This is a genomic window from Legionella gratiana (genome assembly GCF_001467695.1).
GTDB classification, from domain to species: domain Bacteria; phylum Pseudomonadota; class Gammaproteobacteria; order Legionellales; family Legionellaceae; genus Legionella; species Legionella gratiana.
The window spans coordinates 666,498-709,047 of the sequence record NZ_LNYE01000022.1; the positions used below are offsets into that span (position 1 = coordinate 666,498).

Genomic DNA, 42,550 nt, shown 5'->3' on the forward strand with positions numbered 1-42,550 from the left:
AATTACAATAGCCTTACAAGCCCCTGCTGCCCAACCAAAAAATGTAATACTCATTAATAACGAAAACACACCCATCTTTACCAACAAGTTATTCATATTTTTATTCCTTTTGTTTAAGATCTGAATCCGATTTTTATTAATAACCCTTAAAATATAGCATATTATTTATTTCTTTTTGAATTAATGTGTTTTACTAAACTTACTATTTTTCAGTGCTTTTTTATCTTTTTCAAACTCGACTATCTGAAGCTCAGGTCATAATTGATTGAAAATTAATAGATATTTAATTGTTTGCTATGACATAGAAATACGTTCTATTGGTTAAATTATCACCATAATGCTTAAATAAAGCATGAATTGGATTGCTGTGGAGTAAATTTGATATGTCAAAGTATACAAATGAAAGAGATCGTTTTTTGAACGATTTAAATAAAATAATTACTGACTTGCTTAGTGAGCACGAAAAACTGGCGCATAAAAATGGCAAAAACCATAGGGATCAAACAAGCTTAAATATTGTTACTGATTTAATCGACGCTCTTGCGGATCGAGTACATAAGCATATTGGGAGTAAACAAGATAGTAAATCGGATTTTATTAGCTTAAAACATGAAGATATCCTGAATGCAGCACAACTAACCCAAGAGAGACTGAATGTATGTCGTGGTAAACAAGAGCAATCTAAATTTAATCAAGAGTGCATAAAAATTCCGCTTGTAGAAGAGAGAAATGGGGTTCAAACTCTAAATCATTATACAGTTCATCCCGATTTTGTACCGAATAAGATATCGGTACAAAATCCTGTAAAAAAACTTAGTTCAATAGAAGTGTTGTCTGAATTACAAAAGCAGATCAAAAATAAGAAAATAAATGAAGAGGTATTGGTGCCTTGTATTAAAAAATTTCAACAGGACAGTAACGATATAATAAACGGCTCAAAACAACATTTAGCTGAGGATAAAGGATTTAGTGCATTTATAAAGAAACTATTTGATGCCTTAGCCAATTTATTTAATAAGCCACCAGAAGAAAAAATTAATAAACAAATTACTAATATCATGAAACACGAACTTATGAGTATTAAAGAAAAGAATAAACCAATACAACCTGAACCATATGCCCCTCGCCGTTAAACAGCTTATCATTCCCGCCTAGGCGGGAAAGTCTTATCAAACTGTGGGCTCACATCATCTTATGACATTCTCGAAATCAATAATAACGTATGCCTTTTATGTCTAACTCACATTAATTATTTTTTCTCATCCCAAAACTCATTGAAAATCCTGTTTGCAATCCATGCTCCATGTTTTTTGCTGGCAGCTCTGATTTAGGTTTTGAAAATAAAGTACCGCTATGGAGGGGAGGCTGTTCTGTATGTATAGGGGATTTATCGTGATGCCATTCAAGCATAAGTAAGCTATGAGGTCCTCCATTCACTAACTCATTACTATTTTCATTGCCACCTACACATTCCTGAACTTTCCTTACTGTATAACGGCATAAGTCCCATGCATAAAGCGGCGTATTGAGTAAAACTAACATACCTGCTTTAGCAACTAAACTTAAAGTCACTCCTGTTAGAGCTAAACCAGAAACAGTATAATCTGCTAACTTAACCAATATTGCAGCTCCAAGAATGAAAGGCGAGGCAACAATTTGTAAGGGCCTTAAAATTACGGAGAGCAATTTATTTCCTTCAATCTCAGCTAATGGCTTGGTAATCGCATGATACAAAGCAAGAGAAATTAATTTCAATCGAGCAAAATCACTAAGAGGAGCACTGTTTTTAATTAACTGTATGTATTGGTCATGTGTTTCCTTCTTTAATGATTCAGTGAATCGCTTCCTTATTTGCTCCATGTTCGCTTCTTGATTAGGTGCGAAGGGATTGATATGCTGTTGAAATAAAACTTGAATCTTCGCTTCTACTTCTTCGTTAATCAGCAGGTCAAATAAATCATCATCACTCATTTCCAAAACTTGCTCAGCCCGTTGCTCTTTCTGATTAGCCTGTAGACGCTCAGCTACTTGGGCTCTAATACTTTTCAAAAATGCTATTTTATATTCTTCAAAATTAGGTTCTAAATAATCATTTACTTCTTTAGTATATTGATTATTTGTTAAGGTGTTTAACGTAAAATTAATAAGTCCATTAGCGACTCTTAATACAATTGACGAAAGAACTATTCCAATTACACTAATGATAACAGCCGCAACTACAACTATAGAAAGAGCCCAATAGGCTGCTTTTGCTAAAAAGCGAACGGGTTGATAATAACGTTCCAAAGACTCTTCCATAGGCTTCATTAGGTGATCAAAATATTCAACAAAATTATTAAAACCATCCTTGGGTTTTTTGGTCGTATTTTTAAGGAGATATTTTTGATTAATCCGATTTAAGATTTTAAAAGGTTCTGCTGTAAGTTCTAATTCCTTCTGCTCCAAATAACTGTTTAACCGAGAATCAATTGCTGAAAACTGCTTATCGGGATGTAAGAGTACAGAAAACGCTTTATACAATGGTGTTATATCTGCTGGGTTAATCTCCCGATATGCATCATCAATATGCTTAGTGAGCAGAACAATGACTTGATCCTTACTTAAAGGATTTTCTCTTGGTGTATCTAATAAGTCTTTAACGATTTTTTCTGCTGTTGTACGAGCTACTTCCTTAGGATTTTTACTCATCATAAATCTCACATCAACGTGGTCATTGTATAAAATAAGTGAATAGTATCATATAAATCAAAACCTAGACATTGAAATTGACTATTTGATTAAAAATTGATGAGTTAATCAATGAAAGATGTTCACAGCAAACCCAAACGATACGAGGTTGATGCTATGCTTGTGCAAGTTTATTCAGTACTGCCGCTAATCGACACCCAGCATATACAACCTGCTTTTGTACTAACATTTGAGCATTTGTTTGATAGTGCTCACTTGGACTTTCTTTAGGATTAAGCTGATATACATTTTTCAAAGCAAGTTTATGCGACATTTTCGCCCATTTTTTAGGTTCTACTTGGGTACTAATACCGGAACAAGGAAGCTTTTGCTCTAAATCCCGCGCTGTCTTCTTCACTTGTTTTGCATCATATTTTCCCAGAAAAAAGCCCGCACCATTATCCCAGTACTTATGTAAATTATTGCCCACAGGATTCAAACCTAAAGGAAATAAATTACCTCCTAAATCACCCTTAGGAAGTTCTGCACTCACGCGAGTTACTGCGTGCAAGGGTTGATGGATATCGCCAATAATGTGAATGAGCATACGTAAAGCAAGCCGTTTTTCTGATGGATTTGTTCTTTTAGATGAAAATACATGCATTGCCTGCTTAATTGCCCATACTGCATTGGTACTCTCAATAGGAGGCAAACTAATCTCATCGATGCTAAAAGGAATATCAATATAATGCATTACATCATACCAATAAACCTCTCTAAATCTAATTTCATCCATCCAAGTCGAAGAACTGACAAAACTTGAATTAGGTGTATTATGGGTTCGTGAACGAAGATATTTATGACACATAGTTTTAGCTTTAGGGGATAAATTATCATAAGCAATTTGGGCCACTACCTTGTGGCCTGCTGCATTCCAAGCATAGCAATGAAGTACCCAAAAGCAACAAACAAGTGCATAAATAATTCGCGTCATGATTAGCCTAAATAGGGAGACCAAGCAGGCTCTTGCACATCTCCTTCACGTGCAGGAAGCCTCATTTTTATTCTACCGTCAAGAGAAACGATACCCAGTACACCTTTATCTTGATTATGAGTCGCATAGAGAATTAAACGACCGTTTGGAGCAACAGACGGAGATTCATCACGACCCGAGGAAGTCAAGCTAAGAATAGGTCCACCGGTAGCATTTTGCAATCCTATATTAAATTGCCTATCATCACGGTGCAACATCACGATATTTTTCATATCAGGGGTATAAGAGGCACGTGCATTATAATTTCCTTCGAAAGTTACGCGAGCCACCGCACCCGTTGCTAAAGATAAACGATAAATTTGCGGTGAGCCACCTCTACCTGAAGTAAATAGTATACTTTTCCCATCAGGGGCATAACGAGGTTCAGTATCAATAGCATCCCCAAAAGTTAATTGCTTCATAGTACCACTATGGATGTCAACACTGTATATTTTGGGTGTTCCACTTTTAGATAAAACTACAGCTAATTGATTTCCATCGGGTGACCATGCAGGGGCTCCATTAATTCCTGGGAAACTTGTGATCAAACGTCTTTGTCCTGTTTCCACTGAAACTGTAAAAATTTGTGCTCGTTTTTTCTCAAAAGAAACATAAGAAATTGATTTGCCATCAGGGGACCAAGCCGGAGACATAATTGGATCCCCTGAAATCAATAAACTTTGTGGATTATACCCATCTGCATCAGCAACTTCTAGAGAATAACGAGTAAGTTTTGGAGTTCTTTGTACGGAGATATATGCAATACGCGTAGAAAATATTCCTCTTTCCCCAGTTAATTTTTGATATACTTCATCACTGATGTGATGCGCTAGTGGCCTAATTTGGTTTGCATTAATTTGATAGGATTTGGTCAGTAAAGTTACTCCTTTGGCTACCGCATCAGTTAAGGTGAAACTCACTTCATAATGATTTCCTACTTGACTGACTCGTCCAGTTACAACACTATCGGCCCCCAACTGTCGTAAAGTACTCACTGATGATTGGCCATTAGGACCTTGAGGACCAGAAACAATCCTAAATTGTCCCGATAAATTTAAATCATTTTCAATAATCTGCCCAATTTCTTGAGCGGTACTGTTCTCTCCAAAAGAATTAATAGCAATAGGCAAAGCTGAGTTAATGCCTTGAGTTAACTCTAGATCAAGAGCAAAAACTTGCTGCATAAAAAGCAGCAAAAACGATATAATAATTCGATTAATCACGAGTTTTACCCCCTAACTTGTTCAGGACGAACGGTTAAACTTATATCACGAAACAGATTAAATGTGTCAGGATCTGTAGGCACAGGTAGCGGTGATGCTTTATAAATGGCCGTTTGTGCTGATCGATCAAGAAGAGGATCACCGCTACTGCGCATTAAAGTAACCTCTAATACCATCCCATCAGGCGCAAGGCGGATCCTAAATTGACTTGATAAGCTGCTGTCAACATTTTCAGGCAAGATCCAATTCCTGCCTATAGCATTTACAATAAGTGCTTTATATTTATCAACCTCTCCTGCTATACGAGCCTGCCTTTCCGCATTTTGTGCTGCTTGAGCTTGTTTTGCGGCTGCAGCTGCTTCTGCTTGCTTTTTTCTCTCCATTTCTGCTTTTGCAAGCTCAGCTTTTTCTCTTTCAGCTTTTTCTCTTTCAGCTTTTTCTTTTTCAGCCCTTTCTTTTTCAACCATTTTCTTTTTATTAAGTTCAGCAAGTTTTTTCGCTTCCAACTGCTGCTGTTTTACTAATTCTTCTTTTTGTTTTTTTAATTCATCAATACGTTTTGCTTCTAGTGCTTTTTGTTCAGCTAACTGTTTTAAGCGCTTTTTTTCTTCCTCTGCCTGCTTTTTTCGTGCAATGGCAATCTTATTTGCTTCTTCTTTAAGACGGGCCAATTGCTGTTGTTCTTTGATTCGCTGCTGTCGAGCAGCCTCGGCCTGACGCTTGAGTTCATTTTGTCTATTGACTTCGGCTCTCTTTTGTTGTTCACGTTCCTGTTTTAAGCGATTTACAGTTTCCATGACTTGTTTATTGTCAACGCTTACTGCTTTGACAACCTCATTTTTTGGTGTCGCCGCAATAGGTTGTTCAATACCAGGTGTATTTTTAGTTTCAGCGGTTAAGACAGGTCGTTGGCTTGAATTATCGGTTAAAAGCATCACGATTAAAAAAAGGTGTACACCAACTGCTGCAAAAAAAGCGTTACGGTAACTGGAATTGCTTATCATGCTTGACCCTCTGATTTCTCTGACTCTGAATCAGTCAACAAGCCTACTTGTTCCGCTCCTGCTTGCTTAAGTAATGCCATTGCTTGAACAACTTTACCGTATGCAACTCCTTGATCTCCCTTTACTAAAACATTAAGTTTCTGGGCTGATTGTTTTGCTAACTCTAATTCTGCAGCAACACGAACAACTAAAGCTTGTGCTTCTATAGGTTCCGCAGGCGTACTGCTGATATTAAGGAAATAGGAACCTTGTTGATTTACTGAAACGATAATTGGCTCCCTATCAGTAGGTGTTAAAGTTTGGCTGGCTGCTTTAGGTAAATCAACTGTAACTCCTTGACTCAACATTGGTGCCGTAATCATAAAGATAACCAATAAAACCAACATCACATCAATATAGGGTACAACGTTAATTTCTGATATGGGACGATCACGCTTTGTTTTTGTTCTGATCATTTTTATCCTCTTACAGTGTCACTACTTTGTTGCTCTATAAGCGATATCAATTCTTCCTGAAATAAATCAAATCGATTTAATAAATCATTGGCACGAGTTGTATAGCGGTTATATGCAATAACAGCAGGTATTGCAGTAAAAAGACCTAAAGCCGTAGCTACAAGTGCTTCAGAAATACCTGGGGCTACCATAGCAATAGTAGCTTGTTGCGCATGGCCTAATGCCTGAAAAGAGGTCATTATACCCCAAACTGTACCAAATAGTCCTACGTAGGGTGCAATAGAACCAACTGACGCAAAAAAAGGTAAATGTTTTTCTAGTTTTTCTGCTTCTTTAGCGTGAGTAATTTGCATCACTCTTTGTATAGGCTCAATAATTACGTTCCCCTGCCTACGAGCACGTATAAACTCTTTAAAACCTGAATGAAAAATAGCCGCCATTCCCTGTCTTTCATCTGAATTACTATCAATATCAGCATAAAGCCTGCTTAAGTCACCACTTTCCCAAAATTTTCGGTTAAACGTATCGGTAAGCTGCTTTTTCTGGTTAAAAAACCATGCTCTTTGAAATATTAATGTCCATGAAGTAATGGATGCAGCGGTCAGCAATAACATAACAGTCTTGACAACTAAACCGGCTTGCATAAAGTACATTAATACATTTGCTTGATTACTCATTTATCATCTCCAGTACCAAGATCTTTTTACTTTTACCTCTATAATTTCCATCTCTTTGATAAAAAGTAGGGTGGAAATCAATTCCAAGATATACTTTTGAATTTTATTGTCTTTTACTCAACCTAAAATTTATGAAAACCTGTTTAATGCGGGAATCGTTTTGGTTTTAAAGTACTATTCACACATACCACTTGAATTTTGGCTTCACAAATTATTTGTTCCTGTTGATTTTGCATCACCTGATCGAATAAAAAACTACAAACACCTAATTGCTGCACTTGAGTTTTAATGGTTAATAAATCATCCAGACGCGCCGGTGCTTTATAACGAACATGCACATCATATACAGCAAACAAAGTATCTTGCTTCATTAAATCAGAAAGAATCAAATTGTTTTGTCGTAACATTTCTGTTCGGGCTCGTTCAAAATAGCAAAAATAATTCGCATGATAAACAATCCCCATATAATCTACATCTTCAACATAAACTCGGAAGGCATATTGATGCGTGGTTGTACCATCCATTTTACTAATCCTGCTCTATCGTTATTCCAAAATGCATATATGCCCTTGAGGTAGCTATTCTACCTCTTGGCGTGCGCATAAGGAATCCTTGTTGTATTAAAAATGGCTCTAATACATCTTCTATTGTGCCTTTTTCTTCACCAATTGCAGCAGCAATGCTATCAATGCCTACTGGACCACCATTAAATTGCTCGATTACCGCCATAAGCAATTTTCTATCCATAAGATCAAATCCGTGTTTATCTACATCCAACATTTCCAACGCTTTTTGTGCAATCTCAATGCTAATAACACCGCTACCTTTCACTTCTGCATAATCTCTAACACGGCGAAGTAGGCGGTTAGCAATACGCGGGGTACCTCTTGAACGAAATGCAATTTCTCTTGCACCTTCAGGTTTGGTTTGTACATTCAGTAGTTGTGCCGAACGAGCAACAATTTTCGTTAATGAATCTACCGAATAATACTCAAGACGTTGAACAATACCAAATCGATCTCGTAACGGCGAAGTCAATAAACCAGCTCGTGTTGTTGCTCCAATCAATGTAAACGGAGGCAATTCAAGCTTTATCGAACGAGCAGCTGGCCCCTCGCCTATCATAATATCCAATTTATAGTCTTCCATTGCTGGATAAAGCACTTCTTCAATAATAGGACTAAGCCTATGAATTTCATCAATAAATAGGATATCATTTTCTTGCAAATTGGTGAGTATCGCTGCAATATCCCCTGCTCTTTCGATTACAGGACCAGAGGTTTGACGCAGATTAACACCCATTTCATGTGCAATAATATTTGCCAAAGTTGTTTTCCCAAGACCAGGAGGCCCAAAAATCAACACATGGTCCAATGCATCACACCGCTTTTTAGCTGCCTCGATAAAAATTTGCATCTGGGAACTGACATTTTCTTGCCCAATATACTCACTAAGACTTAAGGGTCTGATAGCCCGATCAATGACTTCATCTGAAACATTACTTTGAGTGCTTATTATGCGATCACTTTCCAGCATAGGATTTTATTTTAAGGATTTTGATGAATGAATGCATTTTATCATATGTTTTTTGAATCGCAGCTGATTTTAAAAAAATTAACAACAAGAGTTTTTAAATAACCCATCGAAGAGAGGCTTGATCCAGTCCCAAAAACATTAATTCAGTTTTTCCAATAAAATAATATCTGTACCTCGCATATGCGCTATTTTTTTTACTGTTGCTGGTGTTTCCTGCAGTATTTTTTGTATATCAGAAAGTAAATCAAAACCATGATGTTTTAATGGACGTACTAAAAAATAAGCGCTACCTTTGTTTGCAAGCGAATTTTCTAGCGCTCGAATAAAATTATGAAAAGAGCTATCTAAATAAAATCTACAACGATTTTTAAATTCGGAAGGTGAAAGCATCCCATGACCTGGTTGAAAATAGGGTGGATTACTGATAATTAAATCAAATTTGCCTTCCCATTTTTTTTCATGTAATTCATCATAATTTAAAATATGCCACCTAAATTGCAACTCAGGTCGATTGATATTAGTCAGGTTTTGATAAAAATATTCAGTATAAATATCCTGGATCTCGATAAAATCAATCTGCCGAATTGCTTGAAGATGCCATGATAGCTCCATCCCAATAACCCCGCAGCCTGCACAAAGATCCAATACTCGTAATGAACCAAGATCCGGGTGGGATTTCAATTGAGTTGCGACAAATCTCGCAAAGCTAATTGAATCAAGACTAAAATGATATTCGCCAGGTTGTTTGTAATTATAAGTAAATGCTTTATTGTGTTCGTTTTGTATTGCATCAATCATTTTAAAATGGGCAAATAAAATACTATGATAAACATATAATTAGCATGCGACAAGCAATGGTATAAAAAGATACTTAAGCAAAACAAGAAACTTCGCAGTGACTATTGAAATAGCATGCATAATCCACCAAAGTTCAAAGTAATAAATTGTCGTCGATTAAATTAAATCTCAGATTAAATCATTATTCAATAAGACCCCATTGACTGCATTAATAGTTTTCGGGCTCGAAATATCCGGGATCGTACTGTCCCAACAGGACAATCCATTTTTTTTGCAATATCTTCATAAGATCGTCCATCAATAATATGCATTCCATAACACATCCGTAACTCATCAGATAGAGTGGAAATAGCTAACTCTAATTGCTCTCCAAACTCACTATTAATTAATAAATATTCTGGAGACAATTCAACTGATGGAGCATAATTGTCAGCATATTCTGCTTCCAAATCCATACGCAAGTTAGCTGCTCGATAATGATTTTTAATCGTATTTTGTGTAATTCGATACAACCAAGTAGAAAATTGGCTTTTCTCATTAAAATACTGTAAATAGCGATAGACTTTTATGAGTACTTCTTGCGCCAAATCACTTACATTTGCTCGATCTTGAATATGCAGGTTAATTATTTGTTGTATCTTATTATTATACCGTGACAACAACAGATTATATGCTTCCTTGTCTCCTTGTTGCGCCAAAATAACTAAGTCTTCATCACTATAAGAAGTCTGTGTCTTCATTACGTTCTCTTTATTCCTTTAGATTATTGGCTTGTAATTGCTTATTATGTATAATTATATACCAATATACTAACCTTGTGTTTTAAAATATAAGAAACGTAATTGCTGCGCAGTAAGTTGATCATGAAATAAAATGATTAATTTTTTTCGTCGCATGTTTGTCAATTGAACCAATGAAAAAAGGAAGTTATTGATAAGAATGTTAGCTTGGAGGTAATTTTCCTTTTTACCATCATGAAATTCTAAAACCCATTGATTATCAAGGAATTGAATCTTTTTAATTTCCACGCATGGCTTACGATTGATCCAATCAAATCTCAATAAAACAGCAATGTATCCAATCAAGATAAATTTAAGAAATAGATGTATTGATGAATATAAAATTAATAAAACGGTGAATAAATAAACTATTAAAACTAATCGTAAATAAGTCTTTGATTTTTTTGGCTCAATTGCCAGATCGAATAATAGCGACAATTTTTTTTAACTCTTTATCTTGTGGTTCATCATGCCCCATTAACCATGCAAATAACTCAGGATCAGTGCAACTTAATAAGTTGTTAAAAGCCTCAAGCTCATTGTTTGATAGGAGATCGAGATGTTTTTCAAGAAATCGTTGTAAAATAAGATCCAATTCTAACATGCCGCGGCGGCAATGCCATGCAAGCCTTGCTTTTTCTTTATTATCCAACATTGAAAATCTCTTCGTGATTTAGGTAACTTATAAATGATACACTACCGCATTTATAAACGAAATGTGTTACATGATGACGAGTACTACTTTTGAATATGCAATTAATGATAGGCTATTAACTACATTTAAACCTATAGATGAAGAGTTAAGACTTCAACCCAGAAAAAACTATTTGTTTGATTTATCCTACCTAGCTGTTTTGGACGTTGAAGGTGCTAAAGCATTGGATTTTCTTCAAGGACAATTAACCTGTGATATCCACTCCATTTCTGACATTCAAATGCTCCAGGGTGCCCAATGCAATCTCAAAGGACGCATTTTATCTTTAATGGATATCGTCACCTGGCAGGGAGTCAAGTTAGTGCTTCCCAAAGACTTAATAGAGCCTACTATAAATTCATTAAGTAAAACCGCAATGCTTTCTCGTATCTCTCTTAAAGCAAACGATCAGTTAAGTATTTTTGGGTTTTATTTGCAAAATGATGAGGATATCGTTCCTAATACAAAATTTTTCCCCAATACTTTGTATGCTCAGACATACAATAATTACTCTTGCTTTTATCATTTAGGGGATGGGTTTTATATTTTGTTAGTTCAATCTGATTTTGCTCATGATATAAAACAGTGCTTTGCAGATCAAGAACAAATACTTGGATCATTAACTTGGCATACTTTGAGATTAGCGCGACAACAAATTGAGATTTATCCTGCATCTCGAGGTTTATTTCTTCCACATCGGCTTAATTTACATCAAACCTACTACATCAGCTTCAATAAGGGTTGTTACAAAGGACAAGAAATAATTGCACGTATGCATTATAAAGCAACGTTAAAGCATCAATTAGAAATTTATGAAATTAAAACAGAACAAAAAATATATTCGGGACAAAAATTTTTTAATGAGTCTCAATCATCAGAACTTGGTGAGTTGGTTGATTTTTCTATACTGAGTCATGGACATTATTTGGTAGCACTAAGTATATTGACAGGAGCAGAACACTCAGTGCTATTTGAAGGACATGAGCAGTTAATAGAGTTAACAGAATGCTCTACCGCCCTTATTTCAAGCTAAAAAAACATTTATTTCAAGTCATTACTGTTTCGATAGTGAAGGAGTAGCGCTTACAATGTAAGCACGGAACTATCCTTTTGCTTTTTGTAAAGCATGCCTCCAGCCTTGATAATCCTCTTCTACTTGATTTAAGGGTCTTTGCGGATGGAACTCGTGCTCCAAGTCCCATGTTATGTGTAGCTCTTCTAATGAATCAAAAACGCCACATCCTAACGCAGCCAAAATTGCTGCTCCTCTAGCAGTGGTTTCAATATCCTTAGGTTTTTGAATTTGCAGTTGACATTGATCGGCTAAAAACTGTAAAAACCATCGGTTAACGGCCATACCCCCATCAACACGTAATAGGGATAAGTCCATCTGGCTGTCCTCTTTCATACAAAAACATACCTCTCGAGCCTGATAGCACACTCCTTCAAGTGCTGCGCGAGCGAAATGAGCTTTATTACTATAAAGACTTAAACCCACAATAGATGCTCCTGGCACTGATAACCAATGGGGAGCACCTAAACCCGTAAATGCTGAAACTAAATACACACCTTCATTATGTTGCAACGATTGGGCTAACGACTCCGTTTCATCGACACTTGTAATTAATTTCATTGAATCACGTAACCATTTTACTGTAGTGCCAGCATGGTAAATGCCTCCCTCTAATCCATAAATCATTTGCCCCCGAATTTTATAAGCAACGGTCGTTAAAAGTTTATGATGTGAAAATACTGGTTTATTACCTGTATTAAGTAATAAAAAGGCACCTGTTCCAAAAGTTGCTTTTACCATTCCTATTTTAAAACAACCTTGTCCAACTAGAGCAGCCTGCTGATCCCCAGCTACACCAGTAATAGGTAACTCAAAGCCAAGCCACTGTTTACTAATAATTCCAAAATGACCGTCACTGGCACAAACTCTAGGCAGCACAGAATCAGGAATCACGAAATACTTCAGTAAATCAGGATCCCATTGTTCTGTTTTGATATTAAATAACATGGTACGTGATGCATTAGTGACATCAGTTAAATGCAAATGTTCCGTAGTAAGTCGCCAAATCAGAAAACTATCTATAGTACCAAAAGCAAGCTCGCCCTTTTTTGCGAGTTCATTTGCTTTAGCGTTATTTTCTAAAAACCATTTTAATTTACTGGCTGAAAAATAAGGATCCGGGAGCAAACCAGTTTTATCTTGAATCATCGTTTCATCAGCAATTAAACTTTTGCAATAGTCTGAAGTTCTACGATCTTGCCAAACAATAGCAGGAGCAAGGCACTCACCTGTTTTTTTATCCCAAATGACAGTAGTTTCTCTTTGATTGGTTATACCGCAAGACAAGATTTGCTCTATAGGGACCTGAGACACTACATCTCTCATTGCCATTAACGTTTTTTTCCATATTTCCTCAGGATCATGTTCAACCCAACCTGCTTTAGGATAATATTGAGTAATAGGATACTGGCTGGTTGCAATTAATTCCCCATGAGCAGTGTATATCATGGCGCGCGTACTGCTTGTTCCCTGATCTATAGCAAGTAAATAACCCATTATTTGCATTGTTCCTTGTCCCAACTATTATGTGTATATTGGTAGTGTATATCTTTTTTAGGGAGACCAAAATATGGATGTAGTTTTTGATGTTGCAATTATTGGTGGCGGCATCAATGGCTCTGGTTGTGCTGCAGATGCAGCATTAAGAGGATTGTCTGTCGTACTTCTTGAACAAGATGATTTAGCCTCCAAAACCTCTTCAAGCAGTACTAAACTTATTCATGGTGGATTAAGATACCTAGAAAACTATGAGTTTAGCCTCGTAAAAAAAGCAATCATTGAACGACAAAGATTATTAGATTTGGCTCCTCATTTAGTACACCCCCAAGCATTAGTTTTACCTTATGAACAGCATATGCGCCCTGCTTGGTTTTTACGTTTAGGATTATTTTTTTATGACCATTTAAGTCGTAGAAATAACTTACCAAAATGCAAAACTATTTATAGGAAAAATAAAGAAAGCTATTTTAATCCGTTGATCACTAAACTTAATAAAGGTTTTTTATTTCATGACGCCATAACTGATGATGCTCGGTTAACGATCATCAATGCAATTCAAGCAAAAAATTATGGAGCAAGCATACGAACATACTCAGCAGTGATTCATACCGAAATTGTAAATAATTTATGGCAATTAACAATTCAACCTAAAATGGGCTCAACTTATGTACTCTATGCTCGATCAATTATAAATGCTGCTGGTCCATGGGTTAAGTCTGTAGAGCAACTTACCCAAGCTCCTGATCAGCAAAAAATTAGTTTAGTTAAAGGGAGTCACATTATTGTACCCAAAATTTATGAAGGCAATCATGCTTATTTTTTACAGCATCAAGATAAACGAGTTGTCTTTGTTATCCCTTATCATGGATTTAGTATGATAGGTACCACTGATATTCCACTCGAGAACACTCCAGATCATGTGACCATAAGTCATGAAGAAATTCATTACTTAATTGATTTAGTCAATTTCTACTTTAAAGTCAAATTATCTGAAACAGATATCATTTATACTTGGAGTGGCGTTAGAGCCTTATTAGCCGATGAAAATAAAGAAGCAAAAGCCCTGAGTCGTAATTATGCCTACAAGGTCACCCTTAAACCAGCACCTATTATTACGATTTATGGCGGTAAAATTACTACTTATCGGCAATTAGCAGAAGAAATCATTAATGAACTTATCCCCATGTTCCCTCACATGCGGCAATCGATGACGGCAACGACTCCTTTACCAGGAGCTTCATTTAAGCAAATGAATTTTGAGCAGTATGTCATTTATGCTAAAGAAAAATACAAATGGATGAAGGCAGATTTACTCAATCGCTACTTATACACTTATGGCAGCTGCATGGAAAAATTTCTTTCATCATGCTCAAACATGGAGTCTTTGGGTAAAAAATATTGCACCTACCTCTATCAAGTAGAGGTTGATTATTTAATTTTAGAAGAATGGGCTCAAAGTTGTGATGACATATTAAAACGACGAACCAAACTGGAGTTAATCATCGATGCAGAAGGCCGGAAAAATCTTGCGGAATATTTATCAAAAATTATTCTTTATCATCATCCTGCTGAAGCTCCTCTTGTATGGCACTAACATCAACCACCAAAGCTTGCTCAGCTAACTCCTTTAATGTAGATGCAGGCATACTGCCTGCATTTGAATAAACAATAATCCCTTTTTTAAAGACCATAAGATGAGGAATAGACCGTATTTCAAAAAAATCAGACAGTTGTTGCTCCGCTTCGATATTTACTTTTGCAAATTTAATATTCGGAAATTGCTCAGCCACTTGTTCATACGCATTGGAAAATTGTTTGCAAGGAGCGCACCAATCGGCCCAAAAATCGATAAACACAATTTCATTATCATCGATTAAAGATTGAAATTCCGCATTCGTCACATTTAAAGAAGTCATATTTCTTCCTTGGCTTCAATGGAGCTTATAATCTTTTGAAACACTTCATCTACATCTCCAGTACCGCAAATACTATGAAATTCAGGGGCTCCATGACTGTCACTTTCGGCCCAAGCCTTATAGTAACTGATTAAAGGGGCGGTTTGATTGTGATAAATCTCTAATCGTTTTCTCACGGTTTCTTCTTTATCATCTTCACGTTGAATTAAAGGATCACCTGTAACATCATCAATGCCTTCTTGTCTAGGAGGATGATTTTGGACATGATAAACTCGACCTGATGGTTGATGAATACGCCTACCACTAATTCGTTTAATAATTTCCTCATCGTCTACTGCAATTTCGATGACATGGTCTAAATAAATGCCTGCTTGTTTTAAAGCATCTGCTTGTATAATAGTTCTAGGGAAACCATCAAACAAAAAACCATGAGCACAATCACTCTTCTTTAAGCGCTCTTTCACTAAACCAATAATGATATCATCTGATACTAAACCACCGGTTTCCATAATTTTTTTCGCACTCAACCCTAATGGAGTCCCTTGTGCAATAGCTGCACGTAGCATATCACCTGTTGAAATTTGTGGAATTTTATAACGTTCAATCAAACGCAAAGCCTGAGTTCCTTTTCCTGCACCAGGGCCACCTAAAAGCATTAATCGCATTAAAACTCCTTAATGATATCTATACCTGTTTCGTTTCTAAGTAGTATACTATAAATTAAATGTAGTCTGCATGTATCATTTACCATTACATTTTTTAACCTCATGGATATTCACTTGAGCATGCTCATTAATCGAATATCTCGTATTATAGTTCAATTCGTTCTTCTAAGCCCTTTTTAATCTTAGAACCATGAGTGTGATTCAAAAGATTTCCTACATGAATTAAGTTGCATTGCGTAAAGCTGCGAACGTGCCTGAACCTTACGTGCTACAGGCATCAACCATGATTTTTTCAAATAAGTTCTACGCTGATAGCCGCCAATTCCTTCATGATAAGCCAGATAAAGTGAATATGCGTCTGTTCGCGGAATTCTAGCCCTTACATAGGCTTGGTTTGCATACCAACCAATAAAATCGACACCATCACCAAAATCATCACGTGAAGCAAACAGTCCACCATTACTTCGTTTATAATGCTTCCATGTATCATGCAACGCTTGTGTATATCCATAAGCTGAAGAAGGTCTTTTCCAAGGAATTATAAACAAGAGCTTCTTTCGGGGTGGTCGTGCCCGAGCATTGAATTTTGACTCCTGATGAATAATTGCCATTTGAACTGGAACAGGAACCTTCCAGCGTCGTTCAACGTCCTTAGCATCAGTATACCATTTAGGATATTGTCTAAATATATTACAGAGATTATTTACATCTGCTGGAGGAGGACTCACACAAGCCGTTAGCAATATCGCAAATAATAAAAAAATAGCTACTCGTAACTTCTTAAAATATTGGAATAAAAGGCTCATGGCAACCAAATATAAAAAAATTTATTTTAACAAATTTGATAGGCACAATCTACGCTTCAGAATCGCTATTCTCCACATTCTAGGATACTTGATATGCAACATTAGATAAGGATCTATTTCCTTACTTTACCTCATGTTAAAATGCTAATTAACGTGAGTTCCACATAAAAGAAATTTTTATGCCTTTTATGTTGCTAAACGAACGTTATTTCGTAAAATGCGCAGCATTTATACGAGATCCACTTTTAAAATTGGAACAGTTCGATATAAAAAATTATATTATTTTTTATGTCCAACTCACGTTAATTAACTTAAAACAAATGAAGTGTAGCTAATGACCATCTTTGTATTTGATATAGAAACAATTCCTGATGTTGAAACTGGTCGTAATTTATATGATTTGCATGGATTGACTGATGAAGATACCGCAGAAGCCATGTTTGCATTACGTCGAGCCAAAGTAGGCAATGATTTTTTACCCCATTATTTACAAAAGATTTGTGCTATCTCCTTAGTGATGAGTTATGGCTCACAAATTAAAGTCTGGTCATTAGGTGATGAATTCTCTGACGAAAAAGAGTTAATAGCCCGCTTTTTTTCTGGAATAGATAAACATACTCCAACTTTAGTCAGTTGGAATGGAAGCGGATTTGATTTACCTGTTTTACATTACCGGGCATTATTACATGGGATTACGGCACCTACTTATTGGGAAGTCGGTGAAAATCATCAACACTTTCGCTGGAACAATTACTTAAGTCGATTCCATTATCGTCATCTCGATCTCATGGATGTAATCGCAGGGTATCAAAATAAAGCATTTGCCCCACTGGATGAGATTTCCAGTATGATGGGGTTCTCTGGAAAAATGGGAATGAGCGGCTCTAAAGTTTGGGAACAGTATTTATCGGGCCAAATAAAAAATATTCGTGATTATTGTGAAACAGACGTACTAAATACTTATTGTGTTTTTTTACGATTTGAATTAATGCGCGGAGTGATTAACAATGAAGAATATAAGCATTCAATAGCCTCACTCAAAACCTATCTAGGCTCCGAAAAAGAAAAAAAACATTTACAAGAATTTTTAGATCGCATGACTTAAAAGGCAAGAGATTATGGGTAATGGTGAATCTTAGCCAGAACAACCGACCAGGTTTGGGTCAAACCTGGCTGGGCCGTTCCGTGATAGAGGTATTTACCGTTAAATAAGCTTTTAAAAAGACCTTAGTCCAGAAAAAGATGGCACCATCCGATCGGTATCAATCACAGCCAATGCATTCTTATACTCATCGCTCTGCAAATGCATTAGCGTTTTTTGATAACGTTCTAAGCCTAACTGGGCGTAAGCCTCCGGATCAACAGATTTTGCTTCATTGGCTAATTGAGTCCATGACCAAAGAGTTATCCACCATTCAACAACAGGCTTATAAGCGGTATACCAGGCAAATACAGTATCGGTAAGCTTTTCTTGACCAAAATATGCAGTTAAGTAGGTTAATTCCTGTTCTTTATCAAGTTTGGCCTCAATAGAAAAATAAGCAAGATCCCAAAGAAAATCATTATTACTTGAGTACTCCCAATCAATTTGATAGAACAATTCTTTTTTATCCTTTTCTCGCGTCATCATATAATTTAAAGGTGTAGAATCATTGTGGCATGGGCACATCTCAATCTTATAAGCAGAGAATAAATCGCGCAAAGCCATCATCTGCTCTTCAATGAACTTGACTTCACCAGGAAAAGGAAACTTTTTTATCTTTAATGCATTGAGCAATCCCTCGTTGCGCTCAAAAACAGCTGTATCATTTGTAAAACGCTCCGAAGAATGTAACTGTTTTGCCATAGTAGCAAGAGTTTGTAATATCTCAGCCCGCTCCAATGTTTTTTTGTCTAAAATTTTAACATTTTCAATGAATTTTGTTAACTGCAATCCCTTAGGATCGAAATATTCTATAGGGACATTAAGCCCTAAAGCAGATGCTTGGCGCGCATTTTTCGCTTCATGCTCACGAGATACTGAAAATGATGATACTTCTCCAGGTATACGCAATACCCATCGGTTTGCTTTATGGCGTTCAATTAGTAGAGGATTCATTCCAGAAATCCTTGAAAGCAATTTAGCAACATCAGGGCCAATTTGCACTCTATATGTGGTGTTTGTCATACCACCTGCCATTAATTTTAATCTTAATACATCAAGACCAAGCGTAGAAAGCATCGGAATTTTTTGAATCGTTGGCAACAATGTCATATATTTACGAGTTAAATCAACTAAATCCTTCCATTTATGATTCACTAAAGATGCGTTGAACTGTGAAGATGGATCAAGTAGACTTAGAATATAGATCATTAAATGTTCACTTATTTTGGGTTTTCCACCATTTTTGCCAAAAAAATGCCATTTCATAAGTGTCTCTCAAAAAGAACATCGGAAGATTATATAAAATTTAATCACAGGATTACAAGGAAGAGCAATTTGAAGAAAAAGAAGATACTGAGTTATTATGATGACTGAACCACTTATCCCTATAACTAAAAAACAAGCTCTAATATTTGCTTGTTTTTTTGTAATGTATGAATTTCTAACTTATATAGCCAACGATATGATTATGCCTGGCATGATTCATGTCGTGCATTCTTTTAACGCACCTGAATCAACAATAGCTACTTCTCTCACGGTTTACATACTTGGAGGAGCAAGCCTACAGGTTATTTTAGGTCCTATATCAGATAGTTATGGTCGCAGACCTATGATGCTTCTTGGTGCATTTCTATTTTTTATTTTCACTCTATTTATTGCCTGTTCCAATTCAATGAGTCAATTTTTGATTGCACGCTTCTTTCAAGGTATGGGTCTATGTTTTATAGGCGTTATTGGTTACGCTACAATCCAAGAAATTTTTGAGGAAATGGATGCTATTCGCATCATATCAATTATGGCGAATGTAGCAATTCTCGCACCCTTATTAGGACCACTTATGGGGGCTATAGTGATTCACTATACTTCCTGGCGCTATATTTTTATATCCATTGCACTAGGTGCGCTGATTGCTTTATGGGGATTATGGCGATACATGCCTGAACCTATAGGTCAGATTAAAAGAAATGGAGAATTAACACCCAAAGCGAAGTTCTCCGCAAAAAGGGTATTTAAAAACTATAAGAAATTATTTTCCAATAAAATTTTTTGTTTTGCTACCTTAGCAGCAGGTACAGTTGGTATTCCTTGTCTTGCTTGGATTGCATTATCACCTATTATTTTGATTGTTGAAGCAAAACTCACAGTAGTACAATATGCACTTTGGCAAATTCCGGTCTTTGGAGCGACCATATTAGGCAATTGGTTTTTACATCAATTAACTTATAAGTATCAAGTCAAACAGATCATCCAATTCGGTTGTATTATCATGATTGTTGGCGCAATTTTAACCTCGCTCCTTCCTTATCTATTCGGAAATACTTATTACTTTTTATTGCCTGGAACGATCATTTATTTCTTTGCACTCAGCATTATTAATGCACCATTAAACAGATATTGTCTTTTTGTAACTCCTGTAAGCAAAGGCACTGCATCTGCTGTAGTCAGCCTAGGTGTTATGGTTATTGGAGCAATAGGAACAGAAACTGGAAATTTATTTTATGAGAATCATAATAATCTTCATTTTGGACTCTATTGTAATATTACAGAATTAATATTTTTTATAGGTATAGGATTGATTTTTTTAATCGATAAAGACATGACTGGGGATGAGCATAAAAACTGTTTGCTAAGTTAAAGCGTTCCTAGCTTTAACTTCCATTCCTTAAATTCGCTCTTTATTGAAACTCTTCGTACAACTATTGATTTATAGGTTTAATTTAAATACCCTGGTACTATTTCTTCTCAAGGGAGTGAATAATAATGACCTTAAATCTTGTTAGCAATGAACAAATTGATACCAATGATTATGAGCTTTGGTTAAAAGAATATGAATATACCGAACTCGATGAACATCTTAGGCAAGATGTCTTAGCAATTTGCAAATTTTTTTGTAACGAAGCGTTAGTTTTGCAAGGTTTAAAAAAACTTGCAGAACAATATCTCACTTTTAATAAAGAAGAAAAGAAATCTCTACGGCAATTTTTTGATGATTGGGGAAGTAAAAATCATTTTAATAATCCGAACCCTCTTAATAGTACTACAGAATTTAAAACAAGTGCTAATTTCCAATATCCCAAACATACTCCTATTTTATATGGTGAATTAACAGCCAACTTATTTAATAACGTTCTATTAAAAAATGGTTATTTATCTGCAGATGTAGGGGCTGGTCCAAAACATGGTAAATGGGCTCATACGATTCAATTGTTTCTTATAGAAGAAGCAAGAAAAGAAGGAGTTTTAAAACTTTATACACCAACTGCTTGCCAGTTTATACAAACAATCTCCCAAACCAAAGGCAAGTTTGAATCATTTAGCTTATGGAATCTTTTATTTGATTCTTTTGATGATCATATCTTTACCAATCCAAACAATATTACAACTGCCTTAGTCCATTACCACGGTAACACCGAAGCAGAAATTTTTTTAGCGTCCAAATTACACGCTTATGAAAAAAAATTCGATCAGGTTGCATCTACTTCAGGTTGTTATGACGGCTTTGCGCATACAAAGTATTTAAGTAGATTAAGTGAGGCCAGTTCTGTCAGTTATAAAGATAAGTGTGGGCTATTATGGTTTGCACCGAAAAATAAAATTTCCGATTCCGTTTCATCGCAAAAAGTGAATGTATTTGTACCCGATATATAGCAAATCAAACCATGCTTAGCTCAAACCTTTTCAAAGTCAGCTTCGGCTGACTTTGATTTAATCTTAGAAATTTAATTTTACTTTTCACTTAGATTTTTTTATCCAGTATAGGAGCAGAATATAATAAAAGACTCTTGACAAAAGCTATCGCAATAGTGTACTTTAAATGTACAGTTAATTTTTTGTACTATTCATGTTCCATTCTACTAAAACCATCAAGTTAAATAAAAAAGCAGATTTGCTACAAGTCTTTGCTGGCTTTTTTTATTTTAGCTTTTTTAGCCCAGAGCTGGGTGGTCGGTAGAAGTAACTAACACTCCAACCCCCCAGCTTAGTCTGGGGGGCTTTTGGACATCCGAATTCCCAGACCGAGAAAAGTAAGGGAGTTGGATGAAACCAAGAGGAGTGAAAATCATGCATCATCCCCCAAGAGCTTATCATTCTCATGAGCCCTCCATTTCTCGTTCTAGGAGGCAAAGATGAGTTATTCTATTTTAAAAAAACTACCACCAGTAGAAAAAATTATTCAAGAATTACCCTTATCTCATTCTGCCTACCAGCAAATTGCCCAAGATCGAAATGAAATTAAGACGATTTTGGAAGGACGAGATAAACGTCTCTTAATGATAGTTGGCCCCTGTTCTGCTTGGCCCAAAAACGCTGTTTTAGAGTATGCTAACCGTTTAGTCGAATTGAACCATAAAGTAAAACACGCATTAAAAATAATCATGCGCGTTTACATTCAAAAACCACGTACAACTAAAGGTTGGACAGGTCCAGTCAATCAACCCGACTTATTCTTAGCTCCAGATATTGCCTCAGGAATAAAATACACACGGGATATGATGATCAAAGTTATTGAAATGGGACTTCCTATCGCTGACGAGGCTTTATTCACTCACAATGCAAAAGGATTCCTTGAGCTTTTATCATGGGTGGCCATTGGTGCCCGTAGCTCAGAAGATCAAGAGCATCGCATTTTCGCTTCTGCCCTAGACTGCGCAGTTGGATTAAAAAACCCTACCCATGGTTCACTTACAGTAGGGATAAATAGCATTATCGCATCGCAACATCCTCATGTCGCGGTCTTTGATGGATATGAAGTACAAACACACGGTAATCATCATGCTCACCTGGTTTTACGTGGTTCTAATCATGCACCTAATTATTCCATGGCACATCTTGAGGAAGTGAAATACCAGATGGACATGCATCAAATCATTAATCCTTCGGTAATTATTGACGTTAGCCATGATAACTGTCTGATTAATGGCAAAAAAAATCATCAATTACAACCATCAATTGCGTTATCCATTATCGAGAGTCTCCAAAATAGACCTGATTTAAAACAATTGGTAAAAGGATTCATGGTAGAAAGTTTTATCCAAGAAGGAAACCAAAAAGTCGATCCTATTAATCCTAATAAACTCGATCTAAATGGATTATCCATTACTGATCCTTGCTTAAGTTGGGAACAAACAGAGTCATTTCTTTTGGAGTTAGCAGAATTGAAGGCTTCCGAAAATAACGATGAAAGAGAGGTGCACTAATGGCTGTTTTATTTGGTATTGCTGGTGATGTGGGTTCATTTTCAGAAGAAGCTGCTTTTCTTTATGCCAAAAAGAAAAGCCTCGACTCTATTTTTGCTTATTTACTGGATATGGAGGGTGTGCTTAATGCCATTGAGGATGGAGTAATAGATCTGGGTATCATTCCTGTTGTCAATCTTTTAGGTGGATTAGTAAAACCAGCTTTTCTCGCAATGGGAAAACATTTGTTTACACCAATTGATGAGTTTTGGCATGAAATTAATCAATGCCTTCTTGTTAAGAGTGATACAGACCTAAGTCAAATCAAACACATTGTATCTCATCCGCAAGGACTTGCTCAATGTCAGCAGTTTTTAAAGAAACAATTTAAAAATGCAGGTCAAATCGAATGGATTGATACAGCAAAGGCCGCAAAGGATTTAGCAAAAGGAGTCCTACCCTTTCATTCTGCTGTAATTGCACCAGAACGTTGTGCTCAACTTTATGGTTTAGAAATAAAAGCGAAAAATATTCAGGACAGTTCTCCAAATCGTACCGCGTTTCTCTTAGTCAAAAAACATAGCGATAAAACCTCAGTCCAAAAATAAGGAGCAATCTATGTATACGCTTGAAGAATTAAGAAAACAAATTGAACAAACAGATGCCTCCATCATTGAAAAATTAGCAGAGCGTCAACAATTAGCGAAACAGATAGGAGAAATAAAGTCAAAAGAAGGTAAAAAAATAGTAGATCGTCAACGTGAGAAAAAATTATTTCTGTATTACGAACAGTTATCCAATCAGTACCATTTACAACAGGAATTTGTCACTCGCTTATTCAAAATAATTATTGCAAACTCTAAAAAGGTGCAAAAATAATGAGTCCTTCTAAAAAATTATTACCTAAAGATTCAGCCACTGTTGCTATAAATTCACTAGCCCAACAAAAAATAAATGCAGGCCTTAAAATTTATAATCTCAGCGCTGGTGAACCCAAATTGCTCCCACACCCAATAATAACCACTGCAGTCACACACGCTTTAGAACAAGGTCTAACTCTTTATCCCCCGGTGTCCGGGATAGCAGAATTACGCTATCTTGCTTGCGAGTGGATGAACAACTCCTACAATTGCTCATTCAAAAACGAAAACTGCTTGGTGGTGAACGGTGGAAAATTTGGAATCTATTTATTGATGCAATTATTGATACAAAATAATGACGAAGTCATCATCCCCTCTCCTTATTGGGTTTCATATCCAGAAATCACCCATTTGTTTGGAGGCACATCGGTAATCGTTGAAACCAATGAAGCCGAAGGATGGAAGTTGACCCCCAAAGCACTTAAAAATGCCTGTAGCGCTAAAAGTAAAATACTTATTCTTAATAATGCAGCCAATCCAACTGGGGCACTGTATACAAAATCTGAATTAACCACGCTATTGCACGTTGCTCATGAACAGGATCTTTTAGTGATTGCAGATGAAGTATACAGTGGCCTCACTTATGATGGACATACTTATATATCTTGTGGTTCATTTTCTCAATTTAGCGATCGGGTCATTATTATTCAAAGTTGTTCGAAAAATTTTTCCATGACGGGTTGGCGAGTTGGATTTGTATTTGCCCCTGAAACCATTATTCAACCATTAACTGCGTTAATAAGCCAAAGTACAAGTGGGGTCACAACTCTTGGTCAATGGGCTGCCATTGCCGTATTGAATAATTCTAATGTTGGTCTCTGGGTTCAACAATGCATGCAGAGAAGAAGGGATTGTATCATCCATGCCTTAGATAAATATTTCGGACTCACAATAACGCCACCTCTGTCATCACTCTATATTTATAGTTCCTTAAAGAATCTGGGTGTCAAAAATCAAAGTTCAGAGGAGTTTTGTAAACAAGCATTAGAAAAAGCCAATGTTGCTCTTGTACCAGGAACCGCATTTGGAAATGAAGGCTATGTTCGATTATCCTTTGGTGGAAGTGAAGAAGATTTACAATCAGGAATTCAGAAATTAGCGCAATGGTTGCATTCTAAGAAATATCAATAAATTAAATCCCTGCCTTAAATTGACGCCATTGAGCGTTTACGCAATGGAATGGATGTAGCCTAGGTAACCTACTCATCCAGAGCGAAGCGAAGGATCTCCTGATTGTAGCTCAATGCATATCTTAGGAGATCCTCGTCGCAAGAGTTCTTCGGGATGACCGTAAACGGCTTAAGTCAATGGCAGTGTAGGTGACCTGTTACAAATATCGTATATCTCCGCGGCACGGATGTTATTTTATTAGGGTGTGTTGATAATATACCCTAGAAAAACTAAATTAAATTTTTTTAACAAATTCAGATTTTAATTTCATAGCCCCAATACCATCAATTTTGCAATCAATATCGTGATCACCCTCAACCAGACGGATATTTTTTACTTTTGTACCTACTTTTACAACTTGAGATGAACCTTTTATTTTTAAATCTTTGATAACAGTTACTGTATCACCGTCTTGGAGTATATTTCCGTTGGCATCTTTGATAATTCGCTTAAACTCTTCATGACGTTCATCCATACTTTTTGGCCATTCATGCATGCATTCAGGACAAATAAAGACGTCACCATCCTCATAACTATATTCAGAATGACATTTAGGACAATTCGGCAAGTTGTTCATTTTCTCTATCCTTCCATTATGTATTAAGCAAGGGCATCATACTCTGACATTAGTGTAAAATCCAATTTTTAACAGCAAATATAGAGGATCGAAAAAGAATTATCCTTGAAAAAAACGAATAAACAATGATCGTTTATTCGGCGTCATATAACTTAAGCAAAATGTTCTATCACGTAATTCAGTTTTATCTTGATATCGAACAGTATCTCTATAATAAAAATTTGGACGATAATTACTCAAAATCTAATTAAGAAATTGTTAGCTTAGCAAAGTATTTAAAATATACGGAGAATATTTCTACCTTAACTTACTTAAGGTAGACTTAACATTTTTATATTATGATGTTGACTACTTAACTCAGATTGGAAAAACCATGCATAAATTACGTGAACTTGAAAAAGAAGCTAAAGAATTAGACATTCTTCTTGACGATGCACTTCTTAGTAATTCAAGGGAAAGAAAAGAAAACGCCTTGGCTGAACTTAAAAGCTCTGAATTAATTATAAATGCAAATCAATTAAGAATTTTTATTGACCATGAACATCCTATTGTGAGCTTAATCAAACTTGCTACAGTTATATTGCCTAAAAAAATAAACGAATTGCAAAAAAAGGCGCTTTTAGTTCAACATCAATTAGATGCTGAAAAAGATGTACAAGAGGACTCCATTTTAGATGCTGTAGAAGTTAAAGATGAACCGCTTATGGAGTTAACAGATGAAGCGATTACAGTCGAAAAAGATATAACAGTTCCTAAAACCATCGAAGTAATTAACCCTAAATTAGAAATACTTGCAAAAGTAAAAGAGGGATTAAAATCTTATATAGAGACCACCGAAAGCAGAACAAGTGAATACTATTATGGAATGGTCGGAACTTTTTTTAACTATATGGGTTCCTATGTGGGAATGTCAGGATATACCAAAACTCAAAAGCTTGATGCTATAAATAAATTATTCAAAAATTTTGAAACAGACGAAGTATCAGAATTAGATGAGCAAGATATAACAATATTAACCACTGGTTACCTTGGAAATGCATTAAATCCATTATTGGAAAATGAATCAGTAGGTCAAAAATTAAAAGAACTACTAAAACTTGAATCACCATCAAATAAATTGCAATAATTCAATAAATCTGGCGGTTATTTGGTTCTAAAATAACCGCCAGGTTAGGTTTAAGAATTATCTTTGTTTAAATTAAAAAAGGAATAATCTTATAAGGCACAAGCTCACAATACTTTTTCCAATCTTGACCATATTTTGAGGAACAGCGTCTATCGTCACGAAAAGCTCTATCAAATAAAAGCACTGTTAAAAAGCTCAGATAAAAATACGGTGAGAAATTTTCAAATAAAGCAGGTACTGACCAAAAAAACGTTCCAGCAAGTTCTGGAATATAGTGAAAATGTCGAGCAACTCCCCACCATCCTGAAGCAAGCAATATAGTTTGTTTTTTGTCCCCTTCTGTAGTTTTATAACGGGCTAATACAGTAACTGGTTTTTTACCCCATATTTTACATTCACCTTGTGTTGCTCTGGCCATCAGTCTTTGTCGGTCAGCAAGATAATTGATCATAATAGATGCAAAACCGAGAAACAAAATGAGGATTGCCCAAACAAAAGGTAAATGAATTGGATGGAGAACAAGATACATGCTTGGTGAAGTATAAACGCATGGAACCCATACCATGCATCCCCAGCAAATATAAAAACCTGCACGGTCATGCATAATATCTAATGAGCGCAAATAGCCTTTTTCCCACATATAAAATTTGCTTAAATAAACAAATTGTAGGAAAACAGAAATAAGCATGGAGTTGGACAAGCCGCCTAACTCTGCTTGTTTTGCACAATAAGAAATCAGAAATAACCCCCAACTCATCATTCCAAAACGGCAGGTTATAAATTTTTTAATATTCCATCCAAGTACTTGAGGATAGAGTTCCGTTCCCCAATAATAATCAAACAAAATATTCTTAGTTATACCTGAATCAGTAGATGAAGGAAAAAAACGTCCCTTAAGATACAAAAGAACACAAAATATAAGACTAAATAGATTAAGTGCGCCCAGAAGAGGCGCAAGGTTATCATAGAGAATAGAAGCCGAAAATACATTAAAGCCAAAAGAAGCAATACAAAATGTTACCGTAGTCACGATAAATGCAATAAGGCCATTGTCTTTATAAACAGGTACATTTCCTTTGGGGGATATCGGTCCTTGAAATGTTTGTCCTGGAAGTAATCTCATTAAAGCCAATTCAAATACAATAAAAACGAAAATGATTTTCCATGCAATTGCTGAACCCCAAAAATAAGGTTGCCATATTGAATAAATCGATTGTAGAAAACCTTTTTGGAGCATCAAATTCCATAATGCAAACAAAGAACCCTCAAGTTGAGTATTGGTATACCACATCAGCATCACAAAAATAGGGCATACAAGAATCAGAAATAACGGACCTAAGGTATTCCGAATATTGAAATTCATCGTGTTTCCTTACATTCTTAGACATTAAAAAGGAATATCATACAGGAATTTTCATTATTTAATACCACTTACTGAATGTTGCACTATTAAATAACGTAAGTTCGACATAAAAAATTATTTTATTTTTTATGTCGAACTTACGTTAAATAATGAAATTTATGAAGCACATCTCTTATAAGTTTAAGAAATCATTTAATTCTTATAGAGACTAATAACCCGGTTTTCTTTGGCAACTTAGGCTAGGTATTTCTTGAGATATATCGAGGCCAAAATGATGAAATAGTTCCTCTCTGTTTTCAAAAAATTGACTTCCCACGATACCAAGATTTGGGTTTCCGTTAAAACCTAAAACTTGACCATCTTGAAATAGAGTGATTTCTCTCCGTTGACCATTACAATTTCTACCGAAAATTGTGAACGAATGATCTGCATTTTGACGAATCCCATCAGCATAATTATTTCCTTCAGGATCTAAAATGAGATAGGGTGCTGTATGTTTCACCTTCGTGAGAGTTTCTTTTGGTGCTAAAACAGAAACAGGCTGTTCACGCACATGACTTCCATAAATTTTTGCACAATGATCACGAAGTTCTTTAGGAATAGAATCAGCCATCATCACCAATACTTCGTGTATCACTCGAGGATCCGAGACTGTTGTAAAAGGCCTCGTACTCTTATCGAAAACAGTGAGAGGCTGTTCCCATTTTTCGTTCAGTTCAACTTGGTACTTTGCAGTGGCTATAGCATATTTACCACTATATTTAGAGGTACCCTGCTCAATACCGTTCTTCCCTCCCAGTATATAAGACCAATAACCACCTACACCAGGTCCTGTACCTGGAGCATAATCGCAAAACCTTGCAGAGCGCACATAAGCAAGCATCACCGCTTTTAATTGTTCTCCAGGAGACAAATCGTCAGCAGAATTTATGTTTTCTTTTGAGCCTGTAGTTTTATTAACTTTCTCTATGGATATAACCTCTGCGCATTGAGATAATAGAATAGACTTAATTGCATCAATCGCTTTAAAACATTCCGTAGCCTCTTCAATGCTTAAAGGAGGTTTTACAGAAGAGGTTGATATCTTATCAGGATGGTACTGCATAGCCATTGAGCGATAAGCAGCGATTATTTGTTCCCTTGTGGGCAAGGGATCATTATTAACTCCCAATATCTTATAGTAATCCCCATAAAAAGGAGCGATTTGAAAGCGTTCTGGCAGTTTAAGAGTTGGCATAAGACACCTTTTCACAGTGATGCATCAATAAGTGCCCTAGTATAAATCACATTTATAGCACAGTCAAAGCAATTAAAATACATTTGGTGTAACAATAAGACCATGTTGCTTTGTCTGGTAACAAACATCATTATACGCTCGCATTATTTCTACTAATCACCGCACTTATGCATGTTGCAGCATTTTGATTTGTTCCATCAATTGATCATAGCCAGCCTCTACATTGATGTAATCATTTTTCGCCAAATAAATAGACAATGAGCCATCATCCGTTGCAGATGGTTTCTGTAAAATTCCGTTATAACCTTTGCTTTTTAAACGAAGGAAATCGCTAATTTTGGTAACTAAATAAAAATTTCGATAATAATTTTCGGGAACCATATGAAGCGCCTGTGCGTCTTTTTCAAGTGGTTTTCCTGGTAAATAGTCTTTAAGTGAGTAGGATGAATTATTATGTACAGCGACTACCTTCCCTTCAGGCAATAATTGCTTAATTTTACTTGCTAATTTATTCACTTCACGATGAGCTTGAGGACTATACTGACTTAATGCAGTAAGTGTTTTCCTAATTCCGTTATCAGTAAAAATACGATTTGGATCAAACTCATAGCGCTTATTGTTAAGGTGAAAAACTATATTTCGACCGCCAGAATGTACTAAAGTAATAAGGCTTCCACCTTCATTTTGAATGACTGCCTGAGCTGCTTTTAAAGCGGTTTGTTCATTATGATGCACATGCACAAAGGTTTTTCCTCTACCTACGATATGTTTAATTTCTACTTTTTCATCACCAACCATCACTATATGATTCATCGCATAAGAAACCTGAAAGAAAAATATCGAAACTAAAAAAGCATATTTCATCATTTATTTTCACTACAAGGCAGTTTGAGGTGATTGTATAATAATTAACCTAAAAAAACAATAAATTAACGCGGGTTAACGCGGGTTATGGATAAGGATTTTATGAGGATTTAGGGGGGTAATACGGTTAATCCCCCCAGCCCGACTGTAATTGAACTTTAATTTTTTACTTTACTAAACCATCTCTAATAACTTAAATAATTTCAGCAAACTTTGATGATTGCATTAGGTTTATCATCAATTGCAGGATCAAGTGCTTTCGTTTCATCTTTTTGGGGAGCAAAAAAAGACAGCGGTGAAATACTCTTTCTACAAGGAGGTTCTAGAGCTTTCAATGTATCGCTACATGCATTAGTAATTTTTTCTACCTGTTCGCAAGTATAGAGAAAAGTATCCAGATAATAGCTTGAAAGTGTATAAGCAGAGAAGAACAGATTAGGTATTAGCTCAGTCAAGTTTGTTTCATGTCGCTCATTAAACGCTAATTGCAAGCCAAACATTAGTCCAGCTATCCATGCCGCGCATTTATTAAACAAAGTAGGACTGTAATCAATATTTATCTCCCCTTTTAGTTCATTGAAAATCGCTTTTTTCTCATTCAAAGGCTTGTCATTATCCAATAAAACCGTTTCTAGCATTTTATTCACAATAGCCATTGGTTTAATAAGACTTTCAGGAATATTTGTTGTGCCATTATGTTGTCGAATTATATGTTTCCTCGCAGTTGTAAAGAAATGAGCATAACAGTTATCTTCTCCTTTGGTTTCTTTAGAACCGATGATATCCAATATTTCCTGCGGTATATTTCCTTGCTCCTTTAACAGAGAAGCAATTTCATCCATTCTCTTCAGGACAGGTAAATCATAAATGACTTCAGCAAAAGATTTTTCTTCAATTGGAAGTTTAGGATCTGACTTATGGAGACCTGTTGCTTCTACAATGAAACCGTTAGCATGCGCTTTTCTTTGTATAGCATCATTAAGGTGTTCCAATTCATACCTAATTGTTTCATTTTCATTACCCTCAAGCACTTGTGAAAAATCATCAGCAAGAGTCTGGAGACAAGATTTGAGTAACTCGACATCTAAGGGTCTAGTATGATCAGATAATGAAAACTCTATCTTTAATAATAATCGATGCAATTCAGTATAATTTATTTTTAAATCATGTGCGTTAGCTAATATTTTTTCTTTTAATCGTATAAACTCGTCGAATAAACTACTTCTGTAGGAATCAATTCGAATCTGATGCTCACTCTCTGTTGGATCCCACATATAAGTAACTTTGGAGCGAGGTGCTTGATGATGAAGTTTTTCTGCTTCGACTGGCAAATTAAGAGCTTGGGTCATTCCATAGTAAGCTCTGTTCACCGTTTGTGCACCACTATTGGATAGAGTATTATGATCTAACCATAAAATAGACATACGCCCTGTTACCTTAGAAAAAATACCTATTTTTCCTAAATATGCGTGTAGCGAAGCGGCAAAACTATTTTTACCATGTTCCCCTCCTTTTCCTCCAGAACATATCTCCACACAAACATCTAAAGGCCCTTTGCTGGGCGAAAAATTATCTTTATTAAGTCCTTTTTCAAGGTAATCAGCAATCTCGGTATAGAATCCACCAGGTATGTATCCTGAATTAGGAGTGCCATGCCCCCAAAGGTAAACCTTATCATCCCCTTCTAGCGATTGAAGTATTTCTTTATCCTTTTCGGAAGGACTTATACCAGTCCATGTCATGTATTCTTCATTAGATAGATCAGCGAGATAAATGACTTTAATATCATCCAAATCGATTTGGATCCCCCTTTTAGCTTCTCTAGCTTGAATTCTTTGCTGGAATGCCAGCGTCACTTCTGGATCACCACGATCAAAACTTAAAATGACATGTTTATTCATAATAATCTCTCCAGCAAAAGGTGTCTCTTAATTTTGATTAAAACTTAGTGAATCTTTTATGAGTTTATCAACGTGGTATGAACAGAGGCTTATATCGAAATGAATATTGGGAATACTTAGTCGCTTTATAAATTAAGTTTCTTTTAAGATATTTTAAGAATGCTGTTATAAAGAAATAATACAATCGGCGTTAAAGATGAGGTTATGCTAGAGATCTATTGCCCATAACTCATATCCAATCTACTATTAGGATTTCTCAACTTTAAAAAAATACTTCATGTCGCAAATAATATTATTCAATAAACCTTATGGTGTAATAAGCCAATTTTCAGGCGAAGAATATGAGCATACACTAGCAGCATTTATTAAAATGCCCAATTTTTACGCAGCTGGGCGATTGGATAAAAATAGTGAAGGATTACTTTTATTAACAGATAATGGATCGCTACAGCATAAATTAACCCATCCTAAATTCAATAAAAGTAAATATTATTGGGTGCAAGTCGAAGGAACACCTTGTAATCAAGATTTAGAAGTTCTTAGAAATGGCTTAATTCTTCAAGACATTACCTTTTTGCCAGCTGTAGCCAAGATCATTGATGAGCCACAGCTATGGTCACGTAATCCACCGATTCGATTTAGAAAAAATGTTCCTACTAGTTGGCTGGAAATTATTTTAAATGAAGGAAAAAACCATCAAATACGAAAGATGACTGCTGCAATTGGATTTCCTACTTTAAGATTAGTACGACATCGCATTAGTGACTGGCGGCTAGGAAATTTACAACCGGGTGAGTATAAGATTATCCACACTGCTTTGAAACAGTAATTTACCGATAAGCCAAGCGATTCAATAAATTATCTTCACCAAGAAGACGAATCCAAGGCCAGAGAAACATACTTACTATAGCGCTAGCAAATGGTGCAAATATACTGTAGTTAAAACCTAAAAGCACTGCAATTAAAGAAATAATTGATTGATATAATAAGCAGAAGAATCCAATTAAAAAAATTTGCTGCATCATTGAAAAGAATTGAAAACGCCTTGATTTACTTGAAGCAATCCAGGTTACTAAAAGCAAAGCAAATGAGTGCTCGCCAATGACTGTTGCAAGCAAGACATCCAATAATAAACCAACAAATAACAATGTAGTCAGCTTAAAATTACCTGGCAAAAAATATTCAATATAAAGAATCAACAACAAAACCCAAGGTGGGCGAAAAGCAGAAATTAATTCAGGCATAGGTAATATCGATAAAAGAAGTGCTACAATAAACCCCAACCCTAAACGAAGGCGAAGATTTTTCATTACATGGTCTCCTTCGCATTTAATCGCTCATTAATTTGCACTGTCAGTTGTTCTTGCTTTCCATCAGGCCATATTAATAAAACTAATCGATTTCTATTAAGTAATGCAACAGGCTTCACTTTAACCTTAACAAAATCTTCTCCAGGAATACTATTGACTTCTTCTACGAGCCCTACAGGATAACCTTCAGGATAATGCCTATCTAAACCCGAAGTAACTAATACATCACCAGGGTGAATAGAAGAAGTTTTGGGTAAATTAATTAAAGACAATTCTTCTATATCATTAGTTCCGACAAGAATTGCTCGTTCTCCTGTTCTATTGTTTCGAACTGGAACAGCACTTTTGGAATCAGAAATAAGTAAAACCGTGCTGGTTATTGGTCCAACGTCAACAATTTGTCCCATAATCCCTTTTGCATCTAAAACAGGTTGTCCTACATAAGCACCATTACGCTTACCTTTATCTAAAACAACCACTTGACGTGAATTACTCGTATCTACGGCTAAAATTTGAGCCGCCATAGCACTCATATCTGCTTTAGATGAAGTAAGGAGTAATTCTTTTAATTGAGAATTTTCTTTTTGGATAATGATTAATTTTTGTAATTCTGCTTCGAGCATAGTTTGCTTATAGCGTAATTGCATATTTTCAGCAATTAAAGCACTTTTAGCACTAACTAATGACTGAACCCAACCAATAACTCGTACAGGATAATCCACAGCATATTGTAAAGGTGCAACAATTACAGAAAAACCACTACGAACATTATCCAGATAACGATAATGATAATCAGAGAACATAAGAAAAACAGAAAACACAAGAGCGAGCACGAATCCAATAGAACTGTACCCACTCCTACTAAATAATCTGTTATGCGTATTATTCTGTTGAGAGGAAATCACCGCCGCGCAAGTCCATGGTTTCTAAAGCTTTACCACCACCACGTGCTACACAGGTCAGCGGATCTTCAGCAATTAATACAGGAAGACCTGTTTCTTCCATTAGCAAAGTATCAATGTTTTTCAACAAAGCACCGCCCCCAGTTAAAACCATACCTCGCTCAGCAATATCCGCCGCCAACTCCGGAGGAGCCAACTCTAAAGCAGCCCTCACAGCACCAACAATACCTGATAAAGGTTCTTGTAAAGCCTCTAAAATCTCAGCGCTCGTCAGAATAAAACTACGAGGAACACCTTCAGCAAGATTTCTTCCTCGCACCTCGATTTCAAATAAATCACGACTAGGAAAGGCTGAGCCAATCTCATGTTTAATACGCTCAGCAGTCGTTTCACCGATAAGCGTTCCATAATTTCGACGCACATAAGATACAATTGCATCATCAAACTTATCGCCACCGATTCGAACAGATTGATGATAAACAATACCGCTTAAGGAAATAATTGCAACTTCTGTAGTACCACCACCGATATCCACAACCATAGAACCACTTGCTTCTTCTACTGGCATTCCTGATCCCAAAGCAGCAGCCATAGGTTCTTCAATAAGAAATACTTCGCGCGCACCAGCACCCATTGCAGATTCACGAATCGCACGGCGCTCCACTTGCGTAGACCCACAAGGAACGCAAACCAAAACACGAGGACTTGGTCGTAAAAATTTATTTTCGTGGACTTTATGTATGAAATGCTGCAGCATTTTCTCCGTAACAAAAAAGTCAGCAATTACACCATCTTTCATTGGTCTGATAGCATTTATGTTACCTGGAGTTCTTCCTAACATACGCTTCGCTTCAAGCCCAACAGCAGCAACTCGTTTTTGACCTGACTCATTACGTAAAGCTACAACAGAGGGTTCGTTTAGCACAATCCCTTTATCTCTTACATAAATCAATGTATTGGCGGTTCCCAAGTCAATTGATAAATCATTGGAAAACACGCCCCTTAATTTTCTGAACATAAGCAGTACTACCCCGTTCTTTTTTTTGAGCGCTACTTTATCCTAAATTTGGATAAAAATCGACAGTTCTAGGATAACAATTTTAAATATTGAGCGAATAATGCTAAATTGTTATGCAAAATTTCATTTCTGTTGTTGCCCTTAAATAACGTGAGTTCGACGTAAAAGACATGGAAATACCTTTTACATTGCTAAACAAACGTTCCCCCACAAAACTTGTCCCCAGCAAAAACGAGGGTGCGTCATATTTATACGAGATCCCGTTCTAAATAAGCTCATTTTTATATAAATAATACTATTTATTTTTATATAGAGCTCACATTAAATAGGCCAACAACAGAATGTTTAGTTACTCCATTTTATGGATAACAAATACCTCATTTAACTTTTCACGATTTCTATCGACAAAATGTTGCCCTAAACCCTTCACCTCAGCGAGCTCCTCAAGAGATTTAAAGCCATGATGACTTTGACGATAAGCAATAATTGCTTCAGCGCGTTTTTTCCCTATACCTTTAACTGAACCAGTAAGTGTTGTTAAATCTGCCTTATTGAGATCTATTTTATGAACTGCTACAGAAGGCTGTTTTGAGGGCGCACTCTGTTTAGCGATAGTTGCATGAACAGGGAGGGTAGTTACAAATAATGACAATACAACAGCAATATATTTTGCTTTCATAATTTCTCCTTTTTGTTGGACTATATGACTCATTCCAGAGTCAAGCAAAGTATCCCAAGATTTATAGGCACTGTCGAGTGATTTTTTTATTTTTCCATAAATAAAGTATCGAGTTGGAAGAGCCGTACAGCTCCGATACCTCACACCACCGTATATGCACTATCACATATGGCGTTTTGGCACCAATTATTGTCTTACTCACAACTGGATCAACCACATAACCGTTTTTATCAATAATAAAAACGGTTATGAAAAAATATTGCCCTCTTTTAATTCTTTAATCAAGCAGAAAACTCAACGACTCTGGAGCCCATGAGTTATTAGAACCTGCACCCGATAAAGTTCCCTGTTCAGCAAAAGGATAAGTATTTGTTGGTGTAAACACCGGTACTGGAATAGACTCTGGATAAGTCCAAGTTACCCCTGAATCAGTGCTTTGCGCTAAAAGTGGCCGACGAGTAGGATCACCGGTAGTATAAATTCCGGCAGCAATACAAATATTACCATCACACCTTGCACGGATTAGAGAACCAAAGTTACTGAAAGCATAAGCAGAAGGAAAACTAGGTGCGGTAATGGATTCAGGATAAGTCCATGTAGCCCCAGAGTTCGTACTTTGCACCAAAAGAGGGCGAATAATGGTGTTACTATCAGTATAAGAACCTACCGCAATACAGATAGAACCATGACAACTCGCACTCGTAAGGAATGTAATTTGGCTTCCAGTAGGGTTACCAAAAGGATAGGTGTTACTGGGTGTAAAAACAGGCGCAGTAACAGATGTAGGATAAGTCCATGTCACACCTGCATCGGTGCTTTGCGCTAAAAGCGGACGCTTAATATTATTAGTATCCGTATATCGACCTACAGCTACACAGATTGAACCATCGCAACTTACACCAAAAAGTACTCCATCGCCTTGAAACGGATAGGTATTGCTTGGTGTAAAAAAAGGAGCAGTAATGGAGCCGGGAAAAGTCCAAGTTACACCTGAATCCTGGCTTACTGCCAACAGAGGACGAGAAACAGCACTGGCATCAGAATACAAGCCAACTGCAACACAATAGTTACTACCACTATTTGTACTAGTACAGCTGACACTATAGAAAATTCCATCTGCACTATAAGGATAAGTATTTGGTGTAAAAACAGGCGCAGTAACAGATGAAGGATAAGTCCAAGTTACACCTGAATTCTGGCTTTGGGCAAGGAGAGCTCGTCTAGTAGAAGCATCGCTATAATAATGCCCTACTGCGATGCAGGTGTTGTTGTTACAACTCGTATTAGCAAAGCTCCCATTATTATTAAATGGATATGTATTGTTTGGCTTAAAGTCTGGAGCAGTAATAGATTCTGGATAAGTCCAAGTCACACCTGAATCCTGGCTTTGTGCCAATAGCGGTCGATTAATAAAGTTAATATCAGTATAACTACCTGCTGCAATACAGGAGGTGCCAAAACAACTTGTGCCAATGAAAGAGCCTAGAAAAGAATAAGGATAAGTATTATTTGGCTCAAATACTGGCGCAGTAATAGACTCAGGAAATTGCCAAGTCGAACCTAAGTCTGAACTTTGAGCTAAAAGGGGTCGAGAATTTCCGCTACTATCAATATAAATACCTCCTGCAATACAAAGAGCTCCACTGCAATTTGCAGATTGCAATAAACCATCGCTCGCATATGGATAAGTATTATTTGGTGTAAATATCGGAGCCGTAATAGATTCTGGATAAATCCAATTATCCCCTAAATCCTGACTTTGAGCCAAGAGTGGCCTGGTAACCGAGCTAGTATCGTGATAATAACCTACTGCAATCGATATCCGCGATGACACTGTTAAACTCGTAGTGCCGGATATAGAACCGCCTGCTGTAGCAGTAATCGTTGTAATACCAGAAGATTCCCCGGTAGCAAGTCCTTTACTTCCTGATGCATTTGAAATCGTTGCAGTAACAGTGTCTGACGAAGACCACGTTACAGAGCTCGTGATGTCAAGCGTGCTCGAATCAGTAAAAGTTCCTGTAGCGATAAATTGCTGTGTTGACCCTTGTGCAATTTGTGCATCGGCAGGCATAACTGCTATGGAGACCAAAGTTGCATTAGTCACTGCCAAATTCGCTGTACCTGATACTGAGCCTAACGTAGCAGTGATCGCTGTAGTCCCAGAAGACGCTCCAGTAGCGAGACCTTTGCTTCCTGACGCATTAGAAATTGTTGCTGTAGCTGTACTTGATGAAGTCCATGTCACAGAAGTTGTGAGAATTTGTGTACTAAAATCCGAATAAGTCCCTGTAGCCGTAAATTGCTGGGTTAAACCTGCTGCAATTTGTGGATTAGAGGGAGTGACTGTAATCAATACTAAAGTCGCATCTGTAACCGTTATGCTCCCAGTACCTGATACAGAGCCTAATGTCGCAGTGATCACAGAGGATCCAGAAGACACGCCGGTAGCAAGACCATTACTTCCAGCTGCATTCGAAATCGTTGCGATTGCAGTACTTGAGGAAGACCAAGTTACGGAACTAGAGAGATTTTGTGTGCTGGAATCCGAATAAGTTCCCGTAGCCGTAAATTGTTGGGTCGTACCCTTTGCAATCGAAGGATTAGTTGGAGATACTGTAATAGAAACCAAAGTTGCATTCGTCACTGCCAAGCTGGCAGAACCTGACACAGAACCTGATGTAGCGGTAATTGTCGTGGTTCCAGAAGATGCTCCAGTAGCTTGACCGTTGCTTCCGGATACATTAGAAATTGTTGCTATTGCAGTATCCGATGAAGTCCAGGTCACAGAGCTAGTGAGATTTTGTGTGCTTGAATCCGAATAAGTTCCCGTGGCCGTAAATTGCTGAGTTGAACCTTTCGCAATTTGTGGATTCGGTGGGGTAATCTCAATGGAAACCAAAGTTGCATTGGTCACAGCTAAGTTCGTTGTACCTGATACAGAACCTAATGCGGCAGTGATCGCTGTGGTTCCAGAAGCCACTCCAGTAGCAATACCGTTGCTTCCAGCAGCATTAGAAATCGTTGCTGTTGAAGTATTAGATGAACTCCAGGTCACAGAACTTGTTAGATTTAGTGTGCTCGAATCCGAAAAAGTTCCTGTGGCCGTAAATTGTTGCGTTGTACCTTTTGCAATGGAAGGATTAGTTGGAGTCACTGCAATCGAAACTAAAGTCGCATTCGTCACCGCTAAGTTTGCTGTACCCGATACAGAGCCTAATACTGCTGTAATCGTTGCAGTACCGGAAGATACTCCAGTAGCTTGACCGTTACTTCCGGATGCATTCGAGACCGTTGCGATGGCAGTACTTGATGAAGACCAAGTCACTGTACTGGTTAAATCCTGAGTACTCGAATCCGAATAAGTACCAATCGCTGTAAATTGCTGGGTAAAACCATCAGCAATTTGTGGATTCGGAGGCGTAACTGCAATCGAAACTAAAGTTGCATTAGTCACTTCTAAGTTCGCCGTATCTGACACAGAACCTAATGTGGCGGTAATTATCGTAGATCCAGAAGATGCTCCAGCAGCAAGACCGTTGCTTCCGGATGCATTAGAAATTGTTGCGATGGCAGTATTCGATGAAGTCCAGATTACAGAGCTTGTAAGGTCGTGTGTACTAGAATCCGAAAAAGTACCAATTGCAGTAAACTGCTGGGTCGTACCTTTTGCAATCGATGGATTAGTTGGAGTCACTGCAATCGAAACCAAAGTTGCATTCGTTACCACTAAACTAGCCGCACCCGATACAGAGTCCAATGTTGCTGTAATTGTTGTGGAACCAGAAGACACTCCTGTCGCTCGACCGTTGCTTCCTGGTGCATTAGAAATTGTCGCGCTCCCAGTATTTGATGAAGACCAGATTACGGAGTTTGTAAGGTCTTGTGTGCTCGAATCTGAATAAGTGCCAACCGCTGTAAATTGTTGGGTAAGGCCTGTTGCAATGGATGCATTAACAGGAGTTATTGCAATAGAGACCAAAGTCGCATTCGTCACTGTCAAACTTGCAGTACCTGATACAGAATCTAATGTTGCCGTGATTGTGGTAGCGCCAGCAGACTCTCCATTAGCAAGACCATTGCTTCCAGCTGCATTAGAAATCGTTGCCGTTGCAGTATTCGATGAAGCCCAGGTCACAGAGCTAGTGAGATTTTGTGTGCTTGAATCCGAATAAGTGCCAATAGCCGTAAATTGCTGAGAAGTACCTTCGGCAATCGATGAATTAGTTGGGGTCACTGCAATTGAAACTAAAGTTGCATTCGTCACCGCTAAACTTGCAGTACCTGATACAGAGCCTAATGCTGCTGTAACCGTTGTAGTACCAGAAGAAACGCCAGTAGCCAAACCATTACTTCCCGTTGCATTAGAAATCGTTGCTGTTGCAATGCTTGAGGAGGACCAAGTTACTGTGTCGGTAAGATCTTGTGTGCTGGCATCCGAATAAGTACCAATCGCTGTAAATTGTTGCGTCGTACCTTTTGCGATTTGTTGGTTAGTTGGAGTCACTGCAATTGAAACCAAAGTCGCATTGGTTACTGCCAAATTTGTAGTGCCGGACACTGAGCCTAATGTCGCCGTGATCGTTGCCGTACCTGAAGACAATCCTGTAGCCTGACCATTGCTTTCTGGTGCATTAGAAACCGTCGCAATGGTAGTATCTGACGAAGACCAGATTACAGAGCTTGTGACATTGTAAACATTGGAATCTGAAAAAGTTCCCATCGCTGTCAATTGCTGAGTGGTGCCTTCTGCAATTGATGGATTCGTTGGAGTCACTGCAATTGAAACTAAAGTTGCATTGGTCACTGTTAAACTTGTAGTAGTCGATACAGAACCTAAAGAAGCAGTGATTGTTGTAGTACCGGGAGAATTTCCGGTAGCCAGACCATTAGTTTGTGGTGCATTTGAAATTGTTGCGATGTTTGTAATTGATGAAGACCAAGTTACCGAGCTGGTGAGATCTTGTGTACTCGAATCTGAATAAGTGCCGGTGGCTGTAAATTGTTGAGTTAAGCCTTTCGCGATTTGGGAATTAGGGGGAGTGATCGCAATCGAAACCAAAGTTGCATTGGTCACTGCTAAGTTCGATGTGCCTGATACAGAACTTAATGTGGCAGTGATTGTTGTAGTTCCAGAAGCCACTCCAGTAGCAATACCATTACTTCCCGATGTATTAGAAATCGTCGCGATCGCAGTGTTTGACGAAGACCATGTCACCGAGCTGGTGAGGTCGTGTGTGCTGGAGTCTGAAAACGTACCAATGGCAGTAAATTGCTGAGTGGTACCTTTTGCAATCGATGGATCAGTTGGAGTCACTGCAATTGAAACCAATGTTGCGTTCGTCACGGCTAAACTTGCAGTACCCGATACAGAATCTAATGTTGCGGCAATCGTGGTGGTGCCAGAAGAAACGCCTGTAGCAAGACCGTTGCTTCCTGATTCATTGGAAATCGTTGCTGTCGCAATGCTTGATGAAGACCAAGTTACGGAACTAGTGAGATCTTGTATACTGGAATCCGAATAAGTACCAATTGCGGTAAATTGTTGAGTTATGCCTTTTGCGATTTGGGAGCTAATTGGAGTCACTGCAATTGAAACCAAAGTCGCATTCGTCACTGCCAAGCTCGCCGTACCCGATATACCACCTAGGGTTGCGGTAATTGTAGTGGTGCCAAAGGATTCCCCAGTTGCAAGTCCATTGCTTTCTGGTGCATTAGAAATTGTTGCGGTTGCAGTGCTTGAGGAAGTCCAAGTCACTGCGCTGGTGATGTTGTGCGTACTGGAATCCGAATAAGTCCCCATCGCCGTAAATTGCTGGGTTGTACCCTTTGCAATTGATGGATTCGTTGGAGTCACTGCAATCGAGACCAAAGTCGCATTTGTTACTGCTAAACTTGCTGTACCTGATACAGAACCTAATGTTGCGGTAATCGTGGTGGTACCGGAAGCCTCCCCAGTGGCAAGACCATTACTTCCCAGTACATTAGAAATCGTTGCTGTCGTAATGCTTGATGAAGACCAAGTTACGGAACTAGTGAGATCTTGAGTGCTGGCATCTGAAAAAGTTCCAATCGCCGTAAATTGCTGGGTCAAACCTTTCGCGATTTGAGAGCTAATTGGAGTCACTGCAATTGACACCAAAGTCGCATCTGTCACTGATAGACTTGTCGTACCCAAGACACCCTCTAATGTTGCAGTAATCGTGGTGGTACTGGCAGCATTCCCGGTGGCAAGACCATTGCTTCCCGGCGCATTAGAAATCGTTGCCGTTGCAGTGTTTGATGAAGACCATGTCACTAAACTGGTGATGTTTTGTGTGCTGGAATCCGAATAAGT

40 protein-coding genes (1 of these 40 running past the window's edge) are annotated in these 42,550 nt (G+C 37.2%); 12 read left to right on the plus strand and 28 right to left on the minus strand.

Features of this window, described 5'->3' with window-relative positions; all coding sequences use genetic code 11:
* On the minus strand, positions 1-96 hold the 5' end (the start) of the coding sequence (locus Lgra_RS10665) for a hypothetical protein (RefSeq protein WP_058499225.1). Its footprint begins 225 nt before the window's first position; only the first 96 of its 321 coding nucleotides appear in the window; the start codon lies at positions 94-96; its stop codon lies off the left edge, out of view.
* Positions 97-383: 287 nt separating this feature from the next.
* Between Lgra_RS10665 and Lgra_RS10670 the strand changes: the two genes are divergently transcribed.
* Positions 384-1,133, plus strand: a complete 750-nt coding sequence (locus Lgra_RS10670; RefSeq protein ID WP_058499226.1) for a hypothetical protein — start codon at positions 384-386, stop codon at positions 1,131-1,133.
* A gap of 112 nt (positions 1,134-1,245) precedes the next feature.
* On the opposite strand, the gene Lgra_RS10675 is transcribed toward Lgra_RS10670, so the two are convergent.
* From Lgra_RS10675 to Lgra_RS10730, 12 genes are all read right to left on the minus strand, one after another.
* Positions 1,246-2,691: a hypothetical protein gene (locus Lgra_RS10675; protein WP_174905292.1), complete on the minus strand. Its 1,446-nt coding sequence runs from the start codon at positions 2,689-2,691 to the stop codon at positions 1,246-1,248.
* A 151-nt stretch (positions 2,692-2,842) separates the two neighbouring features.
* Complete coding sequence (locus Lgra_RS10680) at positions 2,843-3,661, minus strand: S1/P1 nuclease (RefSeq protein ID WP_058499227.1); 819 nt, start codon at positions 3,659-3,661, stop codon at positions 2,843-2,845.
* 2 nt (positions 3,662-3,663) lie between these two features.
* Complete coding sequence (tolB, locus tag Lgra_RS10685) at positions 3,664-4,923, minus strand: Tol-Pal system beta propeller repeat protein TolB (RefSeq protein WP_058499228.1); 1,260 nt, start codon at positions 4,921-4,923, stop codon at positions 3,664-3,666.
* Positions 4,924-4,928: 5 nt separating this feature from the next.
* Complete coding sequence (gene tolA / locus Lgra_RS10690; protein WP_058499229.1) at positions 4,929-5,927, minus strand: cell envelope integrity protein TolA; 999 nt, start codon at positions 5,925-5,927, stop codon at positions 4,929-4,931.
* Positions 5,924-6,382, minus strand: a complete 459-nt coding sequence (tolR, locus tag Lgra_RS10695; protein ID WP_058499230.1) for a protein TolR — start codon at positions 6,380-6,382, stop codon at positions 5,924-5,926. The genes tolA and tolR overlap by 4 nt, the downstream gene beginning before the upstream one ends.
* Positions 6,383-6,384: 2 nt before the next feature.
* Complete coding sequence (gene tolQ / locus Lgra_RS10700; protein ID WP_058499231.1) at positions 6,385-7,059, minus strand: protein TolQ; 675 nt, start codon at positions 7,057-7,059, stop codon at positions 6,385-6,387.
* Positions 7,060-7,202: 143 nt separating this feature from the next.
* Positions 7,203-7,583, minus strand: a complete 381-nt coding sequence (locus Lgra_RS10705; protein WP_058499232.1) for a YbgC/FadM family acyl-CoA thioesterase — start codon at positions 7,581-7,583, stop codon at positions 7,203-7,205.
* Between the two features lie 4 nt (positions 7,584-7,587).
* Positions 7,588-8,595, minus strand: a complete 1,008-nt coding sequence (gene ruvB, locus Lgra_RS10710; protein ID WP_058499233.1) for a Holliday junction branch migration DNA helicase RuvB — start codon at positions 8,593-8,595, stop codon at positions 7,588-7,590.
* 138 nt (positions 8,596-8,733) lie between these two features.
* Entirely contained in the window at positions 8,734-9,393 is a 660-nt protein-coding gene (locus Lgra_RS10715; protein WP_058499234.1) for a methyltransferase, read from the minus strand.
* 185 nt (positions 9,394-9,578) lie between these two features.
* On the minus strand, positions 9,579-10,133 hold the full coding sequence (locus tag Lgra_RS10720; protein WP_058499235.1) for a sigma-70 family RNA polymerase sigma factor: 555 nt from the start codon (positions 10,131-10,133) through the stop codon (positions 9,579-9,581).
* 69 nt (positions 10,134-10,202) lie between these two features.
* Complete coding sequence (locus tag Lgra_RS10725; RefSeq protein WP_058499236.1) at positions 10,203-10,610, minus strand: hypothetical protein; 408 nt, start codon at positions 10,608-10,610, stop codon at positions 10,203-10,205.
* Entirely contained in the window at positions 10,582-10,827 is a 246-nt protein-coding gene (locus Lgra_RS10730) for an FAD assembly factor SdhE (protein WP_058499237.1), read from the minus strand. The genes Lgra_RS10725 and Lgra_RS10730 overlap by 29 nt, the downstream gene beginning before the upstream one ends.
* A gap of 73 nt (positions 10,828-10,900) precedes the next feature.
* Here Lgra_RS10730 and ygfZ point away from each other — a divergent pair, with 73 nt between their 5' ends.
* Positions 10,901-11,899: a CAF17-like 4Fe-4S cluster assembly/insertion protein YgfZ gene (gene ygfZ, locus Lgra_RS10735; RefSeq protein ID WP_058499238.1), complete on the plus strand. Its 999-nt coding sequence runs from the start codon at positions 10,901-10,903 to the stop codon at positions 11,897-11,899.
* 69 nt (positions 11,900-11,968) lie between these two features.
* Here the strand turns inward: ygfZ and glpK are convergent, their stop codons facing one another.
* Positions 11,969-13,435 (minus strand): glycerol kinase GlpK, encoded by a 1,467-nt coding sequence (glpK, locus tag Lgra_RS10740; RefSeq protein WP_058499239.1) that lies wholly within the window; start codon positions 13,433-13,435, stop codon positions 11,969-11,971.
* Between the two features lie 73 nt (positions 13,436-13,508).
* On the opposite strand from glpK, the gene glpD reads away from it, so the two are divergent.
* Positions 13,509-15,032, plus strand: a complete 1,524-nt coding sequence (gene glpD, locus Lgra_RS10745; protein WP_058499240.1) for a glycerol-3-phosphate dehydrogenase — start codon at positions 13,509-13,511, stop codon at positions 15,030-15,032.
* Here glpD and Lgra_RS10750 read toward each other — a convergent pair.
* The 3 genes from Lgra_RS10750 to Lgra_RS10760 form a co-directional block, all read right to left on the minus strand.
* Positions 14,986-15,354: a thioredoxin family protein gene (locus Lgra_RS10750; protein WP_058499241.1), complete on the minus strand. Its 369-nt coding sequence runs from the start codon at positions 15,352-15,354 to the stop codon at positions 14,986-14,988. The genes glpD and Lgra_RS10750 overlap by 47 nt on opposite strands.
* Entirely contained in the window at positions 15,351-16,019 is a 669-nt protein-coding gene (adk, locus tag Lgra_RS10755) for an adenylate kinase (RefSeq protein WP_058499242.1), read from the minus strand. The genes Lgra_RS10750 and adk overlap by 4 nt, the downstream gene beginning before the upstream one ends.
* A 182-nt stretch (positions 16,020-16,201) precedes the next feature.
* On the minus strand, positions 16,202-16,825 hold the full coding sequence (locus Lgra_RS10760) for a transglycosylase SLT domain-containing protein (RefSeq protein WP_058499243.1): 624 nt from the start codon (positions 16,823-16,825) through the stop codon (positions 16,202-16,204).
* A gap of 334 nt (positions 16,826-17,159) precedes the next feature.
* Between Lgra_RS10760 and Lgra_RS10765 the strand changes: the two genes are divergently transcribed.
* Positions 17,160-17,930 (plus strand): 3'-5' exonuclease, encoded by a 771-nt coding sequence (locus Lgra_RS10765; protein ID WP_058499244.1) that lies wholly within the window; start codon positions 17,160-17,162, stop codon positions 17,928-17,930.
* Between the two features lie 111 nt (positions 17,931-18,041).
* On the opposite strand, the gene Lgra_RS10770 is transcribed toward Lgra_RS10765, so the two are convergent.
* Positions 18,042-19,235, minus strand: a complete 1,194-nt coding sequence (locus Lgra_RS10770; protein ID WP_058499245.1) for a phosphotransferase — start codon at positions 19,233-19,235, stop codon at positions 18,042-18,044.
* 100 nt (positions 19,236-19,335) lie between these two features.
* Between Lgra_RS10770 and Lgra_RS10775 the strand changes: the two genes are divergently transcribed.
* From Lgra_RS10775 to Lgra_RS10805, 6 genes are all read left to right on the plus strand, one after another.
* On the plus strand, positions 19,336-20,604 hold the full coding sequence (locus Lgra_RS10775; protein WP_058499302.1) for an MFS transporter: 1,269 nt from the start codon (positions 19,336-19,338) through the stop codon (positions 20,602-20,604).
* A gap of 125 nt (positions 20,605-20,729) precedes the next feature.
* Positions 20,730-21,617: a LirA/MavJ family T4SS effector gene (locus Lgra_RS10780; protein WP_058499246.1), complete on the plus strand. Its 888-nt coding sequence runs from the start codon at positions 20,730-20,732 to the stop codon at positions 21,615-21,617.
* 479 nt (positions 21,618-22,096) lie between these two features.
* The gene (locus tag Lgra_RS10790; protein ID WP_058499248.1) at positions 22,097-23,167 is read left to right on the plus strand and encodes a 3-deoxy-7-phosphoheptulonate synthase; all 1,071 of its coding nucleotides are present in this window, start codon (positions 22,097-22,099) and stop codon (positions 23,165-23,167) included.
* Positions 23,167-23,754: a prephenate dehydratase gene (locus tag Lgra_RS10795; RefSeq protein WP_058499249.1), complete on the plus strand. Its 588-nt coding sequence runs from the start codon at positions 23,167-23,169 to the stop codon at positions 23,752-23,754. The genes Lgra_RS10790 and Lgra_RS10795 overlap by 1 nt, the downstream gene beginning before the upstream one ends.
* A gap of 10 nt (positions 23,755-23,764) precedes the next feature.
* Positions 23,765-24,025, plus strand: a complete 261-nt coding sequence (locus tag Lgra_RS10800) for a chorismate mutase (RefSeq protein WP_058499250.1) — start codon at positions 23,765-23,767, stop codon at positions 24,023-24,025.
* Positions 24,025-25,197, plus strand: coding sequence for a pyridoxal phosphate-dependent aminotransferase (locus Lgra_RS10805; RefSeq protein ID WP_058499251.1), 1,173 nt, complete (start codon positions 24,025-24,027; stop codon positions 25,195-25,197). The genes Lgra_RS10800 and Lgra_RS10805 overlap by 1 nt, the downstream gene beginning before the upstream one ends.
* Before the next feature lie 274 nt (positions 25,198-25,471).
* Here the strand turns inward: Lgra_RS10805 and Lgra_RS10810 are convergent, their stop codons facing one another.
* Entirely contained in the window at positions 25,472-25,813 is a 342-nt protein-coding gene (locus tag Lgra_RS10810; protein WP_058499252.1) for a zinc ribbon domain-containing protein YjdM, read from the minus strand.
* Between the two features lie 373 nt (positions 25,814-26,186).
* Here Lgra_RS10810 and ceg19 point away from each other — a divergent pair, with 373 nt between their 5' ends.
* Positions 26,187-26,939 carry a Dot/Icm T4SS effector Ceg19 gene (gene ceg19 / locus Lgra_RS10815; protein ID WP_058499253.1) on the plus strand — a complete coding sequence of 251 codons (753 nt, stop codon included), beginning with the start codon at positions 26,187-26,189 and terminating at the stop codon, positions 26,937-26,939.
* A gap of 67 nt (positions 26,940-27,006) precedes the next feature.
* On the opposite strand, the gene Lgra_RS10820 is transcribed toward ceg19, so the two are convergent.
* From Lgra_RS10820 to Lgra_RS18310, 4 genes are all read right to left on the minus strand, one after another.
* Positions 27,007-28,302 (minus strand): phosphatidylethanolamine N-methyltransferase family domain-containing protein, encoded by a 1,296-nt coding sequence (locus Lgra_RS10820; RefSeq protein ID WP_058499254.1) that lies wholly within the window; start codon positions 28,300-28,302, stop codon positions 27,007-27,009.
* Between the two features lie 208 nt (positions 28,303-28,510).
* Positions 28,511-29,539 carry a J domain-containing protein gene (locus Lgra_RS10825; protein ID WP_058499255.1) on the minus strand — a complete coding sequence of 343 codons (1,029 nt, stop codon included), beginning with the start codon at positions 29,537-29,539 and terminating at the stop codon, positions 28,511-28,513.
* A gap of 165 nt (positions 29,540-29,704) precedes the next feature.
* Complete coding sequence (locus Lgra_RS10830; protein WP_115385405.1) at positions 29,705-30,406, minus strand: SAM-dependent methyltransferase; 702 nt, start codon at positions 30,404-30,406, stop codon at positions 29,705-29,707.
* A gap of 200 nt (positions 30,407-30,606) precedes the next feature.
* Positions 30,607-32,304, minus strand: a complete 1,698-nt coding sequence (locus Lgra_RS18310) for a hypothetical protein (protein ID WP_058499256.1) — start codon at positions 32,302-32,304, stop codon at positions 30,607-30,609.
* A gap of 277 nt (positions 32,305-32,581) precedes the next feature.
* Here Lgra_RS18310 and Lgra_RS10840 point away from each other — a divergent pair, with 277 nt between their 5' ends.
* The gene (locus tag Lgra_RS10840) at positions 32,582-33,133 is read left to right on the plus strand and encodes a pseudouridine synthase (protein ID WP_058499257.1); all 552 of its coding nucleotides are present in this window, start codon (positions 32,582-32,584) and stop codon (positions 33,131-33,133) included.
* A gap of 1 nt (position 33,134) precedes the next feature.
* On the opposite strand, the gene mreD is transcribed toward Lgra_RS10840, so the two are convergent.
* From mreD to Lgra_RS10865, 5 genes are all read right to left on the minus strand, one after another.
* Entirely contained in the window at positions 33,135-33,614 is a 480-nt protein-coding gene (mreD, locus tag Lgra_RS10845) for a rod shape-determining protein MreD (protein ID WP_058499258.1), read from the minus strand.
* Positions 33,614-34,519: a rod shape-determining protein MreC gene (gene mreC / locus Lgra_RS10850; protein ID WP_058499259.1), complete on the minus strand. Its 906-nt coding sequence runs from the start codon at positions 34,517-34,519 to the stop codon at positions 33,614-33,616. The genes mreD and mreC overlap by 1 nt, the downstream gene beginning before the upstream one ends.
* Positions 34,497-35,534 (minus strand): rod shape-determining protein, encoded by a 1,038-nt coding sequence (locus tag Lgra_RS10855; protein ID WP_003636696.1) that lies wholly within the window; start codon positions 35,532-35,534, stop codon positions 34,497-34,499. The genes mreC and Lgra_RS10855 overlap by 23 nt, the downstream gene beginning before the upstream one ends.
* Before the next feature lie 349 nt (positions 35,535-35,883).
* Positions 35,884-36,213 carry a ComEA family DNA-binding protein gene (locus Lgra_RS10860; RefSeq protein WP_058499260.1) on the minus strand — a complete coding sequence of 110 codons (330 nt, stop codon included), beginning with the start codon at positions 36,211-36,213 and terminating at the stop codon, positions 35,884-35,886.
* A 277-nt stretch (positions 36,214-36,490) separates the two neighbouring features.
* Complete coding sequence (locus Lgra_RS10865) at positions 36,491-42,523, minus strand: Ig-like domain-containing protein (protein ID WP_274519568.1); 6,033 nt, start codon at positions 42,521-42,523, stop codon at positions 36,491-36,493.
* Between the last annotated feature and the right edge of the window lie 27 nt (positions 42,524-42,550).

What these genes read in the sequence shown, in the direction of transcription:
- Lgra_RS10715 (WP_058499234.1), bottom strand. Translation starts at nt 9,393, where the DNA reads ATGATTGATGCAATACAAAACGAACACAATAAAGCATTTACTTATAAT.
- Lgra_RS10670 (WP_058499226.1), top strand. Translation starts at nt 384, where the DNA reads ATGTCAAAGTATACAAATGAAAGAGATCGTTTTTTGAACGATTTAAAT.
- Lgra_RS10800 (WP_058499250.1), top strand. Translation starts at nt 23,765, where the DNA reads ATGTATACGCTTGAAGAATTAAGAAAACAAATTGAACAAACAGATGCC.
- ygfZ (WP_058499238.1), top strand. Translation starts at nt 10,901, where the DNA reads ATGACGAGTACTACTTTTGAATATGCAATTAATGATAGGCTATTAACT.
- Lgra_RS10750 (WP_058499241.1), bottom strand. Translation starts at nt 15,354, where the DNA reads ATGACTTCTTTAAATGTGACGAATGCGGAATTTCAATCTTTAATCGAT.
- Lgra_RS10790 (WP_058499248.1), top strand. Translation starts at nt 22,097, where the DNA reads ATGAGTTATTCTATTTTAAAAAAACTACCACCAGTAGAAAAAATTATT.
- Lgra_RS10720 (WP_058499235.1), bottom strand. Translation starts at nt 10,133, where the DNA reads ATGAAGACACAGACTTCTTATAGTGATGAAGACTTAGTTATTTTGGCG.
- Lgra_RS10855 (WP_003636696.1), bottom strand. Translation starts at nt 35,534, where the DNA reads ATGTTCAGAAAATTAAGGGGCGTGTTTTCCAATGATTTATCAATTGAC.
- Lgra_RS10825 (WP_058499255.1), bottom strand. Translation starts at nt 29,539, where the DNA reads ATGCCAACTCTTAAACTGCCAGAACGCTTTCAAATCGCTCCTTTTTAT.
- Lgra_RS10810 (WP_058499252.1), bottom strand. Translation starts at nt 25,813, where the DNA reads ATGAACAACTTGCCGAATTGTCCTAAATGTCATTCTGAATATAGTTAT.
- Lgra_RS10765 (WP_058499244.1), top strand. Translation starts at nt 17,160, where the DNA reads ATGACCATCTTTGTATTTGATATAGAAACAATTCCTGATGTTGAAACT.
- Lgra_RS10675 (WP_174905292.1), bottom strand. Translation starts at nt 2,691, where the DNA reads ATGATGAGTAAAAATCCTAAGGAAGTAGCTCGTACAACAGCAGAAAAA.
- Lgra_RS10760 (WP_058499243.1), bottom strand. Translation starts at nt 16,825, where the DNA reads ATGAGCCTTTTATTCCAATATTTTAAGAAGTTACGAGTAGCTATTTTT.
- Lgra_RS10805 (WP_058499251.1), top strand. Translation starts at nt 24,025, where the DNA reads ATGAGTCCTTCTAAAAAATTATTACCTAAAGATTCAGCCACTGTTGCT.
- Lgra_RS10770 (WP_058499245.1), bottom strand. Translation starts at nt 19,235, where the DNA reads ATGAAATGGCATTTTTTTGGCAAAAATGGTGGAAAACCCAAAATAAGT.
- Lgra_RS10795 (WP_058499249.1), top strand. Translation starts at nt 23,167, where the DNA reads ATGGCTGTTTTATTTGGTATTGCTGGTGATGTGGGTTCATTTTCAGAA.
- tolR (WP_058499230.1), bottom strand. Translation starts at nt 6,382, where the DNA reads ATGATCAGAACAAAAACAAAGCGTGATCGTCCCATATCAGAAATTAAC.
- Lgra_RS10780 (WP_058499246.1), top strand. Translation starts at nt 20,730, where the DNA reads ATGACCTTAAATCTTGTTAGCAATGAACAAATTGATACCAATGATTAT.
- ruvB (WP_058499233.1), bottom strand. Translation starts at nt 8,595, where the DNA reads ATGCTGGAAAGTGATCGCATAATAAGCACTCAAAGTAATGTTTCAGAT.
- Lgra_RS10775 (WP_058499302.1), top strand. Translation starts at nt 19,336, where the DNA reads ATGACTGAACCACTTATCCCTATAACTAAAAAACAAGCTCTAATATTT.
- glpD (WP_058499240.1), top strand. Translation starts at nt 13,509, where the DNA reads ATGGATGTAGTTTTTGATGTTGCAATTATTGGTGGCGGCATCAATGGC.
- tolQ (WP_058499231.1), bottom strand. Translation starts at nt 7,059, where the DNA reads ATGAGTAATCAAGCAAATGTATTAATGTACTTTATGCAAGCCGGTTTA.
- Lgra_RS10730 (WP_058499237.1), bottom strand. Translation starts at nt 10,827, where the DNA reads ATGTTGGATAATAAAGAAAAAGCAAGGCTTGCATGGCATTGCCGCCGC.
- ceg19 (WP_058499253.1), top strand. Translation starts at nt 26,187, where the DNA reads ATGCATAAATTACGTGAACTTGAAAAAGAAGCTAAAGAATTAGACATT.
- Lgra_RS10860 (WP_058499260.1), bottom strand. Translation starts at nt 36,213, where the DNA reads ATGAAAGCAAAATATATTGCTGTTGTATTGTCATTATTTGTAACTACC.
- Lgra_RS10680 (WP_058499227.1), bottom strand. Translation starts at nt 3,661, where the DNA reads ATGACGCGAATTATTTATGCACTTGTTTGTTGCTTTTGGGTACTTCAT.
- Lgra_RS18310 (WP_058499256.1), bottom strand. Translation starts at nt 32,304, where the DNA reads ATGAATAAACATGTCATTTTAAGTTTTGATCGTGGTGATCCAGAAGTG.
- Lgra_RS10840 (WP_058499257.1), top strand. Translation starts at nt 32,582, where the DNA reads ATGTCGCAAATAATATTATTCAATAAACCTTATGGTGTAATAAGCCAA.
- Lgra_RS10705 (WP_058499232.1), bottom strand. Translation starts at nt 7,583, where the DNA reads ATGGATGGTACAACCACGCATCAATATGCCTTCCGAGTTTATGTTGAA.
- Lgra_RS10820 (WP_058499254.1), bottom strand. Translation starts at nt 28,302, where the DNA reads ATGAATTTCAATATTCGGAATACCTTAGGTCCGTTATTTCTGATTCTT.
- mreD (WP_058499258.1), bottom strand. Translation starts at nt 33,614, where the DNA reads ATGAAAAATCTTCGCCTTCGTTTAGGGTTGGGGTTTATTGTAGCACTT.
- tolA (WP_058499229.1), bottom strand. Translation starts at nt 5,927, where the DNA reads ATGATAAGCAATTCCAGTTACCGTAACGCTTTTTTTGCAGCAGTTGGT.
- Lgra_RS10830 (WP_115385405.1), bottom strand. Translation starts at nt 30,406, where the DNA reads ATGATGAAATATGCTTTTTTAGTTTCGATATTTTTCTTTCAGGTTTCT.
- adk (WP_058499242.1), bottom strand. Translation starts at nt 16,019, where the DNA reads ATGCGATTAATGCTTTTAGGTGGCCCTGGTGCAGGAAAAGGAACTCAG.
- glpK (WP_058499239.1), bottom strand. Translation starts at nt 13,435, where the DNA reads ATGGGTTATTTACTTGCTATAGATCAGGGAACAAGCAGTACGCGCGCC.